Origin of the sequence: Hyphomonas sp. UBA3195 (assembly GCF_002366485.1) — a bacterium.
Classification (GTDB): domain Bacteria; phylum Pseudomonadota; class Alphaproteobacteria; order Caulobacterales; family Hyphomonadaceae; genus Hyphomonas.
Genome location: NZ_DEXB01000006.1, coordinates 1 through 44,041, shown reverse-complemented (window position 1 = coordinate 44,041; position 44,041 = coordinate 1). Strand labels below are relative to the sequence as shown.

Here is a 44,041-nt window from a genome sequence, read left to right as displayed (position 1 = left end):
GATCATGGCGGGGTGATGTTCATCGACCTGCGCGATCATTACGGCCTGACGCAGATCGTGTTCAATCCGGGCTCACCTGGTTTCGGCACGGTTGAGCGCCTGCGTGCGGAGAGCGTGATCACGCTGGAAGGCAAGGTCGTGGCCCGCGATGAGGGCCTCGTGAACCCGAATCTGGCCACGGGTGAGATCGAGGTCGTGGCGGGCGAAGTTACCGTCCGGTCGGAAGCCGCCGAGCTGCCGCTGCCTGTGTTTGGTGAACCGGACTATCCGGAAGAGATCCGCCTGACGCATCGCTATCTCGATCTGCGCCGCGAGACGCTGCATAAGAACATGATCCTGCGCAGTCAGGTGATCGCCAGCCTGCGCCGCCGCATGCTCGAACAGGGCTTCACGGAATACCAGACGCCGATCCTGACGGCGTCGAGCCCTGAAGGCGCGCGCGACTTCCTCGTGCCGAGCCGTATCCATCCGGGCGAGTTCTACGCGCTGCCGCAGGCGCCGCAGCAGTTCAAACAATTGCTGATGGTGTCGGGGTTCGACCGCTACTTCCAGATTGCGCCTTGTTTCCGCGATGAAGACGCGCGCGCAGACCGCTCACCGGGCGAGTTCTATCAACTTGATATCGAGATGAGCTTTGTCACTCAGGAGGACGTGTTCAATGCGATCGAGCCCGTCATGGCGGGTGTGTTCGAGGAGTTCGCAAACTGGGAAGGCAAGGGCCGAAAAGTTCCGGATGGCGCGTTCCCGCGTATCCCCTATGCCGAAGCCATGGCGAAATACGGTTCCGACAAGCCGGACCTGCGCAACCCGATCGAACTGGCGGATGTGTCCGAATTCTTCGAGGATGACAGCAAGACGGGCTTCGGTATCTTCGCCAAGATCATTGGCGGCGGCGGACGTGTGATCGCGATCCCAGCACCCAAGGCGGCTGCGGAGAAATCCCGCAAATTCTTCGACGAACTCGACAAGTGGGCGAAGAAGGAAATGCAGGCACCAGGACTTGGCTATGCGCGTCTCAAAGAGGCCGATGGCGGCGGTGTCGACAGCCAGGATCCTGTGCTGAAGAATTTCGAACCTGTCCATCTCGCGGCGCTTCTTGAGAAGCTCGATCTGGGGGCTGGCGACGGCATCTTCTTCTCGGCCGGCAAGAAAAGCGACGCCTACAAGCTCGCAGGCGCCGCGCGGACAAAGGTTGGCGAAGAGCTGGGCCTGATCGAGGATGGCGTGTTCCGCCTCTGCTGGATCGTCGACTTCCCGATGTACGAATATGATGAAGACAACAAGAAGGTCGATTTCAGCCACAACCCGTTCTCCATGCCTCAAGGCGGAATGGATGCGTTGTTGGCTGCTGATACTGAAGAGAAGCAACTGGACCTGAAGGCTTATCAGTACGACATCGTATGTAACGGTGTGGAACTGTCCTCTGGTGCGATCCGGAACCACAGCCCGGAACTGATGCTGAAAGCGTTCGAGCTGGCAGGTTACGGCCCTGACGTTGTGGAAGCGGAGTTTGGCGGCATGCTGAACGCATTCCGCTACGGCGCGCCGCCACATGGTGGCATTGCGCCGGGCGTAGACCGGATCGTCATGCTGCTCGCTGATGCCGAGAATATCCGCGACGTTACGCTGTTCCCGATGAACCAGCAGGCGCGTGACCTGATGATGCAGGCCCCGAGCCCTGTGGACGAAAAGCAGCTCAAAGAGCTTCACATTCGCCTTGCGCCGCAGATGAAGTCGTAAGCATTACGCCGCATCCCAAATTACAAAGGGCGGAGGGCCAAGCGCTCCGCCCTTTTCATTGACTTGCGTTTGCAAGTCTATTTGCTGGCAAAGGCCGCAGGCGCGACGGCTGTGCCGCAGAGCGGCAGGGTAAGGGTCGCTGGAAGGGTGGAACTGAGCGAGACGCACGCGCCCTCGAAGTCTGCGGTTTCAGCGCCTTTCAGGCCGGACAGGTCGGCGTCAATGAAGCGGACGTCCTTGAATGAGGCGCCATGCACAGCCGCGTTCCGCAGTTGGGAACCGGTCATGTTTGAGCCGTTGAAGACGGCGCCAGCCAGAATCGTTTCGTTTAGCCAGGACCCGGTGAGATTGGCACCTGACAGGTCTGCCGATTCCATCCGGGATCCCGTCAGGTCTGCCGAAGCAAAATTGGCTCCAACAAGCAAGGCGGTTTGAAGATTCGCGCCGCGAACATTTGCGCTCCGAAAATCAGCTCCAGATGCCTGAATACCCTGAAGGCGTGCATCAGACAGAATGGCTCCAGCGAATTGAGCAGAGGTAAGAATGGCGCCCCGCATGTCAGCGCTGGTCGCATTAGCGTTCTCAAAATTGGCATTGCCAGCCTGAACACCGCGCATGAAAGCGTATTCCATGTTCGCGCTGGAATAGTTTCCGCCAGCGAGGGACCAGCCAGTCAAATTCTTGCCGGATAGGTCACACTCCCCGCAGGCGCCTGCATAACCGGGGGACCAGGCCACGGGTTGACTCTGTGCCTGTGCCGACAAGGCGACAAAGGACATGGCGGATGCGGTAAGAAGTGCATGTACCAAGCGGATCATGGAACATGGATAACGCCTGATTTTGTTACCCCAAACTGAACAAACAGTAAGGACTGCCTAAAACACGGGAAGTGTTGCAATTCCGCCATGCCTTGGAAGACAGCGATTAACCGAAATTCGGAGAAAGAACCGCCGGTTTCTATTGATCATCTTGAAGTAATCAGGACGGAACTTCGCTCGTATCCTGTAATTCCTGCCCACACGTATCGCACTCGGCATCCCCGTCCTCGCTGATCTGGAACAGTGTGAAGCTGCCACAATTCGGGCACGCGTCGGTGAGGTAGGCTGGCGCGTTCAACGTCTCATCGTCGCCCTCCTCACCGGAAAGCTTTTCTTCGCGTTTCTTGTCCAGGATGACGATATTGTCCGGCAATTGCCCGCGTGAGAAGCCACGTGAGATCAACTGGGCGGCTTCTTCCGTAAACTCTGCGGTTTCGCGGGTTCCGTCCCCAGCGCCCCGACCGAGGCCGTCATGGGTGACATCGGCTTCGGCGAGGTCGTCCCGGCCGAGATAGGACACGGCGAGTTCGCGGAAGATGTAGTCTAGAATGGAGGTCGCTTTGGTAATGCGATCATTGCCGGTGACGGCACCAGCCGGCTCGAACCGGGTAAACACGAAGGCGTCGACGAATTCCTCCAGCGGCACACCGTATTGCAGACCGATAGAGGTGGCGATCGCAAAATTGTTCATCAGGCTCCGGAAAGCGGCGCCTTCTTTATGCATATCAAGGAAGATCTCCCCGAGCGCGCCATCATCAAACTCGCCCGTATGGAGGTAGACCTTGTGACCGCCGACTGATGCCTTCTGGATATAGCCTTTTCGGCGATCAGGGAGTCGGGTACGGGCATTTGGACCGTGACCCGTGAGAGCCGAACTTTGAGGGGATTCGTGTGGAATCTCGGCCTCTGCCGCCAGCTCGTCGGCGAGGCTGAGAATATGGTCCATGCGCTCGGCCACTTCTTCGTTTGCCGATGCCCGTATGCCGATCAACAGGGCGGACAGGCCTGCCTCGATAGCCTTGTCGGCCAAATCCAGACCGTCTCGCCCATTCACCCGGACGGTCGTCTGCCCGCCAAGCGCTTCGGAACACGCCATCGCGAAAGCCAGTTCAGCTTCTGCACCAACAGAAAGGTCCAGCCCGCATTGGCGAAAGGCCTGGGTGGCAACATCTTCGACCGTACCGTCAACGGCAGCTTCAGCATTTGAAATATCTTTTCTGGAGAACCCCATCGCGGAGAGAAGTGCGAGACCATCCGAATCGAAATTCTCTGGGGCCAGTTTCAGATCTTCGCTGATGATCTCGTCACCCAATACCCATCGGGAGAAGGCGGCGTTCAGGGGTAGTCCGTCGCTGAGCGCGCGTGTAACCCGGTCGAGGGCAGCTTCGGAGAAGCCGCGGTCTCGCAAACGGTCTGCCCCAAGGGCGGCTTCCAGGTCTTCACCTCCACAATTGGCCACCCGGTCCAATATTGTTGGGAGAGATTCTGGCGCGGTACGTGATATCGCCAGCCGAGCGCATCGCGCCAGGGTCGGGCCGTCATCGGAATAGGCCAGTACGGTGCGCACAGGCCCAGCGCCCTCGCTTTCGCATTCAGGCATCAAATCGGCGAGGTCTGTGATGGGCAGAATGGCAACCGTACAGGATTTCCGGGACGTTGCTCTGCGTGCCTCGAGACCGAGTACGCTGGCATGGCCTGCCGCTAGCGATGAGCCGGCTGCATGGGCCTTTACAAGGGCACATATCGCAGCCGCTACCAAACGTCCGTCGTCGCTATCATAGGAGAGGCCAAGCGAAAGCACGGCTGCGCCGAGACCCTGTATCAGGAGCAGGCCGTCTCCGACGCTTTTGCCAGCTGCTTCCGCCACAGAGCTCAACAAATCTGTTTCGAGTCCATCGGGGCTGACTGCCAGCGCGACATCCAGCAACCGACAAGCGGTACGTGCCGGAGCGAGGTCATCCTGAGCAAGAAGGATTTCAGCGCCTTCTTTGAGGGCACTTAATAGCAGGGTGTCGAATTCCGGATCGGCCGATTCTGCGCTGAAGACTGCTGCGGGGGGAGGCTGGTTATTGGCAGCGGCGATTCTCAAGGCCTCCGCCGTGCGTGCAAAACCGTCTGGCTGACGCAGCGCTTCTTCAAGTATGTCTTGCGGTAGGCCTGATGCCACGGCCTCCGCCAATTCTGCATTGCGTGGTGCATTGCCCAAACGTTCCAGCATTTCGGCGGTGGCAATCTGGGACGCGCCGAGCAAACCAGCAGACGCATAGGCGGACGCAACATTTCTCAGAGATTCTTCAGTAATCGGCCGCCGCCGTTTTCCCGCGGCGCGGAAGGCGGTTCCGAACTCCATCTCCGGAGAAAGCAGGCCGTCAGTCTCGGCGACCTCCACAATGGACGCAATCTCTGCAGTTTTCATCAAACCCTCCCGCGAATCACCAGCGAATCACATATTCGAGCGTGACGGTTCCGGTCAGGGGTATCAACCATTCCGGCAGCAAAATTAGCGGTCAGATCATAAAAACGTGCGTCGCATTGCCTGCGGCTGCCGTATGGATTAACTGCCCGGATAACGCCATATTACGGCCAACAAGACAGGTCAGGACATCCTCACGATGCTGAAACAGATTTTTACTTGGTGGAGCGGCAATACGATCGGAGCGGCTTTTGATATCAAGCGGCGCTCTGGCTATGTCGGGACCGACGAATACGGCAACCGCTATTTCGAGGAGCGCAAGCCGTCTCTCGAAGGGCGCAAGCGTCGTTATGTGATGTACAAGGGCCTGGCCGAGCCATCCAAGGTGCCTGCGGACTGGCATGGCTGGCTGCATCATACTGTCGAAGATCCGCCCACCAAGTCGCCGCTTACGCGCCGTGAATGGGAAACGGACCACAAGCCCAATATGACGGGCACTCCTTACGCCACCAAGCCGAAGGGCAGCCTGTCGACTGACATGGCACGCCAGAAGGCATCAGGCGACTATGAGGCATGGAACCCCGATGCGTGAATCACTCTTCGAAACCCTGATTGGCGCCGCCGTGGTCGCGGTGGCTGGAATCTTCCTCTGGTTTGCGATCGACCGCGGTGGAGAAACCCAGTCGCAAGGCGATCAGTACGAGCTTGAGGCGCGCTTCAACAATGTATCGGGCATTTCGCGCGGTTCCGATGTGCGTATCGCCGGTGTGAAGGCTGGCATCGTCAAAAGCATCGTGGGTGATCCGGAGCGGTTTGAAGCGGTTGTAACGCTCAGCCTGGACGAAAAATGGGCCCTGCCGGATGATACGGATGCCCGGGTGTCGACTGACGGTCTTCTGGGCGGAGCTTATGTGGCTCTGGAACCAGGTGGCAGCTTCGACAATATCCCCCAGGATGGGTCTGGTGAGATCAAGTATACGCGTGGCAGCGTCGACCTGCTGACCCTGTTTGCGTCCTTTGCTTCAGGCAGCGGTGGTGATGGTGCGTCCGACCCGGCGGCCAGCCCAGATGCCACAGCAGACGATGCATATCCGGATGAGGATTACCAATAATGCGTATGATGGTCTCTGCACTTGCATTGGCCGCCCTCGTTGGGGGCGTCGGACACGCGGCCACCTTCGTCCAGAAGGATACGGCCACGTTGCGCGCGCTCGACAAGATTACCGGCCGCTCCACGGATATTGACGTGAAAGTCGGTGAGCCGGTTGTCTTCGGATCCCTGAAGGTCGAACTGCAGGTCTGTTACCAGACCCCGCCGGAGGAAGCGCCGGAAAGCGCAGCATTTCTCAAGATCGCCTCGACCCAGCCTGTGGCTGTTGAGACGATGGAAGCTGCTGTCGATGCGGAGGATGTCGAAACCGTCAGCGAAGATAATCCAGAACTCTTTTCGGGCTGGATGTATGCTTCATCGCCAGGACTCAGCGCGCTTGAACATCCTGTCTATGATATCTGGGTAATACGCTGCGCTGCGCCGGAGCCTGTGAAGCTCGCACCACGTCCGTCCGAAGAGGATGCGGAATTCGAATAGAATTTGGCCTCTACAGTGAGGGCGTCTTTCAAGAGTTTCTTGAAATCCTGACGGGGTATTTCGATAAGCCCGAATTGCTCCAAGTGGGGATTATGGAACTGCGCGTCGAGCAAGACGAAACCGTCTTCGAGAAGATGCGCCACCAGATGGACCAGCGCAATCTTTGACGCGTCCGTCGCGCGTGAGAACATGCTTTCTCCAAAGAAGGCGCCGCCAAGTGCCACCCCATAAAGGCCGCCGACCAAATTGTCGCCGTCCCAGCATTCGATGGAATGGGCGTGGCCCTCGCGGTGGAGCGAGCTGTACAGATTCAGAATGGGCGAGTTGATCCAGGTGCTTTCGCGCCCCTTTGCACTCTCAGCGCACAATTCCATGACACGCGTAAAGGCCTGATCAATGGTCACGCGAAACGGATCCTGCTTGACCTTTCGGAGCAGGCGCTTGGGCACGTGGAAATCACCAAGCGGAATGATCCCTCGCATATCAGGGTCGACCAGAAACAAGTTCGGGTCATTTCGGGCATCGCCCATGGGGAAAATCCCCCGACGATAGCAAGCAAGCAGATCGGATGAACTAAACCGCTGTGACATGGAATTATATGAACCAGCGGCTTATGTGATGTCTACCCTTTGTCGATCCTTGTGGAACGCGAAAGGTGAAAAATGCTCACTTTTTTGTATCAGTTTGATTTTCAAGAAACTTTTCGAGCCAGTGAATATTGTATTCACCTTCGAGTACATCCTCATTCTCGACGAGTTCGCGGTGCAGATCCAGCGTCGTGAAGACCCCGCCGATGACCATTTCCTGCAAGGCCCGGCGAAGGCGCATGATACACTCACGGCGGGTTCGCCCGTGCACGATCAATTTGCCGATCAGCGAGTCGTAGTGAGGAGGAATGCGGTAGCCCGAATAGGCCGCACTATCGAGTCTGACATCAGGTCCGCCGGGTGCGTGGAAGTCTGTGATCAGGCCCGGGGAAGGCACGAACGTCTTTGGGTGCTCGGCATTGATCCGGCACTCGATGGCGTGACCGACCAGCATGACATCTTCCTGCCGGAATGAGAGTTCCTTCCCTTCGGCAATGCGGATTTGTTCGCGCACCAGGTCAATGCCTGTGATCATTTCTGTGACAGGGTGCTCGACCTGGAGCCGCGTGTTCATTTCGATGAAGTAGAATTTACCGTCTTCATAGAGGAACTCGACCGTACCGGCGCCGCGATAACCAAGTTTTTCCATCGCACGGGCGCAGATGCCGCCGATCTCTTCACGCTGGGCCTGATTCAGAGCAGGCGAGGGCGCTTCCTCGAAGACTTTCTGGTTACGTCGCTGCAGCGAACAATCGCGCTCCCAGAGATGGGCTACATTGCCATGCGTGTCAGCGATGATCTGGACTTCGATGTGACGCGGGCCCTGAAGATATTTCTCAAGATACACCGCATCATCACCGAATGCAGCCTTGGCTTCGGTCTTGGCGGTTCGAACGGCATTTTCGAGGTCTGCTTCAGTCTTGGCGAGCTTCATGCCTCGACCGCCGCCGCCAGCAGATGCTTTTACGAGGACCGGAAAGCCGATTTTCTTGGCGGCCTTCTTGGCTTCGGCAATAGACGACAATGCGCCTTCTGAACCGGGTACGCACGGCACGCCCGCTTCTATCATTGCGGCCTTGGCAGCGATCTTGTCGCCCATGATGCGGATATGCTCGGCCGTAGGACCAATGAACGCGAGCCCATGTGCTTCGACCATTTCGGCGAATTGGGCGTTCTCCGACAGAAAGCCGTATCCCGGATGGATCGCGTCCGCGCCGGTGATCTCGGCAGCGGCAAGGATCTGCGACTTCTTCAGATAGCTTTCGGACGATGGCGCAGGCCCGATGCAGACACTCTCGTCCGCGAGGCGCACAGCCATGGCGTCGCTGTCTGCTTCGGAATGGACGACCACGGTGGACAGTCCCATTTCCTTGCAGGCGCGGTGAATCCTCAGCGCGATCTCGCCGCGGTTTGCGATGAGAACCTTCTTGATAACGGGTTGGTCAGCCATATTACTCGATCAGAATGAGAGCTTCGCCATATTCAACTGGCTGGGCATCAGTGACGTAGATTTCTTTGACGGTACCGGCCTTGTCGGCTTCGACTGGATTGAAAGTCTTCATGGCTTCGACGAGCAAGATCGTGTCGCCCTTTTTCACCTTGTCGCCAACGCCGACGAATTGCTTCGCACCGGGTTCAGGCGACAGGTATACCGTGCCGACCATCGGAGACTTGATGGCGTTGTCAGATGTCTGAGGTGGAGCGTCTGTGGTGGCGACAGGAGCGGCTGCTGACGGAGCAGCGGCAGCCGGTGCAGCGACCGGCGCGGCCATAGCGGCCTGCACAACCGGCGCAGCGGGTTTGCTGACGCGGATGCGTAGGCCTTCATGTTCAACTTCAACTTCGCCAAGGTCTGCTTCCCGCAGAATGGCTGCGAGTTCCCGGACAAGTCCGGTATCCAGCTTGTTCTTCGTTGTGCTCATGGGATGTCAGGTCTCTTATTTGCCCGTGAGGGTCTTTGCCGCCATTAGCGCCAGCTCATAACCATAGGCGCCAAGGCCTGCAATCGTGGCCTTCACAGCGGGGGATACGTAATTCACCTGGCGGAACGCTTCGCGCGCCGCAGGATTCGACAAATGAACTTCAATTACAGGGATTTTGCACGCTTTCAGCGCGTCGTGAAGAGCGATGGATGTATGCGTGTAGGCTGCGGCATTCAGAATGATGGCGGCGCCCTTTTCAGATGCCTCCTGAATCCAGCTCACCAATTCGCCTTCATGATTCGTCTGGCGAAGCTCCAGCGGTGTTCCATCTGCCAGCGCTTCGAGACGTGCATGAATGTCAGCGAGGGTCTCGTGCCCGTAAATCTCGGGCTCGCGTGAGCCGAGAAGGTTGAGGTTTGGGCCTCCAAGGACATATACGGGCTTGGTCATAGTCTTCCGTCTTGCGCTGTAACGCCGGGCAAGGCAAGGGGGCTGGTGAACGGAGAAAACCCGAATGTTGATTACAGTCAATGGCGTATCTCGCGAAGTCGAACCTGGCCTGACGCTTGCCATGTTGGTGCTTCAACTGGCAGGCGAGTCCGACAGGGATCAGCGCGGCATTGCGATTGAGCGAAATCTCGAAATCGTGCCGAAGTCAGAGCATGCCAGCACTGTGATTGAGGACGGCGACAAGATAGAAGTGGTTCAGTTCGTGGGTGGTGGCTGATCGCTTGCGATCTCAGCTATTTGCGCCATCCAGCTCTTGCAGACCAGACAGGTTAGAATTTTGACAGATCCCCTTATCATCGCCGGCAAATCCTATAATTCCCGCCTGATCGTAGGCACGGGCAAGTATCAGACTTATCAACAGAACGCGGACGCAGCGCGGGCTGCTGGCGCGGAGATCGTCACCGTGGCTTTGCGGCGGGTGAACTTGTCGGACCCGAACGAAGAGCGGCTGACAGACTTTGTGAAGCCGGACGAATTTACTTATCTGCCAAATACAGCCGGATGTTACACGGCGGATGAAGCCGTTCGCACGCTGCGCCTGGCGCGCGAGGCCGGTGGCTGGAATTTGGTGAAGCTGGAAGTGCTGGCTGACCAGAAGACGCTCTATCCGAACATGCCGGAGACGCTTGAGGCAGCCAAAGCCCTGATCGCCGATGGGTTTGAGGTCATGGTTTATTGTTCCGATGATCCGGTCTACGCGAAGATGCTGGAAGACGCAGGTTGCTGCGCGATCATGCCGCTCGGTAGCTTGATTGGGTCAGGCCTCGGAATCATGAATCCGGTCAATATCCGTCTCATTGTCGAGCAGACACGAGTGCCGGTGATTGTCGATGCGGGTGTCGGAACGGCCTCGGACGCCGCGATTGCCATGGAACTGGGCTGTGATGGCGTGCTGATGAATACGGCCATTGCCGCCGCGAAGGATCCGATCCGGATGGCCAATGCCATGAAACATGCGGTGATCGCCGGTCGAGAGTCCTATCTGGCCGGGCGGATGCCAAAAAAGATGTATGCGGATCCAAGTTCGCCGCTTGCGGGCCTGATCTGATCAGAACAACGCGAGTGCTGCGTACAGGATCAGGCACATCAAAAATCCTACCACGCTGATCAGCGTGGTAGAGACGGTCCATGTACGCAGCGTCTCACCTGGCGTGATGCCGAAGATCCGTCCAACGAGCCAAAAGCCACTATCATTCACATGGCTGCCGGTTGTTGCGCCCGCGGCGATCGCGATGGCCACAATACCTAGCTGCGGGGCGGAGAGATCGGCCATCGCCACAATGGGCGCGGTCAGGCCGGCTGACGTTATCATGGCAACCGTGGAGCTGCCTTGGGCGAGCCTCAGGATGACGGCGAGTACGTAGCCCGCCAGAAGCGGACCAAACCCCAGACCAAGCGCGGCATTTGCGATCTGCTCGCCAGCGCCTGTGTCCACAAGAACCTGCTTGAACGCGCCGCCCGCGCCAGTGACGAGGATGACTGCGCCTGTAGGCTCGAATGCGCGGGCCATCGCGTCCGACATCAATTTCCGGCTCTGGACGGTCTTTGGATAAAGCAGCAGCCAGGATGCGCCGCATGCAATCAGGAGCGCGCTAAATGGATGCCCGATGATTTCAAGCACATATTTGATGGGGCCGTCCGGCAATATTCCCGCAAGCGTGCCCAACAGAATCAGGACGAGTGGCAGCGTAATCAGGAATATGGCCCGTTCGGGCTGTGGGATGGGCCGGGTTGTATGATTGCTGGTTTCGTCCAGTTCGAAGGCCGGATTGCCGATTGGCATGCGGTTGCGCTGCTCCAAAAACGCCGCGAAGAGCGGACCGGATACGGCCAGCGCGACGCAGCCTGTTATTGCGCCGAAGAGGATAACCCAGCCCAGGTCCGCGCCTATCAGCTCCGCGATGGCGATCGGTCCCGGCGTGGGCGGTAGGAAAGCGTGGCCGACCGCGAGCCCTGCCATGAGCGGGAGACCAAGAGACATGGCGGGTTTCAGCCGGTCATGAGCCATGGTGAGGATCAGGGGTGCGAGTATGATGAGGGCGACATCGAAAAAGACAGGTGTGGACGCCAACAAGCCAATGCCGGCGATCTTCCATTGGTTCGTCTTGAAGCTGGATGAAGTAGAGAGTTTTGAAGCCAGAGCGTCGAGCGCCCCAGAGGCCTGCAGGATCGCGCCGAACAACGCGCCAAGCCCGATGACTGTGGCAATGAACCCCAGCGTGCCGCCCAGGCCTTTTGCCAATGTGTCGAAGGCTTGTTCTGGGGCCATGCCCGCGGCCAGGGCACTGAATATGCTGACCAGTAGCAGGGCCGCGAAGGCATTCATCCGTGCGCGCAATATCAGCGCAAGCAGCGCCGCAATGCCAAACCCTGTTGCCAGCAGGGGGCGGTAGACGAGGAGCGCCTCGGTCAGCTCCATGCGAGGCCAATTGATGTCGTTCTGATGCGCATGAGTGTGTCATGTGCGGTCATGTAAAGTGTGCGGCCGTCTGCGTCGCCGAAGCAGCAATTGGCAGTTGCCTTGCCGGTGTTGATCCGGGCAAGGGGTTTGCCGTCCGAGGCCAGAAGGAACACGCCGCCCGGGCCCGTTGCAAAGATGTGACCCGAACGCGTCACAGCCATCCCGTCCGGCAGGCCCGGAGCCGTGTCGGACATGAACGGCTTGGCGTCAAAAAGCACCGAACTGGAAGAACCATCAGGTGCCATGCGCAGGATGACCGGCTGGTCGGGATCCGATTGGCTAACATAGAGTGTCTGGCTGTCTGGTGACAGCACGATGCCATTCGGGAAAGTCATTGTATCGATAAGGCGGGTGATTTCTCCATCTGGTGACAGACGGTACACGCCGTTGGCATCTTGCTCCTTCAGGGGAGAGTCATTCATGCCCTCCAGCCCATAGGGCGGATCGGTGAAGAACAGGCTTCCGTCAGGCCCTTCGACAACATCGTTTGGGCTGTTGAACTTCTTGCCATTGAACGTGGCGGCAATGATCTCACGATGCCCGGTTTCGAAGTCCATTCGTTCGACCGCGCGACGACCATGGTTGCAGATGAGAAGTGAGCCATCGTGAGAAATAGCCAATCCATTGGCGCCCGGTTCGCGGAAACCCGTCGCCTGCTCACGTGCAACGCCCGAAGGGGCCAGGAATTCCGTCGCGCCGCTGGCTTCTGACCATTTCCACGCAATGTTCTCCGGTACATCGGTAAAATACAGGCAGTTGCGTGCGCGATCCCAGACCGGCCCTTCACTCCATGTATAACCGGAGGCCAAAACCTCCAGTCTTGCGAAAATATCCAACAGGGAATGGGCTTCCGCATCGAAGATCTCGAGATCGGGATTGGACGCCTTTCCGATCGGAGTGGTGGCGCAAGCCGAAATCAGGGTGGCTGCGGCGGCAGACCCCATGAAGCCACGTCGCGTTTGTTTCATTCTACATGTGTCCTTGTGGCAATTGCGCTGGCTGGAACGTTCGTGTGGTAAGCCTGATCAATGATGACCTCCGCGCGCGCCCGAATGTCGTCAGCGGATGCACCCACCATGAATTCGATCTTACCGGGTTCTACGATCCAGCCGTCCCGTGCCGTGTAGTACGCCATCTGGTCGGGGGTCAGGGTGAAGCTCACTGTGCGGGATTCACCAGCCGGGATATGGACTCGCTTGAATCCGCGCAGTTCTCGTTTCGGTCGGGCAATCGTGGCGAGCGGATCACGCATATACAGCTGAATCACCTCATCAGAATCGACGTCTCCGGAATTTGTGACCTTGATGCTCAAGGTGAATTCATCTGCATCGGTTGTTGCGATCAGGTCACCATATTCGAAGCTGGAATAGGTCAGTCCATGACCGAAGGGGAAAAGCGGCGTGATCGGAATATCGATGAACCGGTTCGTGTCTTTCGACAGGTCCGGGTCAGCGGGGCGCCCACCGGGATATTCGGAATAGGTGTGCGGCACCGCACCGGTGCGTCGCGGAAATTCGATAGGTAGGCGACCCGCAGGGGAGACATCACCCCATATCACGTCAGACAGCGCGTTTCCGGCTTCAATGCCCAGCATCCATGTGTTGAGCACGGCATCAGCGGCTCCAACTTCCTGTTCCATTGCGAGCGGCCGTCCCGTCACCAATATGATCGTAACGGGTTTGCCGATCTCAAACATCGCCGCGGCGAGGGCGGACTGGTTCTGGGGAAGGGCAATATCTGAGCGGCTGCGCGCTTCCCCGGACAGGTCGAAATCCTCCCCGATCACCAAGAGAATATGATCGGCGGCCGACGCAATCTCCACAGCAGCCTCAATAGAAGAATCCGCGTCATTTGAAGGATGCGCGCCGGCTGCATATGTAATGGTGGTGCCGTCAGGAGCGTTTTGTTGCAGGCCCTCAAGCAATGAGACGACATCCTCGACCTTGCCTTGTGCACGCCAAGAGCCGAGCTGAGTCAGCTTGTCTTCCGCCAAGGCACCGATAACGGCGATTTTCTGAGGGGATTTGGAGAGTGGCAGAACCTGGTTTTCATTCTTCAAGAGCACCGTTGATTTCACCGCGGCTTCGCGTGCTGTGCGTCGGAATTCATGGCTCAGCAGAGTTGTCTTTTCCCGTTCTGCATCGTGATAGTCCATCGGTTCGTCAAACAGGCCCAATCGCTCTTTTGTCGTCAGTATACGGGCAACTGCCGCGTCGAGATCATGTGTCAGGCATTCATCTGACTGCACAGCGGTCTTGATCCTGGTTGGCAGGACCATGCTGGTCATGTCCATGTCGACGCCCGCGCGCAGGGCAAGCACTCCCGCCTGTTCTTCAGATTCGGCCACGCCGTGATTCATCAATTCAGCGACTGCATTCCAGTCGGACACGATCATGCCGTCAAAGCCCCACTCGCCCCGCAATACATCATCGATGAGATATTCATTGGCTGTGGACGGAACCCCGGCGACATCATTGAACGCCGTCATCATGGAGCCGGTGCCAGCCTTCGTGGCGGCGTAGAAGGGAGGCAGATAGGTTTCGAACAGGCTTTGATCGCTGATGTCAGCAGACCCATAGTCGCGGCCGCCAGTTGGGGCACCATATGCGCCGAAGTGTTTCGTCGCAGCGAGAATGGTGTTTGGGGCTGCCAGGCTTTCGCCCTGATAGCCCTCGACCTGCGCGACTGCCATACGAGACCCCAGATATGGGTCCGCACCAGCACTCTCGACGATTCTGCCCCATCGCGGGTCACGCGCAATGTCGACCATCGGGGCGAACGTCCAGTGAAGGCCTGCTGACGACGCCTCGTCAGCGGAGATGACGGCGGCTTCCCGCCAGACGTCTGGATCCCATGATGCCGCCATTGCCAGTGGTACCGGAAAAATCGTTCGGTAGCCGTGAACTACGTCCATCGCAAAGAGGAGCGGGATGCCCAGACGGCTTTCTTCAATGGCGACCTTTTGGAGCTCACCCAGCGGCTCAGCGCCCGCAACATGAAGATAGGAGCCAATCTCGCCATTCCGGACTTTGCCGAGTTCTTCAGGGGTGAGCTTTGAATTCAGCGACTTGCTGCGGCCACCTGCGGCCTGGTTTAATTGACCGAGTTTTTCATCAATAGTCATCTGGGCCACCAACGAACGTACGCGCTGTGATGCACTCGTCAGACTCACATTCGGCGTGCAGGCTCTGGCCTCGGAAATGTCAGAAACGACGGTGTCAGCGGGTGCGGTAGGCGCTTGCACAGGCGTGGCGCAAGCGGTCGCCAACAAGGTGGTCGCCAAGGCGCCAATCGCAAGCCGGCGCTTCGTGCCCGTGTAAGCATCGGTCATAATTCCCTCCCCATAAGTGTCGCGTCGACCGCGTTTCGTTAGCGCAATCATTGGGGGAGTGGCTATTTATGTCAACGCTAACATTTTCCCGTCCAAAAGAGTGTTCGATGTCTGTGACCGTTTAGTGCAGCGGGGCATTAGGTATACGTCAGGCTTTTACGAGGCCGATCTCGCGGAGCCGTTCCATGAGATAATCCTGAGCCGTGATCGGGGCTTCGGCTTTGCCGCCTTCAGCGACGCAGCCAGGTAGCGCTTCGATCAGGTAATCCTGATTGAAGTGCAAAAAGAAGGGCGTCGAGTAGCGCGGGAATTTTGCTCGCTCGGCAGATGGGTTAAGCACGCGGTGCGTTGTGGACGGCAGTACACCGCCCGTCAGGCGCTGTAGCATGTCTCCGCAATTGATGACCAGCGCGCCAGCGGGCGGATTAACGTCCAGCCATTCGCCTGAACTGTGCAAGACCTGGAGGCCGGCCTCCTCAGCACCCAATAAAAGCGTGATGACATTAATGTCCTCATGCGCGCCGGCGCGGACCGTGCCTGCGGGTGGAGGAGTTTGCTGCGGGGGGTAGTGGAGCAGACGCAGGATCGAGTTGCCGAAATTGACCTTGTCGTCGAACCAATCCTCGGCGAGCCCAAGATGCAAGGCGACACCTTCCAGAATTTCCCGGCCCATTTCATCCAGTGCATCAAAAAGTGCGGTTGTGGCTTCGTCAAAAGCAGGCACGTCGGGAACGCTGGGTGTGTCGGCCATCGTTGCGCGATAGGGGCTGTCCTCCGGTAGGGCGCGACCGGTATGCCAAAATTCCTTGAGATCGGCATGAGCGTTGCCCTTGGCGTTTTCCGTCCCAAAGGCCGTATAGCCGCGCTGGCCACCCCCTTGGCGTCCGTCATATTTCAGCTTTTCCGCGTCCGGCAGAGCAAAGAAAGCCTTGGTCGCATCCAGATTGCGGTCAATCACGCCCTGATCGACTGTATGGCCGGACACCACTGCGAACCCTGTCTCTCGAAAGGAGCGGCAGAGCGCATCTCCGAACGCTTTTTTATCGGATTTGAACAGGTCGAACGGGACGGGTTTGAAATAGTCGGTCATCATTATCGGGGTCTCTGGCAAGAATTAGAGGGGAGATTAGCACAGAGGGATGGGCCGACCATACGTAACGCCACATATGTAGCAGTTGTGCGTGCAATTGAGTTTGGCCGTGCTTTCGTGGAGATTTTGACGGCTCCACCGAATTCAGGGGCTTGCGATCAGGATGGGGTTTCTCTAGACCCCATATTCCGCGCTGGAGAGGTGGCCGAGTGGCTGAAGGCGCGCCCCTGCTAAGGTCGTCGGGGTGGCTCCACCTACCTGTATTATAAAGAGAAAATCTACAGTTTTGGAAGTTTCCCCCAGAAATCCCCCATGCATTTTTACTATAAAGTCCGTACACGTCGATAAGGGTTTCGAGTCTTCTCCATCCTCAATCACGGAACGCGATAAGAAATTTGCAAGATATTGATCTTTATCTCTCTTAGGTAGCACAGCTGCTTGTGCTGTGTCGAGAACTAGTAACAATTGTGTCTTGGTTTTGCTGACTGGCACCGCAGACGGGGGAAACAAATGAGACACAAGCCATTAGATTTACAGTCCGAAGTCAAAAGGGCCAATTTACCCGATGGCTTGAATGGCTTCCTGTTTCCAATGTTTGAGGCGGTTTCAAATGCGTTTCATTCTATCGAGGAACGCTGGGGAGATGATCTTGAGGGCCAAGGCCGTTTGGAAGTCCTTTTCGATGCTGAAAACAAGCAAATACAAGTTTCGGATAACGGAATAGGTTTCGACGACAACAATTTGTCATCGTTCTTGACGCCATTGACTGGAAAGAAATTTGAGCGCGGTGGTAAGGGGTTCGGACGCTTCATGGCGTTCAAGGTGTTCAAAGAAGTGTACTACTCTTCAAAACAGACCGCCAGCGATCAGCCTTTGCCGAATGGTGTCTACTTGTACGACCCCTTTTCAACAGAAGATAATTTGGTCCGTACCCTCAACGTCGCAGATAAAATTGTTCACGATGCCGATTGCGGTGTTGCGGTCATGTTGGGATCTCCTCTTAATGAATACGAGGACTATTTCAAACTAGACTCTAAAGACAGTGAACATAACGTGTCAGCAGAAGACGTTGTTGCGGCTGTGCTGGACCACTTCCTCATCGAGTTCCTCCAAAAGAAAGTCCCAAAGCACTTCATACTAACCATTCAGGATGTCCCATTTAATCTGTACCAGTACTTTAATGATGGGCTGTCCATTGCGGGTGAAAAAGCTGAATTTCTGCCGGTTGGGCAGGGTAGCAACTCGTTTGAGTTCACCTATTATAAAGTAGGGGCGGACCAAGCTAAGAAACATAGGCTGTATTTCTATGCGAACAATCGCGCAGCGAGCGAGCCTGAGAATATTTCTTCGAATCTGAATAAGCAGCCGTTCAGTGAAATAGTCGGCCAAGAAGAGAAAAGGTACTACTACCTAGTCGCCGTTTCGAGCGAATTTTTTAAGTCCTCTCAGTCTCGAGATCGGATTACGAACTTGCATGGAAAGATCGAATTCGACGGTAAAAAGAAATCAATCAAAGATCATCTCATTTCGCTGGCAAAAAAACACATCCTTGAAATCGAGGCCGAGTACACAGCTGGGCGCCGAAAAAAAATGAAAGAGGATGTTGATCACTTGATAGCGATCGATCCGTTGCTCAGGAGGGGTTTGGGTAACAAGACCAGTGCAGAATTTGTTCGAAAGAGAGCGATTACCGAAACCCGAGAACAGTTGGCGTCTGATCTGTTCATTGAGAGGTTCCGGCGTAAATTTGATTTCAGTAAGCTGGCCACAGACGCGAGTTTGGACAAATTAGTTTCAATCGTTCGTACACAAATTCCTGAAGATGCCAAAGAAGCACTGGCGGTCTACGTGGCTTATCGGAACCAAGTTATCCGCATATTTCGTGAGCTATTGAAAAAGCAGGAAGAGGGGCTGGCTACGGAGGATCAGGTACATCAGTTGATCTATCCAAGATACAAAGACAGCGAAGAAGTTGACTTTTCATCCCACAATCTCTGGCTCCTGGATGATGATCTCGCATATGCGCGATACATCTCTAGCGATCGCACGACTGAAAGCGCTGCACGAAATAAAGGAGAGTATGCGCACGACCTTTTGATCAACAATGAAAATGAACTGATGATTGTTGAGATGAAGAGGCCTCAAAAGAAAAGTTATGATGGCACGAAGGAAGAGAGTACGAACAATCCCATCGACCAGTTGAAACGGCAAGTTTCGGCTATAAGAAAAAAGCAGAAAGTTCTGACGTCTGGTGGACGAGAGGTTCAAATTCCTTCCGACTCCATGGTCCGGGGCTACATTCTGGCAGATTGGAATGACTCTCTCCAAACTTACCTTGAGCAAGAAGATTTCATCATAACGAACTTCGGTGGCCGAATGGCGTACCGTTATTATAACGCACTAAATATCATGATTGAGGTGCTGGCGTTTGATCGTTTGGTGGATCGAGCTTGCAACCGGAACGAGGCTTTTGTCCAGATGCTGGATGGGCGATCAAACTATGACAGAATACAAAATAGCCCGCTTAGCTCTGATTAGCGTTTAGGTACCAATCCGAATTTTCTTAATGGAATGCAGATTGCCGTCATCTCGATGCGCAATCGAGCAGATGAAGTGTTCGAAAGCTGTTCCATTTTCCCCCAGTTTTCCCCCACGTTCCACGTCTGTTCACGGCAATTGACGGCAATTGACAGCAATTCACGGCAATTGAGCCTTGCCCCAAATCCCCAATATATATAGGGATTTCAGGCGCTGGAGAGGTGGCCGAGTGGCTGAAGGCGCGCCCCTGCTAAGGGCGTATACGTTAACGCGTATCGAGGGTTCGAATCCCTTCCTCTCCGCCAGCCACCTGATGTGCTGATTTTGCTTAATAAAAACAGATAATTAGGGCGGCCACTATTTAGTGTGTAGGACAGCCGCCGTTTGAATTGTAGGACGCCTGAACGGTCAGCTCTTCTGCCGAGCACACATTGGGCAAATAAGGCCTCCATCAGAGAGTGGGTCTAAAAAAAGCCCAATCTACTGACGCTGAAATCTTTTGGCCGGTGGTGTCAGCGGAACCGGACTTGAGGTAACCAATCTTGGGGTTTAGCCTCAGGAAATGGTCAAAAACCCGTTTCGCTACTTCAAAACCTCACCTGAGATCATCCAACTCGCTGTACTCCTATATGCCCGCTTTCCGCTCTCACTTCGCAATATCGAGGATCTGCTCCACGAGCGCGGCATAGATGTCTGCCACGAAAGCGTCCGCCTATGGGTCGATCGGTTCGGGTCTTACTTCGCTCATAAGATCCGGAAGCAGCGTTCGGAATCCATGCGGCGCAGCCCGCAATGGCAGTGGCACCTGGACGAGGTCTTCGTGAAGATCCGCGGCGAGAGGCACTATCTTTGGCGGGCTGTCGACCACGAAGGCGAAGTTCTTGAGTCTTTTGTCACGAAGAAGCGCGACAAAGCCGCCGCGCTGAAATTCCTAAAGAAAGCAATGAAGAGATGCGGTAATCCACATGTCGTCGTGACAGACAGATGCTCTTCTTATCGGGCGGCTATGAAAGTGATTGGGAACGAGGGCCGCCAAGAGACTGGCCGGCATCTCAACAATCGCGCCGAGAATTCCCACCTGCCCTTTCGACGAAGAGAGCGAGCAATGTCGCGATTTCGTCGTATGCGAAGTCTGCAGAAGTTCGTTTCAATGCATTCGTCAGTGTACAATCACTTTAATTTCGAAAGGCACATCAACCCCAGAATTCAATTCAAACAGAAACGCGACGCCGCTCTTTGCAAATGGCGCGACCTTCTCGTCGCCTAGCACCTGCTCGTTCACGAATAATGGAGACGGGTTCGCGTTAGACTGACACCACCCAGTAAGTGTATCATCTTAACTGCGCGGTCCGTTGAAGGCCTCGTCGAGCAAATAACCTTCAAGAGTCTCAGCCATTCAATAGATTACCGCTTCACTATGTCCAAGCCGGAGGGAAATTGCTGTCTTTACATATAGACTAAATTGAGCTTTGGATCGTGACCATGCACCGTCTGGTAGCTCTTCTCTGTGCGATTTTCGCCATATCACCATTCCTGTCAGGGGCGGCGCATACGCGTGCGCATGCTGAAGAGCTGCATCATGTGATGCCAATCGATCATCATCTTGATGAGCAGGGCCTCGGTCATGACACTCTGTCCGATCTGGACGATGAGCACTCGCACGAGCTTGATCATGAGGATCACCCTGCGGAACTTCATTTTGTTGCGCTTGGCATTTCTTCACCGACTGGTCTCGTCAAGTCAGTTGTGCCTTTTGTAAGGCTTGTATCCGGTCCGCCATCCTATCGCGGACCCATCCGCCTGAAAGATCCGGATCCCGAACGAATTTCAGCCTGAACATAATATCGTACATTGTTACGCCATGCGGGCGTCCAATGTTTGCTTGTTCAGCCTGGAGTAAGTTTCATGGCACTTAAAATTATAGGCTGCGCCTTGATCATGGCGTTGCCACTTCTGTCGGTCAGCGCGCAGACATCCGCTTGTGAAGCAGGCGAAGATCTCGAAATTGTGACGTCCTCTCAAGCCATGCGGGCTGCACTTGACGCCGACTTGCGACCCATCCTGGCGGACAAGGGTGTGGCCCTGGCCCGCACGGAACGGACGATTGCTGCACTTCGCCCAATGGATACGATCAGTCTCGAAACGGAAAATTTTCCAGGCATCGGTCTGGCGGGCGAGATCGACAATCTGGAAGTGACAGGGCGATTCTCAAGGACGTGGGAGCGCGGTGGCAAAAGAGAGGCGCGCGAAGCGGTGGCGCGCGCAGGGATAGCCGTTGCAGAAACTGAGCGGAAAATCATCGAGCACGATATCGCTCACGCGATTGAGACGCTGTATGTTGAAGCTGTCCTCCTGGAGCGCCGAGCCGATCTCGCCTGCAAGCGGGTCGCGATTTCACGGTCTTTGAAGGAAATTGTTGATCGCCGCGTGGAAGCTGCCCGAGACCCACTTCTTGCGCAGGCGCGGTCAGTGACGGACCTCGCTAGGGCTGAGGCAGAAGCGCTTCAATACCACCGCCTCGCCGCCGAGCGGCGTATGACCATTGCCAGTATGTGGGGCAGGGCGGAGGATTTTGCGATCGAGCCTGGATTCATTGAGCGCCGCTTGAAATCAGGCCAGCTGGATATTCCAGGTGTGTACTCACCTGAATTCGAAAAACTGCAGGCGGAAGATCGCCGCCTTGCGGCTGAGACAGAACTTCGAAGGGCGGAAGCAGTGCCAGATGTGACTTGGAGCGCGGGTGTTCGGAAATTCGGATATCGAGAAGACATTGGCGTCATCGCCGGTGTCTCCATCCCTCTGGGTACGCAGAGTCAGTCAGCTGCCAAAGTTGCCAAACACCGGGTTCAACAAGAACTCGTCGCTGTCCGCGAACGTGTGCTGCGCCAGCAATTGCTGCGTCAGGCAGTCAACTATCAGCGCGCGGCGCAAAACGCGCAGGCCAGCATACGAGATATAGATGACGTTTTACTTCCTGAAGCGATCCGCGCGCTTGATCTGGCCCAAGAGGGGTATGACCGCGGCGCATTTTCGTACCTCGAAATCATCGATGCGCAGCGAACACTTGCTGAACTGCGTGAACAGCGTCTCGGCCATATCGAGACCTTCATCCTGAACGAAGCTGCTCTTTCCCGCGTCACGGGCCGGGAAGACTGGCAGTCCATCGTGGAGACTGCACAATGAATCCTCGCATTCTTTATCCTGTTGCCGCTGCAGTAATTGCAGCGCTGATGACCCTCACCGGCTGCGGCAGCCAGAATTCAGCGCCAGGCGATGGCGACAATATTCATACTGGGGCCGGAGAATCTGAAACTGCGGAAGGGCCTCATGGAGGACGTCTGTTGGAAGAAGGGGATTTTGCGCTGGAAATGACGATTTTTGAGTCAGGTGTCCCGCCTGAGTATCGAATTTATCCTTTCCTTGCAGGTGAACCTGTTGATCCGTCCCATGTCGCGCTGACAGTTCGCCTCGACCGACTTGGAGACGAGGAGGATATTTTCGAATTCTCTCCGGTTCAGGATTATCTGAAAGGCGACGGTGTCGTTACCGAACCGCATTCATTCGAGGTCTTCGTCGACGCCCAACATCAGGGCACGTCTTACTCTTGGAGTTATGAATCCTTCGAGGGCCGCACCACGATTGCCGACGACACAGCTGTGTCCATGGGTGTCGAGACTGAAATTGCCGGTGCTGCGGTGATCAGGGACATAATTCCTCTCTCGGGCGTGACGGCCCTCTCGCCATCTGCGACCGCGGAGGTTCGGGCCCGCTACCCCGGTCCAGTCCAGTCGGTCAGCGTCGGCGTGAATGATATGGTTCGCAAGGGACAGACGCTGGCGCGCGTCGAAAGCTCCTCCAGTCTTCAGAGTTATTCGGTCACCGCGCCGGTATCGGGGACAATCCTTGAACGCAACACCAATGCGGGCGATGTCGCGGGCGATCAATCTCTCTTCACGATCGCTGACCTCAATCAGTTGGAGGCGCGTCTGCACGTCTTCCCTAACGATGCAGGGAAGGTGAAAACAGGTCAGAGCGTCCGCATGGGTATTGCTGGGTCTGACCCCGAGTTTGCGTCAGAGATCACCCGCTTTCTGCCGATATCGGGCGAAAATACGCAGACTCGTATCGCCGTAGCCCCCGTGCCGATCGAAGCGGCAATGACCCCTGGCATGCGGGTCATGGCGAGCGTTGTGACCGGAGAGTCTGAAGTGCCGCTCGCCGTGAGAGAATCCGGGCTGCAGAGCTTTCGTGACTTCACCGTGGTCTACGCAAAAGTGGGCGAGACCTACGAGGTCCGGATGCTCGACCTGGGAGAGAGCGATGGTGAATTTGTCGAAGTCCTTGGCGGGTTAGATCCCGGCACTGAATATGTCAGCGCCAATTCCTTCCTCATCAAAGCCGACATTGAAAAGTCCGGCGCCAGCCACGACCATTAGGAGACAGCCATGCTTGAGAGCATCATTCGATTCTCGATCAGCCAGCGCTGGTTGGTCCTTGCTGTTGTATTCGGACTTGCCGCACTCGGCATCTACAATTTCAACCGGCTTCCGATCGATGCCGTTCCTGACATCACAAATGTCCAGGTGCAGATCAACACGGAAGCCCCCGGCTATTCGCCTCTGGAAACCGAGCAACGCATCACGTTCCCGGTAGAGACCGCCATTTCGGGTCTTCCTGATCTTGACTATACACGGTCGGTTTCCCGCTACGGATTGAGTCAAGTGACGGTGATCTTCGATGATGGCACCGACATCTACCGCGCCAGACAACTGGTTTCAGAAAGAATCCAGTCGGTTCGAGCCACACTTCCGGAAGGCGTGTCGCCTGAACTCGGTCCTATCGCAACGGGGCTGGGCGAAATTTACATGTACATCCTTTCGGCTGAGCCGGGCGCACTCACTGAAGATGGCGCACGGTACACGGCGATGGATTTGCGCACGCTCAATGACTGGGTGGTCTTGCCTCAGCTGCGCACGGTCGAAGGCGTGACGGAAGTCAACACGATCGGCGGGTTCAAGAAGGAAATCCATATCCTGCCAGATCCGGCAGCCCTCGCCGGATTCGATCTAACGCTAGACGATATCATCGGCGCTGTGGAAGCGAATAATGCGAATACCGGCGCAGGCTATATTGAACGTCATGGTGAGCAGAACCTGATCCGGGTTCCCGGTCAGGCGAATTCGCTTGACGATCTTCGCAACATCACCGTGAAAGACACCGGCGCCTTCGGGATCCGGTTGTCAGATGTCGCAGAAATAACCATCGGTGAAGAACTCCGGACTGGCGCTGCAACCCAGAACGGTGAGGAAGTTATTCTTGGTACCGCCTTCATGCTGGTCGGCGAAAACAGCCGCACAGTATCAGTCGCAGTTGACGAGCGGGTGGACGAAATCCGGCCTGGTCTGCCTGATGGCGTCCAGATCACGCCGGTCTATAATCGCACGACCCTGGTCGATGCGACGATCGCAACCGTCGAGAAGAATCTGGCTGAGGGTGCGTTACTGGTTATTCTCGTCCTGTTTCTCCTGCTCGGAAATATACGGGCAGCACTCATAACGGCGGCGGTCATTCCCGTGGCGATGCTGATGACTATCACGGGGATGGTCGAGAACAATGTGTCGGGCAATCTGATGAGCCTCGGCGCGCTCGATTTCGGCCTGATCGTTGATGGCGCTGTTATCATTGTCGAAAATTGCCTCCGGCGATTTGCGGAGAAGCAGGGGAGCCTCGGTCGCTTGCTGACCCGCGAAGAGCGATTTTCCCTGGCAGCCGAAGCGTCCAGTGAAGTGATCAAACCATCGATATTCGGCGTGATCATCATCACGGTGGTGTATTTTCCAATCTTTGCCCTGACGGGGATCGAAGGGAAGATGTTCCACCCGATGGCCTTCACCGTGGTTCTGGCGCTCACCTCGGCCCTGATTCTCTCGCTGACTTTCGTGCCAGCTGCCGTCGCGCTTATTGTCCGCGGCAAAGTCACGGAGAAGGAAAGCCGCCTGATGAGGGGGGCAAAGTGGCTTTACCGGCCGGCTCTTAGCTTCGCGCTACGTGTTCGATACGCTATTGTGATCGGAGCCGTTGCGCTCGTCGGCATCGGTGGCTGGGGGGCAACCAAGCTAGGTTCGGAGTTTATTCCAAACCTTGATGAAGGCGATATAGCCCTCCACGCTTTGCGCATTCCAGGCACAAGCCTGACTCAGGCGATTGAAATGCAGGAAATGCTCGAAGCGAGGATCGTGCAGGTCCCGGAGGTCGAACGCGTTTTTGCCAAGATCGGCACGCCTGAAATTGCGACCGATCCGGTGCCTCCGAGTGTGGCAGACACATTCGTGATCATGAAACCACGTAAGGAATGGCCGGACCCCAGAAAGCCAAAATCGCAACTTGTCTCCGAGCTACAGGCAGTGGTCGAACAGATACCTGGCAGCAAGTATGAGCTGACCCAGCCGATTGAAATGCGGTTCAATGAGCTGATTTCAGGGGTCCGCGCAGATGTCGCCGTGAAAATCTATGGCGATGATCTGGAAACACTGGAAGCGACAGCCGATCGGATTCAGGAGATCGTAACCGGCACGGCTGGCTCCGCCGATGTGCAGCGCGAACAAGTTACGGGCCTGCCTATCTTGTCAATTCGCCCTGACAGGGATGCGCTTGCAAGATACGGATTGAACGTCGGTGACATCCAGGCAGTTGCGGCAACGGCGCTGGGGGGGCAAGTCGCCGGACGTTTTTTCGAAGGCGACCGCCGCTTCGATATCGTTGTCAGATTCCCCGAATATTTGCGTACGGATGTTGTGGCGATCCAGCGTCTGCCTGTCCCTCTGCCGGAAGGCAGACGGTCCGGCGATGGCGTTATGTTCGTGCCTCTGTCTGAAGTAGCGAGCGTCGACATCGCCCCGGGCCCCAATCAGGTCAGTCGCGAGAACGGCAAGCGCAAGCTTGTTGTCACCTCAAATGTGAGAGGTCGGGATCTTGGCTCATTTATCACCGAACTGCAGGATCGCGTATCGGACGGCGCTGACCTCCCAGCCGGCTACTGGATCGAATATGGCGGAACGTATGAACAGCTTGTCTCTGCCAGTCAGCGCCTGTCGGTTGTAGTGCCCATCGCGCTGCTGATGATTTTCGGTCTGTTGCTGATGCTGTTCGGCACCCTGAGGGATGCCGCGATCGTCTTCTCGGGAGTCCCTCTCGCACTGACGGGAGGCGTGGCAGCGCTCGCCTTGCGCGACATGCCATTCTCGATATCCGCGGGCGTTGGATTTATCGCCCTCTCCGGCGTCGCCGTGCTCAATGGTGTGGTAATGCTCAGTTTCATTCGCCAGCGCCGCGAACGGGGAGAGGCCTTGGACGAGGCGATCTATGAAGGGGCTTTGCAACGGTTGAGGCCGGTGCTCATGACCGCGCTCGTTGCCAGTCTGGGATTTATTCCGATGGCGTTCAATGTCGGGCTCGGCAGCGAGGTTCAACGACCTCTTGCGACAGTGGTGATCGGCGGAATTTTCTCCTCAACGCTTCTCACCTTGCTCGTTCTGCCAGCGCTCTACCGAATTGTTCATGGGGGAGAGAAAAGCTCACGACGTGAACCGTTGCTGGCGGACGAGCCGGTGCCAGCGGAATAGGAAGGGCCCTTCAGGCACACTTTCATGCTGGGTATTCTCACTGATCGTACCTATCGGCACCTTTTCCTTGCGCAGCTGGTTGCCCTGATTGGCACCGGGCTACTCACCGTTGCGCTCGGCTTGCTCGCTTTCGAGCTTGCAGGAAACGAGGCCGGGCAGGTGCTCGGCATCGCGCTTGCGATCAAGATGGTGGCCTATATCGCGATCGCTCCAGTCGTGGGGGCCTTCTCGTCCCGGCTCCCCCGCAAGACGTTTCTCGTGGCACTGGATATCGTACGGGCTGGCGTTGCGCTGTTCCTCCCATTCGTCACGGAGGTCTGGCAGATTTATGGATTGATCTTCGTCCTGCAATCGGCCTCAGCGGCCTTCACGCCGACTTTCCAGGCCTCGATCCCCGATATCCTGCCTGATGAGGAAGATTATACGAAAGCGCTCTCGCTCTCCCGTCTTGCGTACGACATGGAGAGCCTCACCAGTCCCCTGATCGCCGCCGCGTTCCTCACGGTGATCTCGTTCAACGGTCTGTTTGCAGGAACAGCAATTGGTTTCGTCGGCTCGGCGATCCTTGTACTAAGGTCGGGACTGGCCATAGGCCGCGCTGCAAAATTCCATAGCGGCGGGGTCTGGGCTCGCACCAGTCACGGCATGGTCATGTATCTGAAGACGCCTCGCCTTGTCGGATTGCTGGCGGTCACCCTCTCGGCCGCGGCGGCTGGATCTATGGTCACCGTCAACACCGTCGTCATCATTCGCGAGGAACTGGCGCTTTCCCAAGCCGCCTATGCGATTACGCTGGGCGCGTATGGCCTGGGCTCGATGCTCATTGCGCTGTCAGTCTCCAGTATTCTTCGAAAGCTAACCGACCGGACGGCGTTGCTGGCCGCCTCGGCCTTTCTGACAGGCCTTCTGGCCGCACTTGCCGCGCTGACCCTCTTGATGGGAATTCAATGGCCGATCATTCTTGGCGGCTGGTTATGTCTGGGGGCGGCCTATTCCTTGTGTGTGACTCCTGCCGGTCGACTGCTCAGGCGCTCATCTCATGCCGACAACCGCACCACAATTTTCGCGGCGCAATTCGCGCTCAGCCATGCGTGCTGGCTAATTGCCTATCCCCTGGCAGGCTGGCTAGGTGCGTCGCTTGGCCAGTCAGCAGCCTTTGCCGGTCTCTGCGCTCTTTCCCTCGCGGGCCTGGTAATTGCGGCGCGCGTCTGGCCAAGGCGCGATGTTACGCAAATCGTTCACGCGCATCCAGACCTTCCTGCCGACCATCCGCACATACGCGACGGTCATCAGCCCGACGAACCCGTCCATACTTTCGTGATCGACGATATCCATACTCAGTGGCCAAAGCCGACCTGAAAGGAAAGTATAGCTTTAAGTAGACAGCTTTTTACAGGGATCAGTTCACGGAATAGGTTGTGCTTCGCCCATCTCCAGATCGTCTGCACCGGGTCAATTTCCGAAATCATCGAACGCTATGCGGCTGTCCGGCACGTTCAGAGATTTTAACAAAGACAGAACCGCCGCCAGCATGGGTGGAGGACCGCATATATAAAAACTACACGCGTCGAGATCGGGATGTGAGGTGATACACTGATCGCGAACCAATTCATGGATCAAGCCGCGCGGACCAGACCAGGTATCCGTTTCCGGTGCGTCTGACAGGGCCACATGCCAGGAGAAATTTGGATATGCTGCCACAAGCTCTTCCAAATCTTCCTGATAGGCTAGGTGTTCCTGTGTTCTGGCCCCATACCAGAACGATATCCGCGAAGATGTGCGTTTTACCTTGAGCTGATCGAGGATCATGGATCGGATCGGCGCGATCCCCGCGCCGCCTCCAATGAAGATGATTTCATCGGCATCCTCATTGATATGAAAATCCCCAAACGGCCCACGCAGATGCAACGTATCACCGCTCTTCCGCGTGAGCAGGAATGCAGATCCGACTCCCACCGGGACGTCCATCATACCGATTTTGGGGAGCGCGAGGCGAATGCTCAACTTGACCTTGTTCCCAAACTCGCCCGGGGCGTTTGCGAGGGAATAAGTCCGGAAGACCGGGACATTGGTGCCGAACGTCTTTGCGGCGCCAGACCTTTCCCACTGCGCCTTCACCTGATCAGGCAGGTCCAGCTCATCGAGACAGGATGTAAAGGGCGGAATTTCGACTTGAACATAGCTACCGGCCCGGAAGTCGAGCGGCGTGGGAAGCGACAGGCACAACTCGTACATGTCCGGCGTGATGAAGGTGGAAGAGACGACGACTGCTTTGATGTCAGTTGCGTCTAGCAGGCCATGCGGTAGCGTCACCGAAAGAGGGGAGGTGATCTGGTGCTGGCATGCCAGCCGGTATCCTTCCTCCAGCTCGGCGTCCGGTATTTGCCGGCGGTCAGCCGGGAGGATCGGGAGATCCGGGCCAATCCGGACCCGGCAGAGGCCGCATGTGCCACCGCCGCCGCAAGTGGAAGGAAGCGGGTAACCTTCAGTGCCCATCGCTGTGAAGAGTGACTGCATGGGTCGGGCGTCGACGGTCCGGATCGTGCCGCCTTCACTGTCAGAGAGGGCCAGGGCGAAGGTGTGCTTCCGTAAGCGCCATCTGCCGATGACATTGAAGTCGTTCCGTCTGAAACTGTCCCACCACAGAGCAATCCCGCTGAAGCCGAGCCAAAGCACAACGAGCGCGGTCAGGATGATGAGCGGGTGATTGAAGCTGGATCGGCTGACATAGTCCATGATGTGGACCATCCAGAAGACGTCGAACGTTCTCCAATAATTGTTCCGCCTCTCGAGAATCTCGCCATTCGAAGCCGAAACATAAAGGCTCGTCTGCTCGGGGTCGGAGAAGTCGATCCGCCAGGCGGGTGGGGCGTGGTCGCGAATTTCCAGCGTGGACTCGGTGAGAAGACGGGTCCGACTGATCTCGCCCGGGCCGGAATAATCCTTGAGAGCGATGTCGCCAGCGAGCGCTTCGCTCACAATGATTGTGTTACCGGTCACCGCTTCGCCAAGTGTTGAACCGTCCGGCGTGACCGTTTCGAAGACCGCGCGCCCATTGAGGTTTTTGAGACGGATCTCGCGGATATCGCCGCGGCCCAAGGCATCAGGCTGGCCGATCTCGGCACCGGCAAGCTCGCTGAGCGGGGTGGGGGCCGCGGGTGCGGCCTTGTGATGGTGGCCAACAACCTTGCTGTGAGGAAGAATGGCCATGCCGAGGCCGCTCAGCATCCAGAGAGCAAGCTGAATGCCCAGGATCAATGCGATCCATTTATGGCCCTGTCGAATGATCGCCATCATGACAGGGACCCCCGGCGGCGCCTGAAGCTGAAAAAGAGCAGCCACATTCCAAGGACCGAGAGCACAAGGCCGAGGCCGGCTGAAATCCGTAGAAGGGTATTGTTCACGTCTGCGCGTTCTTCATAGTCCATGATGTGCAGCATCCAGGCGAAATCGAAGATACGCCAGTATGTGTGGCGTCTGGTAATCAGCGACCCGTCATCCGGTGAGACATAGAAGGCGGTTGATCCGGCATCGTCGAAATCCACGCGCCATAAAGGAAGTGGCCGGGACTGGATTTCTGTCGGCGCCTCTTCCGCATCCACCAATAGCCTGGCCGAGGCTATGTCGGCCGTCCGGGTATAGTGGTATCGCGCGACAGCGATTGCATCGTCTTGCGTGAGCGGAGAAATTTGGCGACCGGTTTCCGCATCCACAAGATGTGATCCGGCCGGAGATCTCACCCGGAAAACGGGTTGCCCAATCCAGCTCGCGAGGACAATTTCGCTGGCGTCCGGATAGTCATCGACCACGTCTTGGAATGTGACGCTTGGCTCATAATCTGCGCCAAGCCTCGCAGCCATGTTCTGAACGAGGTGGTCACCATGAATGAAATCAAGATTTATCACCACCATGTAAACACCTGTCGCGAGCCAAAGCATGACTTGCGCGCCGATGATGAGCGACAGCCATTTGTGCCACTGGCGCACTCTGAATGCGATATTTTTACCCACGAATGACCGTCCTGAGCTAGGTGTAGTAGAGGGAGAAGGCGTGCTTCGCTTCGATCAACGCGCAAGAATGCCGGGCAGGTTGAGCTGTCTCTCACGGGCGCAGTCAATCGCGTCGTCATACCCTGCATCTGCATGGCGCATGACCCCGGTGGCCGGGTCGTTCCAGAGTACTCGCCCAATCCGGCGGGCCGCATCTTCGGTTCCGTCCGCGACGATGACCATGCCAGCATGTTGAGAATAGCCCATGCCGACGCCGCCGCCATGATGCAGGCTGACCCAGGTCGCACCGGATGCCGTATTGAGAAGGGCATTGAGCAGCGGCCAGTCAGAGACGGCGCTTGAGCCGTCGCGCATCGCCTCGGTCTCGCGATTGGGACTGGCCACGGACCCGCTGTCGAGATGATCGCGGCCGATGACCACCGGGGCCTTCAGTTCGCCATTGGCAACCATTTCATTGAAGGCCAGACCAAGGCGGTCCCGGTCGCCGAGGCCGACCCAGCAGATGCGGGCAGGCAGACCCTGAAACGCGATGCGTTCGCGAGCCATATCCAACCATCGATGCAGGTTGTGGTCGTCAGGAAGCAGTTCCTTGACCTTCTGGTCTGTCTTGTAGATGTCCTCCGGGTCGCCTGACAGGGCAACCCAGCGGAACGGACCGACCCCCCTGCAAAAGAGCGGCCGGATATAGGCCGGGACAAATCCGGGAAAATCGAACGCGTTCTCGAGGCCTTCATCGAAGGCGACCTGACGGATGTTGTTGCCATAGTCGAGTGTGGGCACGCCCTGATGCCAGAAGTCCAGCATCGCCTGAACCTGTACCTTCATCGATATGCATGCAGCCTGCTTCACTGCCTCTGGATCGGCGACCTGCTTTTGTTTCCACTCGGACAGCGACCATCCGGAAGGCAGGTAGCCATTGACCGGATCATGGGCGGACGTCTGGTCTGTGACAAGGTCCGGGCGGATGCCCCGCTTTACGAGTTCAGGAAAGATATCAGCTGCATTGCCGCACAAGCCCACGGACTTGGCCTCACCAGATTTGGTCCATGTCTCGATCAGCGCGAGGGCCTCATCCAGACTATCCGTCTTTTCGTCAAGATACTTGGTGCGCAACCGGAAATCTATGTGGTCGGGATCACATTCAACTGCGAGACAGCAAGCCCCCGCCATGACGGCCGCTAGTGGCTGGGCACCGCCCATGCCGCCGAGGCCGCCCGTCAGGATCCAGCGGCCTTTGAGGTTTCCATCATAATGTTGCCGGCCAGCTTCCACGAATGTCTCGTAGGTGCCCTGAACGATGCCCTGCGTGCCGATATATATCCATGACCCCGCTGTCATCTGACCGTACATCATGAGCCCTTTCTTATCGAGCTCATTGAAGTGTTCCCAGTTTGCCCACTTTGGAACGAGATTCGAGTTGGCGATGAGAACCCTGGGCGCGTCGCCATGTGTGCGGAAGACTCCAACCGGCTTTCCGGACTGGACGAGCAGGGTCTCATCCTCCTGCAGCGTCTTGAGCGTTTCCAGAATCTGATCGAAGTCCTTCCAGGTCCGCGCTGCGCGGCCAATGCCTCCGTATACAACAAGCTCGTCCGGGTTTTCTGCGACATTACGATCGAGATTGTTCTGTAGCATTCGGAAGGGCGCTTCAGTGGTCCAGGACCGGCAAGTCAGGTCCGACCCGGTCGGGCTGGCAATATCGCGTCGGTTTTTCAGCGTCATGTCCAAGGTATTCTCCATTAAAGCGATGCCTGAGCCGTGGTGGAGACGGTGATCAGGATTGACTGAAGCAGGGACCGAAACTTGTCGGCCCGGGGGATGGAATAGTCGAAAGGAGGTGTTTCGGAGGTGAGGTAGCAGCGCTGCGCGAGCTCCATCTGAATGGCGTGCACCCCCTCTGCCGGCTTGCCATACTGGCGCGTGGTCCAGCCCCCTTTGAAGCGGCCATTGACAACATGCGTGTAGTGAGACGTGCTGGCGCAAATGTCCGCGACAGCCCGGGTCAGGACGGGCGCGCAAGTGGTGCCATTATTGTCACCGACATTCAGATCCGGAAGGCGATCGTCGAACAGGAACGAGATTTTCGACCGAATTGAATGGCAGTCATACAATACAGCGAAGCCATGCAGTGCCTTGATCCTTTCGATCTGCACACTGAGCGCAGTGTGGTATGGACGGTGGTAGTCATTGATTCGGTCTGCGACCTCGTCATCCGTGGGCGCGGTCTGCCAGATAGATTGGCCGTCGAACGTGAAAGTCGGCACAAGACCTGTGCTGTTCTGACCGGGATACAGAGAGGCACCGTCAGGCGGACGATTGGCGTCTATCACATAGCGACTGAAATTCGCACGCACGATTGTGGCGTCGGCCAGAAGGCCGTCATACAATCGCGGAATGTGCCAGTCGGTGTCGAGCAGCCGACGACCTGTGTCATTCAGGGCCTGGAAAATTGGTTCGGGAACATAGGTCCCTGAATGCGGCTGGCCCAGAATGACGGGCCCCTGACCCTGAACAATTGTTACCGGAGTCATGGCGTCATCTCTATCGCTGTAACGCCTTGCTGGACGTCGCAGAGCGCATCGCCAGACAGGACAAGCGTCTTCATCGCCTCGATATCGGGGCTGATCATCCGCTCATCATCGAAGGGGGCTGCGTGATTGCGGATTGTTCGGATTGCATGCTGGAGGCTGGGGCTTGTCGCAAGCGGCGTGCGAAACTCAACGCCTTGTGCGCCGCATAGCGCTTCAATGCCGAGTATCCCCGCCAGATTTTCGTTCATTTCAAGCAATCGGCGCGCCGCATGGCAGGCCATGGACACATGGTCTTCCTGATTGGCGGAGGTCGGTGTGGAGTCGACGGAACGGGGATTCGACATCGCCTTATTTTCGCTCATCAAGGCGGCTGATGTGACCTCCGCGATCATCAAGCCCGATTTGAGGCCGGGATCGAGCGCAAGAAATGCAGGAAGCCCAAAGCTGAGGCTGGGATCCACAAGCATGGCAATTCGGCGCTGGGCGATGCTGCCGATTTCCGCTATGGCGATGGCCGTCTGGTCTGCAGCAAGTGCCACGGGCTCTGCGTGGAAATTGCCGCCGGAAACGATGTCGCCATCAGACAGGACGAGCGGATTGTCCGTCGCGGCATTCGCCTCGATTTTCAGGGTAGCCGCGACCTGGCGGAGCTGGTCCAGGCAGGCGCCGATGACTTGGGGGGCACATCTCAGGCAATAAGGATCCTGAACGCGCTCATCGCCGGTCAGATGACTTTCGCGAATTTCTGAGCCGGCAAGAAGTTCGCGTAGCCGCCGCGCACTGTCGATCTGGCCGCGATGGCCGCGCAATTGATGGATCTCATCATGGAAGGGGGCGCTTGAACCCATGGCGGCATCGATTGAAAGCGCGGCAGTTGTCAGAGAACAGAGGGCCAGTCGCCAGGCACCGAACAGGCCAGCGAGCGCGAGCGCGGTAGACGCCTGGGTGCCGTTGAGAAGCGCAAGACCTTCCTTGGCCTGAAGCTCGAAGGACGCGATGCCGGCCATTTGCAATGCCCGACCGGCTGGTATCCTTTCACCCTGATAAAAGACGTCGCCTTCCCCTATCAGGGCAGCGGCCATATGGGCGAGCGGCGCCAGATCACCCGATGCCCCGACAGACCCTTGTGCGGGAATAACCGGTATGATGTCCGCGCTGTAGACTTGCTGGATCCGGTCGACCAGTTCGACGCGAACGCCGGAGGCGCCTCGGGCAAGCGAAATGCATTTCAGCGCCATCATCAGACGGACGATATTCGCCGGCAAAGGCTCGCCAATGCCGGCTGCGTGCGAGCGGACGAGATTCTTCTGCAACAGGGCCAGGCTGTCCCCATTGATCCTGACGGAAGCCAGCTTGCCAAAGCCTGTATTCACGCCGTAAATTGTCTCGCCCTCCCCAATCCGCCGGGAGAGCGTCCCCACAGAGTCGGCAATCCGGGGATAGGCGCCGGGATGAATCTGGAAATGGGTGGAGTGCCTGTAGAGGGACTCCAGATCATCGAGTGACACCTTGCCGGGCTCAAATTGAACCATCACATATAATTCCTGTTCGAGAGACGCATATGGAGCGGGCTGCGGCCGATCCAGTAGGAAAGGTCGGCGGGGTGCGCGACGTCCCAGACGGCCAGTTCGGTCTTGGCCCCTTGCGTGATTTCACCATACATCCCTGCCAGTCCGAGCGCCTTTGCGGCGTTCCGGGTCGTGCCGGCCAGTGCCTCTTCAGGAGTCAGGGAGAATTGGATACAGGCCATGTTCATCGCAGCAAGAAGCGAGGACAGGGGAGAGCTGCCTGGATTGCAGTCGGTCGCGATGGCTATGTCGACCCCATGCTTGCGAAGGGCGGCGATGGGCGGCAGCTTCGTTTCCCGGAGCGTATAGAAGGCGCCGGGCAGGAGGACAGCCACGGTTCCGGCGCGGGCAAATTCCGGAACATCCGTCTCTGACAGGAATTCGAGATGATCCGCCGAAAGGGCCGAATACCGCGCCGCCAGCAAGGCGCCTTTCAGATCTGAAATCTGTTCGGCATGCAGCTTCACAGGCAGTCCGAGTGAAGCTGCAGCCTGAAAGACGCGCTCGATCTGAGCCGGGGAAAAGCCGATTGTTTCACAAAACCCGTCTACCGCATCGACCAGGCCTTCCTCTGCGGCGCGGACCAATCCCGGAATGGCAACCTCGTCGATATAATCATCAGGCCGGTTCTTGAAAGCTGGAGGGAGGGCATGCGCGGCCAGCCAGGTCGTGACGATTTTCACGGGCCGCAACGCTTCGAGCTTTCTGGCCACCCGGAGCATGCGAATCTCGTCTTCTATGGTGAGCCCGTATCCCGACTTCACTTCCACGACGGCAACCCCGTCGCTGATCAGGTCATCAAGGCGTCGCAGGGATGCGGACACCAGTGCCTCAAAGCTGGCAGTGCGGGTCGATTCGACCGTGGAGTTTATGCCGCCGCCGCTTCTGGCAATCTCTTCATAGCTCACCCCCTGAAGACGCTGTTCGAATTCCTTCGCGCGATTGCCGCCGAAGACCAGATGCGTGTGACAATCAATAAGCGCAGGCGTCACGAGTCGGCCCTGCAAGGATTGCTCTGCCATTTCGCTTCGTTTGCCTGGGACCGCGCCAGAGCGGCCGACCCATTCGATCAGGCCGTCGCGTTGGAGAATCGCGGCATCCTCGATCAGTCCGTAACTCGGCCGACCGGATTCCATGGTGGCAACAGTGCAATCGGTGAACAGGGTGGGTCGTGTCATCGCTCTTGTCTTATGGCAGCAACATATTTATATGTACACACATAATAAAAGGGCGTGCAAGACAAGATGACCATCGAAATTTCTGCCAGTCAGATGCTGTCCGCCAGAGGGTGGCTGCATGATGCCAAGATCAGTATCGACGCCGAAGGATATGTGGTCGACATTGCGCCAAATGATGGTCAGTGCGACCATTCCGTAGGCGTTCTTCTGCCAGCCATGGGCAACGTTCACAGTCACAGTTTCCAGAGGGCCATGGCCGGGCTGGCTGAGCGTCGCGGACCGACAGCAATCGATGATTTCTGGACCTGGCGTCAGGTCATGTACCGGTTTCTGGAGCTTCTTTCTCCTGATGACATCGAAGTCATCGCGGCTCAAGTCCAGATGGAAATGATGGAGGCGGGTTATGCGGCGCAGGCAGAATTCCATTATCTTCATCATGCGCCCGGCGGCAAGATTTACGACCAACTCGACGAGACGTCCCTGAGGCATTTCAAGGCCGCCGAGCTCACCGGCATCGGCTATACTCATCTTCCGGTTCTTTACATGCAGGGCGGGCTTGATGGGCGCCCGCTGGAGGGGGGGCAAACACGGTTTGGCTGCGATCTCCAGCAATTTTCGGACCTTTATGAATCTCTCGCGGCGCGGCTCGGGGGCATGCCGGACGACTTCAAACTCGGTGTGGCGCCGCATTCGCTACGCGCCGTGTCATCAGAAGGCTTGGAGTTGGCGCTCAGCCTCTCCCCGATCGGGCCAATCCATATACATGCCGCAGAACAGATCGGCGAGGTGAGGGAAGTGGTCGAAATTCTGGGCTCCCGACCCGTACGCTGGCTTCTCGATCATATGCCCGTCGATGCGCGCTGGTGCCTGATCCATGCCACACAGATGGAGCCGGAGGAGACGCTGGCTCTGGCCAGGTCCGGGGCGGTGGCTGGGATTTGCCCGATTACCGAGGCCAATCTCGGGGACGGAATCTTTGATGGGCATCGCTTTCTGGGCGCGGGTGGAATGATTGGGATTGGTTCGGATTCGAATGTCAGGATTGGTCTCACCGAGGAGCTTCGGATGCTCGAGGTCTCGCAGAGGCTTCGGGATGGTAAGCGATCGATTCTCACAGATGACCAGACATTGTCGAATGGACGGTATCTGTACGAACGCGCCGCGCGAGGATCGGCGCGCGCCCTCGGGCGGAATGCGGGGCGGATTGAAGTCGGCGCCCTGGCAGATTTTATCGCGCTCGACCTCAATTCACCTGTCCTGGGTGCCTTGCGGGAGGACGCAATCCTTGACGCATGGATTTTTGCGGGCACGGATGACATTGTTACTCATGTCTGGTCGGCGGGGCGGCATATGGTCAGGGACGGGGCTCATGTGAACCGCCACGAGATACAGGCGGCATATTCCGAGCTGAATGTCCGATTGAGGGGGAGACTATGACCAAGATGACGCACCAAATCATTCGCCAATCCATTCTCGAGCGGATTCAGAAGGGGGAGTGGGGGCTCGGGGATCTGATCCCGGGCGAGGCGTCCCTCGCCGAAGAATACGGGTGTGCCCGCACAACGATCAATCGCGCGCTGCAGGGGCTCGCAGATGAAGGTCTTGTCGTTCGCAAGCGGAAAGGAGGAACGCGGGTCTGCAACATGCCTGTCCGACAAGCTAGGTTCGACATTCCAATCGTGCGTGAGCAGGTGGAAGCATTTGGCGGGCATTATCGCCATCAGGTCCTGCGCAAGGTCGAAAAAGTGCCGCCCTTGTCAGTTCGTACGCGGCTTGGCTTGGAAAAGGGAACCAAGGCGTTACAGCTGGACACGGTGCATCTGGCCGATGGCCGACCGTTTGCGTATGAAGCGCGCTGGGTCAATCTGAAAGTTGTGCCCCAGATGAGGAGCGCGCCTTTCGACGAGGTCAGCGCAAATGAGTGGCTGGTTCAGACCGTTCCGTTTTCCAGTGGCGATGTGTCGTTCAGTGCCGTCGCGGCTGGCAAGGATGTCGCAAGCGCGCTGGAGTGCAAGGAGGGGGATGCGCTGTTTGTCATCGACCGTACCACGTCGCTCGCGGGGGAATTCGTCACGACGATGAAGCTTTTCTATCGCGAAGGGTATCAATTGTATTCGCGTCTTTAACGCTGGTAGGCCCGGCATCGGGGAACAGGGCATGCTCTGACCGGTTTTGTTGCAGGAAATGATCAGAATCCCGGCATCTGTACGTGCGACGATCCTGCCTGGGCATAGCGAGGGCGGCGGGTCGGCATGTGACCATTGCGGGTTTGTCGAGACCTCTCTAGGCTGACGCCAAATCGAATGAACATTCCAGGCCAGAAGGACCCCTCAATGTCGGTGCGTACCCGCAAAATTGCCCTAGGCCCTCTTGAGATCTCCATTCTGCAATATCTCTGGAAGCGCGGACCGGCCGAGGTCAAGACGGTTCACCATGACCTGGGGCGCAAGGGCGGGCAGTCCTGCAACACATTCCAGTCGGCGATGGACCGTCTCTTCAAAAAGGGATTGTTGTCGCGTCACAAGGTCAGCCATGCTTTCCTCTACGAGGCGTCCGTAAGCCAGTCTCAAGTCGTCACCCGTGTGATGGATGATGTTCTGAAGACGTTGTCCGAGAATTCCCGCGATGACTATCTGCTGGCATTTCTCGACCATGCGGCAGAGTCCGACAATGCTGCGCTTGATACGCTCGAACGTCTGATCAAGGAGAAACGACAGGAGCAGAACGACGCAAGGCGAGGAGAAGATGATGGGTAATGCCACCTTCCTGACCAATCTCGGAATCGCGTTTTTTGCGGCCTTGCTTGCCGCTCTCATCATCGGTGCCGTCCAAAGCGCCGTATGGCCCCGGTTTCACCGGCATCTTTCTCAGCTCAGTCCCCGACAATATGGGCGCGCGATCTTCGGCTATGCGTCGGTTCCCTTCGTGGTCAGCCTGGCCTTGTTTGTCTCTTGCGCGGCAGTGCCGACATCTGCCGGGTTCAACAGTATGCCCACGCATTGTCATTACGAAATGATGGTGACCTCTTGCCGCCCACATGAACCTATGTTGCTGACGCGGCTCGCTGTTCTCGGTTTTCTGGCCGTGCTGGCGCTTCTTACGATGCCCATTGTCCTTATTTTTGTGCACCGCATGCGCCTGCATGGCCGAGTCATTCGAGATCTGGAAACCTGGAGCCGGTATGATCCGGAACTGGGGGCCTGGGTTGTCAAATCCCGGACCATTTCCGCATTTTGCGTTGGCATAGTACGGCGGCGGATTTTCGTAAGCGAAGGCTTGCTCGCAAGCATTGTTCCCGAGCAGGCCCGGATTGTCCTTGATCATGAACGCGCTCATGCGCGGCGCGCGGATGCCCTATCGCTGTTCGCGCTTCAGGTCCTGACCTTACCATTCTTTCCCAGTGCAAGGCGCGGTCTCGCCGACGAATTTCTGATTGCGGTTGAATATGAATGTGATCGATATGCCGCCAGCCAATGCGGTGATCGATTGGCGGTGGCAGAGGCCCTCATAACGCTGGGCCGGTTGCGGCAGCAAAAGCGCTCATGCGAGCCAGAAACGGCATCCTTGAGTGTTTTTTCCGTGCTTGGGCAATCCCTGGAGCGTCGGATCAGTTGGTTGGTTCAGTCCCCTTTACCGATGCGTGATAGTGGGGCTGTGCTTGTTGAGCGGCTTGTTTGCTATGCGGTCATCGTGTCCTTCATAGTTGCAGAACCGGTTCATCATGGTCTCGAACAGGTCTTGATGCTCGCGTTTAACTGATAAATTCAAGGCGCAACCGAGTTTTTGAGGCAGAATTTCAGGATTCCATTATCGACCTCTTGAAATAAGGCGGCAAGGCCCGGCCGCATGCTTTCAGCGTAAGTCTTCATGAGTTGGCAGACAGCGCCCAAAATTTGTTATGTGCACGCATAATAGCAATTGCTCGGTCAAAAAAATGTTGACGCTGCTATTTTTGACAATAACAGTACAGTTCTTCGAAAGGCTTCTTGTGAAGTTTTGGAAGTGGTGTTGGTGCGGGAGTGAGGCCATCCTCAAGCTTGTTGGTGGCTTACAGACTGAATACAGCGGATTTCTGCACGCTAACCGAGGGGGAGTGCCAGTTGAGTCGATTAAATTCATCAGGGGACTGTAGAGTCAGTCCAGATGCGTTCGGGTGTCGAGGTTTATCTGCGCCTGCAATTTACGCAAAAAACCGATCGTGCGTCGGTTTTTTGTTCGAGGTTGATCAAATCCTTGGCGGTGGCGCCGAAGATCAATGGCATGCCTCGGATTTAGTCTAACTGTCATTGGTCCCGAGACTGCTCGGGTAGCAATGTATGCAACCATAGGAGTGGTGAAATGAAAGTGAATGGTTCGGGGAGTGCCAGGGGGTTTGCAAATAAACTCATGGTGACAACAGCAATGACTTTGGGCGTCTCGTTCATCGTTGCGGCGGCCGCGTCCGGGCAGGAGGTCGACATGGTCCCTGCCAGCCAGGAGGAGGTCGCGACCCAGGAAAAAGTTGTGGTAACGGGAAGCCGTATTCAACGCAGTGATCTGACGAGTGTGGGGCCGCTGGCTGTTCTTGATGAGCAGGAAATATACGCAACTGGTATCACAAATGTGGAAGAGCTTCTGCAGACTCAGTCGTTTTCGGCGGGTTTTGCCGGTAATGCCAATGCTGCCTACTGGGTGTCGGGAGGCTGGGGAACGGCGCAGGTCAATCTGCGCGGTCTCGGTCCTAACCGGACGCTCGTATTGCTGAATGGCCGACGGGTTGTCGCGGGTGGTTCAGGGGCAAACAGCTCTGTAGACCTGAACATGATCCCCGTGTCGCTCCTCGAACGGGTGGAAGTCCTCAAGGACGGCGCATCAGCAGTCTATGGCGCGGATGCTGTGTCCGGCGTTGTCAACCTGATCACGAAAGATGAATTTGACGGGTTCAGACTCGATACCAAGTTCGGCATTTCGGATGAGGGGGACGCTGAAGAATATCTGGTCGACATGACCTGGGGCGTCACCAATGATCGCGGCAGCCTGATGTTCAATGCGAGTTATCAGAACAATCTTGCCGCGCCCCTGGATGTGCGAGCGCCCTGTGCGTTGGCCGACCTGGATGGGGACGGGGATCTCGAATGCACCTCAGGAAGTTCGAGCACGGCGGGTGGCCGCGCCGTATTGCCGAATGGCGATCAGATCAATTTCATTGGTGGCGACGCCTATGAGCCTTTCAGCCTTGCCGCGCATGGGTTTAATTCCAATCCCTTCTTCAATGCGTCGAATCCTGTCGAACGCGTCAGCTTTGCGGCCATCGGAAAGTATGACCTCAATGATTCGACGCGCTTCTTCAGTGAAGCCTTGTTCAACTGGCGAACGTCGAACCAGCCAGGATCTCCGGCAACCTTGAGCAATATTTCGTTTGATGCATCGCATCCGACAAATCCGACCGGTGAAGACATCATTCTCCTGCGGCGCCGGACCGCCGAATTCGGTTCCAGACAGTTCGAGCAGGATGTTTCGACCTGGAGACTCGTCGCCGGTGTCGAAGGCGATTTATGGGATGGCTGGAATTACGATCTGTCTCTCAACTGGGGCCGAAACACTGCTGTTGATGCGTTGAAGAACAATATAAATACGCGCCGCCTGGCCGAGACGCTGGATCCCACGCTGTGTGGAATGAATGGAATTCCTTGTGCGGATATTCTGGGTGAGGGCGACCTGACTTCAGAAGTGGGAGATTATATCCTGATCAATCAGCGCGACACTGGCGGGAATGAGCAGATCAGCTTCACCGGCAATATCTCGGGCGCGCTGTTTGACCTGCCTGCCGGACCTGTGGGTTTCGCTGCGGGGTTCGAGTATCGTGAAGACAAGGGCTGGCTTGAGCCAGATTCCCTGCTGGTCGCGGGGGATGCGCTCGGCAATGCGCAGGATCCGGTCAGCGGCTCGATCGAAGCCCAGGAGCTCTATGCAGAGGTCAATGTGCCGCTGGTGCGCGACCTTCCACTCGCCCAAGCGGTAGATCTTGATCTGGCTGTGCGATATTCCGATTACGATCTGTTCGGTTCGGATGAAAACTACAAGGTCGGACTAAACTGGCAATTGGTGCAGGACTTCAAACTCCGCGGCACCTATTCAACTGCCTTTCGGGTTCCAAGCGTCACGGAACTGTTTTCCGGCGTGAGCGAAGGTCAGATCCCGACAGCCGACCCCTGTTCCAACTGGGCGACAATGGATTCGTCCAGTGCGGTTTATCAGAACTGTCAAGCTGCCGGCGTGCCGGTAGGCTACACCCAGCTCGGGTCAGCCATTCTGACCGATCAGGGGGGCAACCCGAACCTTGAACCGGAGGACGCTGCCACATTCACAGTTGGTGCTGTATACCAGCCTAGTTTCGTCCCTGGACTGTCCATCACGCTCGATTATTTCGACATCGACATTCAGGATGCCATTCGGCAGACATCCGGATCCACGAAACTCGCCTCCTGCTACACATCAGTCGGCCTGTCCCATCCATTCTGCGGACCCACGCACCATACGCGTAATGCCCTGACCGGAGACATCGACTTCCTGTCTGCGCAGAGCGCCAATACCGGTGACGAAGTCATGCAGGGCATCGATATCAGCGCCAGCTATGATTTCGCGACTGGCAACATCAAGCACTCCGTGGAAGTTCAAGCCACACATCTGATGAAGTACGAAGTTACCGCATTTGATGGGGACACGCCCTTTGTTTATGATGGCGGTGTAGGCTGTTGTGATGGTGGCTATCCATCCTGGCGTGCGACCGGGTCCTGGTCGGCCAGTTCCGGCCCATGGCATGGAACCTATAATGCGCAGCTGATTGGTTCAGCAACGGACTATTATGGTGCGCCCGGAGCCATCGGTACTGATATTGATGCTGTTCTCTACCACAATGTCCAAAGTGGATACCAGCTTACAGAAAACCTGAAATTGAGCGCTGGTGTTGACAATCTGTTCGACAAGAAGGCCCCCTACGTCAGATCTTGGTCGGACGGAAATACCGATACCATGACCTATTCCTTGCTCGGGCGATATTTCTACGCGCGTGCAACCTGGGTCCTGGACTAGGTGCTCAGGCAGTTGCCGGTTTGAGGGGCGCCCCCTCCCTCGAGCCGGCAACTCGCCACCCTCCCCAGTCACATATATCATATTGGAGTTTGAGATGTTGCTCACGCGAATGAAGGCAGTTACCGCGCTCATCGCATCATTGGTCCTGCTTTCGCCCGTCGCCCATGCACATGGTATTTCGGAGGAAGCACGTCGCAGAATGCTTGAAGGGGGAGATCTGCAATATCTCATCCTGGGCGCCGAACACATGATCACCGGGTATGATCATCTGCTCTTCCTGTTTGGAGTCATGTTCTTCCTGACAAGTTTTTCCTCAATACTCCGCTTCGTGACAGCCTTCACGATCGGCCATACAATCACACTGATTTCCGCCACATATCTGGGCATTACGGCCAATTACTTCTTGATCGATGCAATCATTGCTCTGACAGTTATCTACAAGGGGTTTGAAAACCTTGATGGTTTCCCGAAAGTCTTCGGGACAAAGTCACCCAATCTCTTGTTCATGGTTGTGCTGTTCGGCCTGATTCACGGGTTTGGCCTGTCGACGCGGCTTCAGCAGCTGCCCATCCGGGAAGATTCCGGCCTGCTGATGCACATTCTGTCATTCAATGTGGGCGTGGAATTCGGTCAGATCGCTGCGCTTATCGTGATGTGGATCGCTCTGAACCTGTTGCGGCGCACAAGGCATTTCGGATCTGCGAGTGTTTTCATCAATGCAGGCCTCATATTTGCTGGCTTTGCCCTGTTCCTGATGCAGACCCACGGCTTGTTCCATACGACCATGCAGGAAGACTATCCGATAAGCCGGGACGATCACATCCATGCCCATCTCGAAATGGGATCGATGGGACAGACCACAGCTCCGGCAGCGTCCCCTTCGCCCAGCACAGATTTCGCAAAACCTGCGGCGTCCGAGCAGACGAGTGACGAGGCGCATGGTCATTCACATGCGGCTGACGGGTCGCATTTCATGCCCGGAGAGGTGAAGCCAGCCATGACGGTTGGGGCGACACCGACTTCGCCTGAATACATTCAGCTGGCGAACAATGTGGAGATCATC

The 44,041-nt window shown here is 56.8% G+C and carries 35 protein-coding genes and 1 tRNA gene; 19 read left to right on the top strand and 17 right to left on the bottom strand.

From position 1 onward, the window contains the following. Positions 1 to 1,740: aspartate--tRNA ligase (gene aspS / locus B2344_RS02920; RefSeq protein ID WP_290484629.1), on the top strand; the 1,740-nt coding region annotated here is incomplete at its 5' end. A gap of 77 nt (positions 1,741 to 1,817) precedes the next feature. Here the strand turns inward: aspS and B2344_RS02915 are convergent. Both B2344_RS02915 and B2344_RS02910 read right to left on the bottom strand, forming a co-directional pair. Further along, positions 1,818 to 2,558 (bottom strand): pentapeptide repeat-containing protein, encoded by a 741-nt coding sequence (locus tag B2344_RS02915; protein WP_206993065.1) that lies wholly within the window; start codon positions 2,556 to 2,558, stop codon positions 1,818 to 1,820. A 160-nt stretch (positions 2,559 to 2,718) separates the two neighbouring features. After that, entirely contained in the window at positions 2,719 to 4,974 is a 2,256-nt protein-coding gene (locus B2344_RS02910) for a hypothetical protein (protein WP_290483324.1), read from the bottom strand. A 196-nt stretch (positions 4,975 to 5,170) separates the two neighbouring features. Between B2344_RS02910 and B2344_RS02905 the strand changes: the two genes are divergently transcribed. From B2344_RS02905 to B2344_RS02895, 3 genes are read left to right on the top strand one after another with little or no spacing between them, the layout of a single operon-like run. Further along, positions 5,171 to 5,563: an NADH:ubiquinone oxidoreductase subunit NDUFA12 gene (locus B2344_RS02905; protein ID WP_034813292.1), complete on the top strand. Its 393-nt coding sequence runs from the start codon at positions 5,171 to 5,173 to the stop codon at positions 5,561 to 5,563. After that, positions 5,556 to 6,083 carry an outer membrane lipid asymmetry maintenance protein MlaD gene (locus B2344_RS02900; RefSeq protein ID WP_034813290.1) on the top strand — a complete coding sequence of 176 codons (528 nt, stop codon included), beginning with the start codon at positions 5,556 to 5,558 and terminating at the stop codon, positions 6,081 to 6,083. Before B2344_RS02905 ends, B2344_RS02900 begins: the two co-directional genes overlap by 8 nt. Then, entirely contained in the window at positions 6,083 to 6,559 is a 477-nt protein-coding gene (locus B2344_RS02895) for a DUF2155 domain-containing protein (protein ID WP_290483325.1), read from the top strand. Before B2344_RS02900 ends, B2344_RS02895 begins: the two co-directional genes overlap by 1 nt. Here B2344_RS02895 and aat read toward each other — a convergent pair. The 4 genes from aat to B2344_RS02875 form a co-directional block, all read right to left on the bottom strand. Further along, on the bottom strand, positions 6,472 to 7,149 hold the full coding sequence (aat, locus tag B2344_RS02890; RefSeq protein ID WP_206993067.1) for a leucyl/phenylalanyl-tRNA--protein transferase: 678 nt from the start codon (positions 7,147 to 7,149) through the stop codon (positions 6,472 to 6,474). The genes B2344_RS02895 and aat overlap by 88 nt on opposite strands. Before the next feature lie 76 nt (positions 7,150 to 7,225). Beyond that, positions 7,226 to 8,596, bottom strand: a complete 1,371-nt coding sequence (gene accC / locus B2344_RS02885) for an acetyl-CoA carboxylase biotin carboxylase subunit (protein WP_034813286.1) — start codon at positions 8,594 to 8,596, stop codon at positions 7,226 to 7,228. Between the two features lies 1 nt (position 8,597). Beyond that, the gene (gene accB / locus B2344_RS02880) at positions 8,598 to 9,068 is read right to left on the bottom strand and encodes an acetyl-CoA carboxylase biotin carboxyl carrier protein (protein WP_206993068.1); all 471 of its coding nucleotides are present in this window, start codon (positions 9,066 to 9,068) and stop codon (positions 8,598 to 8,600) included. A gap of 15 nt (positions 9,069 to 9,083) precedes the next feature. Next, positions 9,084 to 9,518, bottom strand: coding sequence for a type II 3-dehydroquinate dehydratase (locus B2344_RS02875; protein WP_290484628.1), 435 nt, complete (start codon positions 9,516 to 9,518; stop codon positions 9,084 to 9,086). 64 nt (positions 9,519 to 9,582) lie between these two features. On the opposite strand from B2344_RS02875, the gene thiS reads away from it, so the two are divergent. Together thiS and B2344_RS02865 are read left to right on the top strand one after the other, a co-directional pair. Continuing rightward, positions 9,583 to 9,795, top strand: a complete 213-nt coding sequence (gene thiS / locus B2344_RS02870; protein ID WP_206993070.1) for a sulfur carrier protein ThiS — start codon at positions 9,583 to 9,585, stop codon at positions 9,793 to 9,795. A 60-nt stretch (positions 9,796 to 9,855) separates the two neighbouring features. Continuing rightward, entirely contained in the window at positions 9,856 to 10,626 is a 771-nt protein-coding gene (locus B2344_RS02865) for a thiazole synthase (RefSeq protein WP_290483326.1), read from the top strand. On the opposite strand, the gene B2344_RS02860 is transcribed toward B2344_RS02865, so the two are convergent. The 4 genes from B2344_RS02860 to B2344_RS02845 form a co-directional block, all read right to left on the bottom strand. Continuing rightward, positions 10,627 to 11,997, bottom strand: coding sequence for a GntP family permease (locus B2344_RS02860; RefSeq protein WP_290484273.1), 1,371 nt, complete (start codon positions 11,995 to 11,997; stop codon positions 10,627 to 10,629). Beyond that, positions 11,988 to 13,007, bottom strand: a complete 1,020-nt coding sequence (locus tag B2344_RS02855; RefSeq protein WP_290479107.1) for an SMP-30/gluconolactonase/LRE family protein — start codon at positions 13,005 to 13,007, stop codon at positions 11,988 to 11,990. Before B2344_RS02855 ends, B2344_RS02860 begins: the two co-directional genes overlap by 10 nt. Then, positions 13,004 to 15,370: a glycoside hydrolase family 3 N-terminal domain-containing protein gene (locus B2344_RS02850; RefSeq protein ID WP_290484627.1), complete on the bottom strand. Its 2,367-nt coding sequence runs from the start codon at positions 15,368 to 15,370 to the stop codon at positions 13,004 to 13,006. The genes B2344_RS02855 and B2344_RS02850 overlap by 4 nt, the downstream gene beginning before the upstream one ends. Before the next feature lie 148 nt (positions 15,371 to 15,518). Continuing rightward, positions 15,519 to 16,460 (bottom strand): isopenicillin N synthase family dioxygenase, encoded by a 942-nt coding sequence (locus B2344_RS02845; RefSeq protein ID WP_349679774.1) that lies wholly within the window; start codon positions 16,458 to 16,460, stop codon positions 15,519 to 15,521. 510 nt (positions 16,461 to 16,970) lie between these two features. On the opposite strand from B2344_RS02845, the gene B2344_RS02840 reads away from it, so the two are divergent. The 3 genes from B2344_RS02840 to B2344_RS02830 all read left to right on the top strand — a co-directional run bounded on the left by B2344_RS02840 (position 16,971) and on the right by B2344_RS02830 (position 20,265). Further along, positions 16,971 to 18,998 (top strand): ATP-binding protein, encoded by a 2,028-nt coding sequence (locus B2344_RS02840; protein ID WP_290483329.1) that lies wholly within the window; start codon positions 16,971 to 16,973, stop codon positions 18,996 to 18,998. Between the two features lie 215 nt (positions 18,999 to 19,213). After that, a tRNA-Ser gene (locus B2344_RS02835) sits at positions 19,214 to 19,303 on the top strand. Between the two features lie 257 nt (positions 19,304 to 19,560). Then, entirely contained in the window at positions 19,561 to 20,265 is a 705-nt protein-coding gene (locus tag B2344_RS02830) for an IS6 family transposase (protein WP_290484625.1), read from the top strand. 269 nt (positions 20,266 to 20,534) lie between these two features. Here B2344_RS02830 and B2344_RS02825 read toward each other — a convergent pair whose 3' ends face one another. After that, positions 20,535 to 20,696, bottom strand: a complete 162-nt coding sequence (locus tag B2344_RS02825; protein WP_290478570.1) for a hypothetical protein — start codon at positions 20,694 to 20,696, stop codon at positions 20,535 to 20,537. Positions 20,697 to 20,903: 207 nt separating this feature from the next. On the opposite strand from B2344_RS02825, the gene B2344_RS02820 reads away from it, so the two are divergent. The 4 genes from B2344_RS02820 to B2344_RS02805 are packed head-to-tail and all read left to right on the top strand — an operon-like array spanning position 20,904 to position 27,979. Beyond that, a complete protein-coding gene (locus B2344_RS02820) occupies positions 20,904 to 22,181 on the top strand; it encodes a TolC family protein (protein ID WP_290484624.1) in 1,278 nt (425 codons plus the stop codon). Further along, the gene (locus tag B2344_RS02815) at positions 22,178 to 23,434 is read left to right on the top strand and encodes an efflux RND transporter periplasmic adaptor subunit (protein ID WP_290484623.1); all 1,257 of its coding nucleotides are present in this window, start codon (positions 22,178 to 22,180) and stop codon (positions 23,432 to 23,434) included. The genes B2344_RS02820 and B2344_RS02815 overlap by 4 nt, the downstream gene beginning before the upstream one ends. Before the next feature lie 9 nt (positions 23,435 to 23,443). Further along, positions 23,444 to 26,620 carry an efflux RND transporter permease subunit gene (locus tag B2344_RS02810; RefSeq protein ID WP_290484622.1) on the top strand — a complete coding sequence of 1,059 codons (3,177 nt, stop codon included), beginning with the start codon at positions 23,444 to 23,446 and terminating at the stop codon, positions 26,618 to 26,620. A 24-nt stretch (positions 26,621 to 26,644) separates the two neighbouring features. After that, entirely contained in the window at positions 26,645 to 27,979 is a 1,335-nt protein-coding gene (locus tag B2344_RS02805) for an MFS transporter (RefSeq protein WP_290484621.1), read from the top strand. 93 nt (positions 27,980 to 28,072) lie between these two features. Here B2344_RS02805 and nqrF read toward each other — a convergent pair whose 3' ends face one another. Genes nqrF through hutI form a run of 6 tightly spaced genes read right to left on the bottom strand, consistent with a single transcriptional unit; the run spans position 28,073 to position 35,907 of the window. Further along, positions 28,073 to 29,917, bottom strand: coding sequence for an NADH:ubiquinone reductase (Na(+)-transporting) subunit F (gene nqrF, locus B2344_RS02800; RefSeq protein WP_290484620.1), 1,845 nt, complete (start codon positions 29,915 to 29,917; stop codon positions 28,073 to 28,075). Further along, positions 29,914 to 30,630 carry a PepSY domain-containing protein gene (locus B2344_RS02795; protein WP_290484619.1) on the bottom strand — a complete coding sequence of 239 codons (717 nt, stop codon included), beginning with the start codon at positions 30,628 to 30,630 and terminating at the stop codon, positions 29,914 to 29,916. Before B2344_RS02795 ends, nqrF begins: the two co-directional genes overlap by 4 nt. 54 nt (positions 30,631 to 30,684) lie before the next feature. After that, positions 30,685 to 32,352 carry a urocanate hydratase gene (gene hutU / locus B2344_RS02790; RefSeq protein ID WP_290484618.1) on the bottom strand — a complete coding sequence of 556 codons (1,668 nt, stop codon included), beginning with the start codon at positions 32,350 to 32,352 and terminating at the stop codon, positions 30,685 to 30,687. Between the two features lie 17 nt (positions 32,353 to 32,369). Beyond that, complete coding sequence (hutG, locus tag B2344_RS02785; RefSeq protein WP_290483337.1) at positions 32,370 to 33,161, bottom strand: N-formylglutamate deformylase; 792 nt, start codon at positions 33,159 to 33,161, stop codon at positions 32,370 to 32,372. Next, entirely contained in the window at positions 33,158 to 34,693 is a 1,536-nt protein-coding gene (gene hutH / locus B2344_RS02780) for a histidine ammonia-lyase (protein ID WP_290483338.1), read from the bottom strand. Before hutH ends, hutG begins: the two co-directional genes overlap by 4 nt. Next, positions 34,693 to 35,907 carry an imidazolonepropionase gene (gene hutI, locus B2344_RS02775; protein ID WP_290483339.1) on the bottom strand — a complete coding sequence of 405 codons (1,215 nt, stop codon included), beginning with the start codon at positions 35,905 to 35,907 and terminating at the stop codon, positions 34,693 to 34,695. The genes hutH and hutI overlap by 1 nt, the downstream gene beginning before the upstream one ends. Before the next feature lie 66 nt (positions 35,908 to 35,973). Here hutI and B2344_RS02770 point away from each other — a divergent pair, with 66 nt between their 5' ends. From B2344_RS02770 to B2344_RS02745, 6 genes are all read left to right on the top strand, one after another. After that, positions 35,974 to 37,344, top strand: coding sequence for a formimidoylglutamate deiminase (locus B2344_RS02770; protein ID WP_290484617.1), 1,371 nt, complete (start codon positions 35,974 to 35,976; stop codon positions 37,342 to 37,344). Beyond that, on the top strand, positions 37,341 to 38,033 hold the full coding sequence (locus B2344_RS02765) for a GntR family transcriptional regulator (protein WP_206993086.1): 693 nt from the start codon (positions 37,341 to 37,343) through the stop codon (positions 38,031 to 38,033). The genes B2344_RS02770 and B2344_RS02765 overlap by 4 nt, the downstream gene beginning before the upstream one ends. A gap of 207 nt (positions 38,034 to 38,240) precedes the next feature. Then, a complete protein-coding gene (locus B2344_RS02760) occupies positions 38,241 to 38,663 on the top strand; it encodes a BlaI/MecI/CopY family transcriptional regulator (protein ID WP_290483341.1) in 423 nt (140 codons plus the stop codon). Next, entirely contained in the window at positions 38,653 to 39,666 is a 1,014-nt protein-coding gene (locus B2344_RS02755; protein WP_290484616.1) for a M56 family metallopeptidase, read from the top strand. The genes B2344_RS02760 and B2344_RS02755 overlap by 11 nt, the downstream gene beginning before the upstream one ends. A gap of 627 nt (positions 39,667 to 40,293) precedes the next feature. Continuing rightward, positions 40,294 to 42,978 carry a TonB-dependent receptor gene (locus B2344_RS02750; protein WP_290484615.1) on the top strand — a complete coding sequence of 895 codons (2,685 nt, stop codon included), beginning with the start codon at positions 40,294 to 40,296 and terminating at the stop codon, positions 42,976 to 42,978. A gap of 94 nt (positions 42,979 to 43,072) precedes the next feature. Next, on the top strand, positions 43,073 to 44,041 hold a 969-nt coding region (locus B2344_RS02745; RefSeq protein WP_290484614.1), incomplete at its 3' end, for a HupE/UreJ family protein.

Excerpts from the sequence above, each read along its gene's own strand:
- B2344_RS02915 (WP_206993065.1), bottom strand. The coding sequence starts at position 2,558 with ATGATCCGCTTGGTACATGCACTTCTTACCGCATCCGCCATGTCCTTT.
- B2344_RS02910 (WP_290483324.1), bottom strand. The coding sequence starts at position 4,974 with ATGAAAACTGCAGAGATTGCGTCCATTGTGGAGGTCGCCGAGACTGAC.
- B2344_RS02905 (WP_034813292.1), top strand. The coding sequence starts at position 5,171 with ATGCTGAAACAGATTTTTACTTGGTGGAGCGGCAATACGATCGGAGCG.
- B2344_RS02900 (WP_034813290.1), top strand. The coding sequence starts at position 5,556 with ATGCGTGAATCACTCTTCGAAACCCTGATTGGCGCCGCCGTGGTCGCG.
- B2344_RS02895 (WP_290483325.1), top strand. The coding sequence starts at position 6,083 with ATGCGTATGATGGTCTCTGCACTTGCATTGGCCGCCCTCGTTGGGGGC.
- aat (WP_206993067.1), bottom strand. The coding sequence starts at position 7,149 with ATGTCACAGCGGTTTAGTTCATCCGATCTGCTTGCTTGCTATCGTCGG.
- accC (WP_034813286.1), bottom strand. The coding sequence starts at position 8,596 with ATGGCTGACCAACCCGTTATCAAGAAGGTTCTCATCGCAAACCGCGGC.
- accB (WP_206993068.1), bottom strand. The coding sequence starts at position 9,068 with ATGAGCACAACGAAGAACAAGCTGGATACCGGACTTGTCCGGGAACTC.
- B2344_RS02875 (WP_290484628.1), bottom strand. The coding sequence starts at position 9,518 with ATGACCAAGCCCGTATATGTCCTTGGAGGCCCAAACCTCAACCTTCTC.
- thiS (WP_206993070.1), top strand. The coding sequence starts at position 9,583 with ATGTTGATTACAGTCAATGGCGTATCTCGCGAAGTCGAACCTGGCCTG.
- B2344_RS02860 (WP_290484273.1), bottom strand. The coding sequence starts at position 11,997 with ATGGAGCTGACCGAGGCGCTCCTCGTCTACCGCCCCCTGCTGGCAACA.
- B2344_RS02855 (WP_290479107.1), bottom strand. The coding sequence starts at position 13,007 with ATGAAACAAACGCGACGTGGCTTCATGGGGTCTGCCGCCGCAGCCACC.
- B2344_RS02850 (WP_290484627.1), bottom strand. The coding sequence starts at position 15,370 with ATGACCGATGCTTACACGGGCACGAAGCGCCGGCTTGCGATTGGCGCC.
- B2344_RS02845 (WP_349679774.1), bottom strand. The coding sequence starts at position 16,460 with ATGACCGACTATTTCAAACCCGTCCCGTTCGACCTGTTCAAATCCGAT.
- B2344_RS02840 (WP_290483329.1), top strand. The coding sequence starts at position 16,971 with ATGAGACACAAGCCATTAGATTTACAGTCCGAAGTCAAAAGGGCCAAT.
- B2344_RS02830 (WP_290484625.1), top strand. The coding sequence starts at position 19,561 with ATGGTCAAAAACCCGTTTCGCTACTTCAAAACCTCACCTGAGATCATC.
- B2344_RS02825 (WP_290478570.1), bottom strand. The coding sequence starts at position 20,696 with ATGAAGTTCCGCAGGGTGATCCTCATGATCAAGCTCGTGCGAGTGCTC.
- B2344_RS02820 (WP_290484624.1), top strand. The coding sequence starts at position 20,904 with ATGGCACTTAAAATTATAGGCTGCGCCTTGATCATGGCGTTGCCACTT.
- B2344_RS02815 (WP_290484623.1), top strand. The coding sequence starts at position 22,178 with ATGAATCCTCGCATTCTTTATCCTGTTGCCGCTGCAGTAATTGCAGCG.
- B2344_RS02810 (WP_290484622.1), top strand. The coding sequence starts at position 23,444 with ATGCTTGAGAGCATCATTCGATTCTCGATCAGCCAGCGCTGGTTGGTC.
- B2344_RS02805 (WP_290484621.1), top strand. The coding sequence starts at position 26,645 with ATGCTGGGTATTCTCACTGATCGTACCTATCGGCACCTTTTCCTTGCG.
- nqrF (WP_290484620.1), bottom strand. The coding sequence starts at position 29,917 with ATGATGGCGATCATTCGACAGGGCCATAAATGGATCGCATTGATCCTG.
- hutU (WP_290484618.1), bottom strand. The coding sequence starts at position 32,352 with ATGACGCTGAAAAACCGACGCGATATTGCCAGCCCGACCGGGTCGGAC.
- hutG (WP_290483337.1), bottom strand. The coding sequence starts at position 33,161 with ATGACTCCGGTAACAATTGTTCAGGGTCAGGGGCCCGTCATTCTGGGC.
- hutH (WP_290483338.1), bottom strand. The coding sequence starts at position 34,693 with ATGGTTCAATTTGAGCCCGGCAAGGTGTCACTCGATGATCTGGAGTCC.
- hutI (WP_290483339.1), bottom strand. The coding sequence starts at position 35,907 with ATGACACGACCCACCCTGTTCACCGATTGCACTGTTGCCACCATGGAA.
- B2344_RS02770 (WP_290484617.1), top strand. The coding sequence starts at position 35,974 with ATGACCATCGAAATTTCTGCCAGTCAGATGCTGTCCGCCAGAGGGTGG.
- B2344_RS02765 (WP_206993086.1), top strand. The coding sequence starts at position 37,341 with ATGACCAAGATGACGCACCAAATCATTCGCCAATCCATTCTCGAGCGG.
- B2344_RS02760 (WP_290483341.1), top strand. The coding sequence starts at position 38,241 with ATGTCGGTGCGTACCCGCAAAATTGCCCTAGGCCCTCTTGAGATCTCC.
- B2344_RS02755 (WP_290484616.1), top strand. The coding sequence starts at position 38,653 with ATGATGGGTAATGCCACCTTCCTGACCAATCTCGGAATCGCGTTTTTT.
- B2344_RS02750 (WP_290484615.1), top strand. The coding sequence starts at position 40,294 with ATGGTGACAACAGCAATGACTTTGGGCGTCTCGTTCATCGTTGCGGCG.